Genomic DNA, 56,914 nt, shown 5'->3' with positions numbered 1-56,914 from the left:
CCGCGCCGCGGGCTGGAAGCTCGGCCCCCGCGACGTCTTCCGCCACCAGACACCGGCCGCTCTGGCCGCCGTCGCCCGGCCGGAGAGGGCCGCGACGGGCCAAGCCTCCGACGACGGTGTGGGCCGGGTGCCGGAGACGCCGATCATGGCGTGGCTGAGGGAGCTCGCCGACTCGGCGCCCACGCCCGCCACCGTCGACGGCTACAGCCAGGGCATGACCCTGTCCACCCCGGCGGGGCTGACGTACGAACGGCTCACCGGCGTCCTCCAGTCGGTGCTCGACCGGCATCCGGCGCTGCGGGCCCGATCGGTACGCGCGGACGACGGCACGTGGGAGCTCGACGCCCCGGCGCCCGGTTCCGTACGGGCCGGGGACGTGCTGCGGCGTGCCGAGGCGGACGCGGCGGCCGAGGCAGCGGCCGCCCGGGACCGCCTGCGCCCCGAGTCCGGCGTCATGGTGCAGGCGGTGTGGTGGGAGCCGGAGAACCGGCTCGTCCTCGTCGTCCACCACCTGGTGGTCGACGGCGTGTCCTGGCGCGTCCTGTGCGCGGACCTCGACGCCGCGTGGCGCGGCGAACAGGCGCCGCCCACCGGCACCTCACTGCGTGCCTGGAGCGGGCTGCTGCGCACGTACGCCCGGCGCGAGGAGACCGTCCGGCAGGCCGACCACTGGGCTCGTGCCCTCGGCGGCGGGACGCCCCTGGCCGGCCGTGCCCTGGACCCGGCCCGGGACACTTCCGGGACCCTCCGCCGGCACACCGTGTCCGTGGGCGCCGAGGACACCGAGGCGCTGCTGACCCGGGTGCCCGCGGCGTTCCACGCGAACGTCGAGGACGTCCTGCTGACCGCGCTCGCCCTCGCCGTCGCCGACCACCGTCGCCTTTCGGGAGTCGCGGACGCGGGCCTGAGCGTGCAGTTGGAGGGGCACGGCCGTGAGGAGACGGTCGCCGAGGGCGTCGACCTGGCGCAGACCGTGGGCTGGTTCACCACCGTTCACCCGGTGCGGCTGGACCCGGGGCCCGTCGACCTCGCCGAGGTGCGAGCGGGTGGTCCCGCGGCGGGCCTGGCGCTGAAGGCGGTCAAGGAGCAGCTGCGCGCCGTGGGCGACGGCGGTCTCGGGTTCGGCGCGCTGCGCCATCTCAACCCGGAGACCGCTGAGCGTCTGGCCGCGCTGGCCGTGCCCGAGATCTGCTTCAACTACTTGGGGCGGTTCGGTTCGGGCGATAAGGAGAGCCCGTGGCAGCCGGTCGCCGGTGACGAGGGCATGTTCCACGGCGTCGACCCGGCGCTGCCGCTCGCGCACGCGCTGGAGATCGACGTCCATGTGGCGGCCGCGCCCGGAGGAGCCCGGCTGAGCGCCACCTGGTCGTACGCGGGCGAGGCCCTGGACGCGGACGTCGTCCGGTCGCTCGCCGACGGCTGGCTGGCGTACCTGGCGGCTCTGGTGGCGCACACCGACGAGCCCGACGCGGGGGGCTGGACGCCTTCCGACCTCTCACTGATCTCCCTCAGCCAGGACGAGATCGACGACTTCGAAGCCGACTGGAGGCTTTCGTGACTGGCCGCACTGCCCGCGCCAAGCTGGAGGACATCCTCCCGCTGACCCCGCTCCAAGAGGGTCTGCTGTTCCGGACGGAGCTCGACGGTGACGGCCGAGACGTGTACGCGGGCCATCTGACGCTGACGCTGCGGGGGCCGGTGGACGAGCCGCGGCTGCGGGCCGCCGCCCAGGCCCTGCTGGACCGCCAGCCGGGCCTTAGGGCCGCGTTCCGCCGCAACCGGCAGGGCAAGGCGGCCGCGCTCGTCCCGTCCCGGGTGGACGTGCCGTGGAGCTTCACCGACCTGTCCGGACTGCTCGAGGACGAGCGGGAGCGGGAGACCGAGCGGCTCACCGTCCTGGACTCGGAGCGTGGATTCGACCTGGGGCAGCCGCCCCTGGTCCGTTTCACGCTGCTGCGGCTGGGCGCGGAGCTGCACCGGCTGGTCCTGACCAACCACCACATGATCCTCGACGGATGGTCGCAGCCTCTGCTGGTGCGGGAACTGTTCGCCCACTACGCGGGCGACGCCGCTCGCCCGCTTCCTCCGGCGGCCTCCCCGCGCGTGTACCTGGACTGGCTCGCCGCGCAGGACCGGCGCGCCGCCCAGGCCGCGTGGCGGACGGCACTGGCGGACCTGGACGGCCCGACACTGATCGCGCCCGGCGCGTCCGAGTCGGTGACCGAGCCGCCGCGGAAGGCCGTCGTCGAACTCGACCCCACGCTGACCTCCTCGGTCACCGCCGTCGCACGGGCCCGCGGACTGACCCTGGGCACCGTCGTCCAAGGCACCTGGGCGCTCACGCTGGCCAGGTCCCTCGGTCGCGACGACGTCGTCTTCGGCACCATGGTGTCCGGCCGGCCGGCCGACCTGCCGGGCGTCGAGTCGATGGTGGGCGTCTTCGTCAACACCGTCCCGGTGCGGGCCGCCCTGTCTCCGGCGGAGCCGTTCGCAGAGGCCCTGGCCCGGCTCCAGGAGGAGCAGTCCGCGCTGGTCTCCCACCAGCACCTGGGCCTGGCCGAGGTGCAGCGGCTGGCCGGCGGGCGGGAGCTGTTCGACACTCTCGCCGTGGTGGAGAACTACCCGTTCGATCCCGAGTCGTTGGCCGAACTCGCACCGGGACTGCGTCTGGAGGCAGCCGGCGGCAACGAGGGCGTGCACTACCCGCTCGCGCTGACCGTGCTGCCCGGAACGCGCCTGCGGCTGGAGCTGGGGTACAGGCCAGACGCGCTGGACGAGGAGGAGGTGCGGTCCGTCGCCGACCGGCTGCGCCGCGCTTTCGAGGCGTTCGCCGCCACGCCGGACGAACCGCTGGGCCGCGTCGACCTTCTGGGCGAGGACGAGGCTCGCCTTCTGACCGCGCCCGGCACCACCCACCCGGTACCGGACACCACCCTCACGGCGCTCGTCGCCGAGCAGGTGGCCCGTACTCCCGACGCCACCGCCGTGGTCTTCGAGGACGACCGGCTGAGCTACGCCGAGTTGGACGCGCGGGCCGAGCGGGTCGCCGGCTGGCTGGCCCGGCAGGGCGCTGGCCCGGGCGTGGTCGTCGCGGTCGTGCTGCCCCGCTCCGCCGACCTGGTCGTGGCACTGACGGCGGTGTTGCGGGCCGGTGCCGCCTACCTGCCGGTGGACCCCGGCTATCCGGAGGACCGCATCGCGTTCATGCTGGACGACGCGCGTCCGGTGGCCGTCCTGACGGACACCGCGACGCTGGGCCGGCTGCCGGGCGCGGCCACGGTGCTCACTCTGGACGGCCCGGAGGCCAGGGCCCTTCCCGCCGCCGGAGGTGCCGCGGCGTCCGCCGTCCGCCCGGCCGATCCGGCGTACCTCATCTACACCTCCGGCTCGACGGGCCGCCCCAAGGGCGTCGTCGTACCGCACTCGGCGATCGTCAACCGCCTGCTGTGGACGCAGGGCGAGTACGGCCTCACCTCCGCCGACCGGGTGCTCCAGAAGACGCCGTCCAGCTTCGACGTGTCGGTGTGGGAGTTCTTCTGGCCGTTGATCACCGGTGCGACGCTGGTGGTGGCCCGCCCGCAGGGCCATCTGGACCCGCAGTACCTGGCGCGTCTCATCCAGGAGCAGTCCGTCACCACGGCGCACTTCGTCCCGTCGATGCTGCGCGCCTTCCTCGCCGAGCCCGAGGCGGCGGGCTGCGCGGGCCTGACCCGGGTGCTGTGCAGCGGTGAGGCGCTCACCCCCGAGCTGGTGCGCGGCTTCCACGGCCTCTTCGGCGGCGCGGTCGAGCTGCACAACCTGTACGGGCCCACCGAGGCCGCCGTGGACGTCACCGCCTGGCCGTGCCCGGCCGACGGCGCCGACCGCGCCGGCGTGCCGATCGGCCGCCCGGTGTGGAACACCTCGGCGTACGTCCTGGACGCGGCCCTGCGCCCCGTCCCGGCCGGTGTGCCCGGGGAGCTGTACCTGGCGGGCCCTCAGCTGGCGCACGGCTACCTGGGGCGGCAGGGGTTGACGTCCGAGCGGTTCGTCGCCGACCCGTACGGCCCGCCCGGCACCCGGATGTACCGCACGGGAGACCTGGCCCGGCGCGACGCGGACGGGGTGATCGAGTACCTGGGCCGGACCGACGACCAGGTGAAGATTCGCGGTTTCCGCATCGAGCCCGGTGAGATCGAGGGTGTGCTCGCGCAGCACCCCGGCGTCCGGGAGGCCGCCGTGGTGGCCCGCCGTGACCTCGGCACGGACGGCGACCCGGTGCTGGTGGCCTACACCACCGGCACCGCCGACGCCCCGGAGCTGCGCCACCATCTGGCGGGATCGCTGCCGGAGCACATGGTGCCGTCCGCGTTCGTCGTGCTGGACGCGCTTCCGCTGACGCCGAGCGGCAAGCTGGACCGCCGGGCGCTGCCCGCGCCCGAGCGCGGCCCGGCAGTGGCGGGCCGGCGCCCCCGCAACCCCTCGGAGGGAATCCTCTGCGACCTGTTCGCGGAGGTCCTCGGGGTGCCCGAGGTCGGCATCGACGACGACTTCTTCGCTCTGGGCGGGCACTCGCTGCTCGCGACCCGGCTCGCCAGTAGGGTCCGCTCCACCATGGGGGTGGAACTGCCGCTGCGGACGGTCTTCGACGCGCCGACGGTCGCCGCGCTGGCGCGGCGCCTGGGCACGCGCAGCACCCGGCCGCCGCTGCGGGCCGGGGAGCGCCCGGATCCGCTGCCGCTGTCGTTCGCGCAGCAGCGCATGTGGTTCCTGTACCGGCTGGAAGGGCCGAACCCGGCGTACAACATGGCGTTCGCGGCCCGGCTCACCGGCGCCCTCGACGCCGACGCGCTGCGGGCCGCGCTCGGTGACCTGACGGACCGGCACGAGGCGCTGCGGACGGTGCTGCCCGACGACGCGGGCAACCCCCGGCAGGTCATCCTCGACGTGGAGGCCGCGCGGCCGGAGCTCGGGGTCACGCCGGTCACCGAGGTGGAGCTGCCCGGCCGGCTCGCGGACGCGGCGTCGCGCCCCTTCCGTATCGACGAGGAAGCGCCCTTCGCCGCCGAGCTGTTCGCCGTCGGCCCCGGGGAGCACGTGCTGATCCTGGTCCTGCACCACATCGCAGCGGACGGCTGGTCCGCGCTGCCGCTGCTGCGGGACCTGGCGGACGCGTACACCGCCCGCAGCCGGGGCGAGCGCCCCTCCTTCGTCCCGCTGCCGGTGGGGTACGCGGACCACGCGGTGTGGCAGCGCGCGCTGCTCGGTGACGAGTCGGACCCGGACGGGCTGCTGCACCGCCAGGCCGAGTACTGGCGCAAGACGCTGGAGGGGCTGCCGGAGGAGCTTCCGCTGCCCACGGACCGGCCGCGGCCCGCCGCGCCGAGCCTGCGCGGCGCGACCGTCGACGTCGATGTTCCGGCCTCGCTGCACCGGGCCGTCCGGGCGCTGGCCCGACGCTGCGACGCCAGCGTGTTCATGGTGCTGCACGCGGCGCTCGGCACCCTCCTCACCCGGCTGGGCGCGGGTTCGGACATCCCCATCGGAACGCCGATCGCGGGCCGCAGCGACGACGCCGTCGACGACGTGGTGGGTTTCTTCGCCAATACGCTGGTGCTCCGTACGGACACGTCCGGCGATCCGGGCTTCCGGGAGCTGGTGGCCCGTGTCCGGGAGACCGACCTGGCCGCGTACGCGCACCAGGACATTCCCTTCGAGCGGCTGGTGGAGCTCCTCAACCCGGCGCGGTCCATGGCCCGCCACCCGCTGTTCCAGGTGATGCTGAGTCACCAGGCGAGGGCGCCGATGAACCTGGCGCTGGGCGAGGTCGCAGTCCGGCAGGAGCCGGTGGACATGGGAACGGCCAAGTTCGACCTGGCCTTCGAGATCACCGAGGAGCATGGCCGGGACGGGATGCGGCTGGGTGTGGAGTACAGCACCGACCTGTTCGACCACGACACCGTGGCGAACATGGCGACCCGCTTCCTGCGGGTGCTCCAGGCCGTCACCGAGAACCCCGAGCGTCCTCTCGGCAGCCTGGAGCTACTCTCCGCCGACGAACGCCGGCAGGTGCTCGTCGACTGGAAGGGCGACCTGGTCGAGGCGCCGGTGGCGACGCTGACCGAACTGTTCACCCGTCAGGTGGCGCGCACACCCGACGCCACGGCGCTCGTGTGCGGTGACATCGCGTACACCTTCGCCGAGCTGGAGCGGCGCACGGCACGCCTGGCCCGGCTGCTGCAGGACCGGGGCGTCGGGCCGGAGGGGATGGTGGCCCTTCTGCTGCCCCGCCGGGCCGACACCGTGGTCGCGCTGCTGGCGGTCATGCGGGCCGGTGGCGCGTACGTCCCCATCGACCCGGGCTACCCGGCGGGGCGGATCGAGCACATCCTGCGGGACTCCGCGCCCACGCTGCTGATCACCACCGGGGCGCTCGCGGGTCTCGCGGGAGACGGCGGACCGGAGACCCTGATTCTGGACGCGGCGGAGACGCAGGCGTCGCTCTCCGACGAGAGCACCGCTCCGACGGGCGAGCTGCCTGACCCGCTGCCGCAGCACCCGGCGTACGTCATCTACACCTCCGGTTCCACGGGTCTGCCCAAGGGCGTCGTCGTGGAGCACCGCAGCATCGCCAACCTCTTCCACAGCCACCGCGAGCTGCTCTACCGGCCTACCGTCGCGGCCGCGGGCGGGCGGAGCCTGCGGGTGGCGCACGGCTGGTCGTTCGCCTTCGACGCGGCGTGGCAGCCGCAGCTGTGGATGCTGGACGGCCACGCGCTGCACATCGTCACCGAGGACACGCTGCGCGACCCGGACCAGATGGTGTCGTTCATCGAGACGAACCGGATCGACTTCATCGAGGTCACACCGTCGCACGCGATGCAGCTCGCGGGCGCCGGGCTGATCAAGGAGGGCCGCTGCCCCCTGCTCGCGCTCGGCGTGGGCGGTGAGGCCGTGCCGTCCCCGCTCTGGCGGGACATGCGCGAGCTGGAGGGCACGGCCGGGTTCAACCTGTACGGGCCCACCGAGTGCACCGTCGACGCGCTGGCCGCCAATGTGGCGGGCAGTGAACGCCCGCTGGTGGGCCGGCCCACGGCGAACACCACCGCGTACGTCCTGGACGCCCGGCTCCAGCCGGTGCCGGCCGGTGTCATCGGCGAGCTGTACCTGGCCGGGGCCGGTCTCGCCCGCGGCTATCTGGACCGGCGCTCGCTGACGGCCGAGCGTTTCGTGGCGGACCCGTTCGGCCCGCCCGGCACCCGCATGTACCGCACGGGCGACCTGGTGCGCTGGATGCCGGACGGCACGATCGACTACCTCGGCCGCACCGACGACCAGGTGAAGATACGCGGCTTCCGCATCGAGCTCGGCGAGATCACCGCTGCCCTCGCGGCGGGCCCGTCCGTCCTCCAGGCGGCGGTCGACGTACGCGAGGACGGTCCGCGCGGCAAGCACATCGTCGCCTACGTCGTCCCGGCGGCGGGCGCCGACTTCGACCCGTCCGCGCTGCGCGCCCAGCTGAGCCGGATGCTGCCGGACTACATGGTGCCGTCGGCGTTCGTGGAGCTGGACGCGCTGCCGCTGACCGACCACGGCAAGCTCGACCGGCGTGCGCTGCCCGCCCCGCAGGCGGTGGAGTCACGGACCGGCCGGGGACCTCGCGACCTCACCGAGGCCCTGGTCTGCGAGATCTTCGCCGAGGTGCTGGACCTGCCCGAGGTCGGCATCGACGACGACTTCTTCGAACTCGGCGGCCACTCCATGCTGCTGGTGCGGCTGCGGGACCGGCTCCAGCGCGCCACCGGACGGCAGATGGCGGTGGCGGACCTCTTCCGTCATCCGACGGCGGCCGCGCTCGCCGGCCGGCTGCGGTCCACGGCGGACGAGCAGGCTGACACCGGTGCGGGCCTCGACGTGCTGTTCAGTCTGCGGTCCGCGGGCAACCAGGCACCGCTGTGGTGCCCGGCGCCCGCGACGGGACTCGGCTGGCGGTACGCGGCGCTGCGGGCGCATGTTCCGGATGAGGTGCCGATCCACACTCTTCAGGCGCCGAACCTGGCGGGCGGACCGGCCGTGGAGTCCCTGGAACAGCTGGTCGAAGCCCACCTGACGGAACTGACCCGGGTTCAGCCGCACGGCCCGTACCGGCTGCTGGGCTGGTCGCTGGGCGGTGTCGTCGCCCACGCCTTGGCATGCCGTCTCCAGGCCCGCGGGGAGCGCGTGGAGCTGCTGGCGCTGCTCGATTCCTACTCCGTTGCGGACGGGGACGCGGCCGCGGACGACGCCGGCGCGGCTGCCGTCGATGCGGCGGTGGACGGGCTGGGTCTGGAGGAGACGACCGTGATGGCGATGCACGCCAACTATGCGGTGGCCACCAGCCTGTTGTCGGCCTACTCCCCCGCCCGGTACCAGGGCACACTGCTCCACTTCCGCGCCTCCGACGCCCCACGGCCCGCCGAGGACTGGGCGGCGTACACGGACGGCGAGGTCGTCGTGCACACCGTCGCGGACGACCACGACGGTCTGCTGGACCCGTCGGCGCTGCGGCGGATCGCGGCGGTGTTGACCGAGCGCACCGAGGGATGGGGTTAGCAGGCGGACATACGAAGCCGCCCTCCACACCGGAAACGGTGTGGAGGGCGGCGCCGTAGTTCGTCAGCCGTGTGCTCAGCCGAGCAACGCGTCGATCTCCCGGCCACGGTCGGCGCGCAACGCCTGGGCGGTACGGCGCAGCAGGAGGGAGTCGGCGATCTCACCGGAGCGGATGGCAAGGGTGGACAGCAACGAGGACGTCACGCCGTGGGTGTGCTCAGTGCCGCCCTGGAGGTAGACGCCGACGTCCACATGCTCGCTCATCAGCACGCGGTGGTCGCGGTCCACGTGCACCCTGCCCTGCTCGTCGGTGAGGCAGTCGGCAGCAAGGTCGCCGAGGAGGTCGCGCGGGTCGACCGGACTGTAGCCAGTGGCCATCACGACTGCGTCGCAGTCCAGCGTCTCCTGCTGGCCCGTCGTCAGCGAGCGGACCAGGACGCGGGCTCCGTTGGTCAGGGCCTCGACGCCGCCGAGCTCGGTGGTGTTGAGAAACCGCAGCCGTTCCCGGCCGCTGACCCTCTCCTGGTAGTGCGTGCGGTACAGCTGCTCGATGAGGTCGCCGTCCACCACGGAGTAGTTGGTGTTGCGGTGGTAGCCGTAGAGGTCCTGCTTGACGTTCTCAGGCGCGGTGAAGAAGTCGTCGACCGCCGAGGGGTCGAAGATGCGGTTGGCGAAGGGGCTGTCGTCGGCGGGGCTGTAGCCGTAGCGGGTGAAGACCGCGTTGACCTCCGCGTTGGGAAAGGTCCGGTGCAGGTAGTCGACGGCTTCGGCGGCGGACTGTCCCGCACCCACCACGACGAACCTGCGGTGCCGGAGGTCCTTCAACTGCGGTGCGCGGAAGAGCAGGTCGCGGGTATGCCAGACGTGTTCGCCCTGGGTCACGCCTTCGGGAAGGCGGGGCTTGAGACCGGTACCGACGATGACGTTGAGGGCCCTGAGCACCTCTCGGTCGGACGGGTCGGAGACGCTCTCCGAGACGACGTCGACGGCCTCGACTCGGTCTCCGTTGCGCACGGGGCGGATCTCGGTGACCCGCCGCCCGTAGTCGACGCTGTCGCCGAACTCGGCGGCGCACCACTCGAAGTAGTCATGGAACTCGATCCGAGTGGGGAAGAACGTTTTCTGGTTGATGAAGTCGGCAAGGCGCCCTCGGTCCTGAAGGTACATCAGGAAGGAGAAGCGGCTGCTGGGGTCACGCATGGTGACCAGGTCCTTGAGGAAGGAGACCTGCATCGTCGCCCCCTCCAAAAGCATGCCGCGGTGCCAGCCGAAACGCTCCTGCTGCTCAACGAAACGTGCCTGCAGCGCCCGTTCGGGGTCGCGGCGGTTGTGGTCGGCGACGGCGATGGCCAGAGCCAGATTCGACGGACCGAAACCTATGCCGACCAGATCCCGGGCGGCGCCGCCCTCAGCCTGGCCGCTGTCCTCGCGACGTCCCGACATACTGGTCCTTCCGTTCGATCGTACGACTGAGTTGGCCGCGCACCACACGACCACAATAGAGACTGCTACTAAGGTAAGGCGTGCCTAAATTCCCCTAGACCGCACGGGGTGTCAAGTCCGCGCGTACCTCCGTGCGCCCCGCCGTTCCGACCACGCTCACAATGTCCACCCATGCCGCATACGCCACAGCTTGATACGCCCGACCCGGACCGCTGACACTCCGGCAGAAAACAGCAGCGTGTGGCCCTCACCACGCCCTCGGCGCCCAGCGCGCACTCCTCCTCGACGAGCCATCGCCCGGCTCGAACCAGGCCGAGTTCTGGACCCTCCTCAACAAAGGCGGGTTCCCGGCCGACTCCGCGGACCGCTACCCCCGTGAGCTCTACGGCTACCAGCGTCAACCCGGGTCCATAGCACCCGCACTGACGGCAGACCCCGTTGCGCCGGCCCGCGACGAAGACCTCCGGCCTCGACGACGCGACCGCCACCGCGTCATGGACCTGACGGAGAAACCACGGGAGCGCCGCAGACTCACCTCGTTCTCACCAGCCTGAGCCGACAGGGGGTGGCCAACCAACCGACCATCCATTAAGTTAGGCAAGCCTAACCTGATGGAGGTCAGGAAAATGACGAACGCTGCCGCCCTCTGCGCAGCCCAGCCGACCCCCGCGGAACGGGTCCGTTCCGTGCTCGCCGCCGCGGAGTCCCTGACGGTGACGACGAACGGACACCGCTGTGACCTGGTGGGCCTGCACTCCCTTGACACCCGGGGCCGGTTGACGCTGGAGCTGTCGGCCGCCAGCCACCTCGCCGTCGCTGTCGCCTGCGCCCCTCGCGGCAACTTGGCCGCCATGCTCGAGTTCACCGATGTCGCACCCACCGCCGTCCGGGACCGGGTGCGCGCCCGGGTCGTCCTGTCAGGTTGGCTGACCCCGGTCGGCCCGGACCTCGAGGGGACCACCGTCGAACTACGCCTGGACCTCGTGCGCGCCACCCTCGAAGCAGAGGAAGGCATCCTGGTCGTCGGCCTCGATGAACTCGTCCTGGCGGAGGCGGATCCGCTGGCCGGCCACGAGGCGGGACTGCTCCTCCACCTGACTGACGCGCACCCCGACTCGGTGGCACAGCTCGCGCGGCTGGTGGACCTGCGGCATCTCCACGGCGTCCTGCGTGTGTGGCCGCTCCGCCTCGACCGGTACGGGATCACGCTGAGGCTCGAATATGCCCGCGGTCACCGCGACATCCGCGTGCCCTTCTCGGCCCCCGTACACGCAGCCGCTGAAGTCGGCGACCGCATCCAGACACTTCTCGCCGCCGCTCACGCCTGCCCGCGCCGACGCCGGCAGTCCACCCGGCCATGACGCCCGAACCCGCACCACCCCTCCAGTTCCGCCCGCCCGACCAGGTGGCGGCGATGTGCCGGCGCGGGTGCTCACCCGGGTGAAGAGCCGGGTTGGCGCCGCGGTGCGGGCGAGCTCGGCCGGGCCGAGTGTCTCGAGAGGTGGGAGAGCGGCAGGCGCGAGTGACCGGCCGCCGCCTGGCGCGCTATCGACACCGGAATGGCCTGGTCAGAGGGCCATTCGTCGTCGACCTCACACCCAGGCCGGTGAGAACCCCGTCGTTCTCCAGCGAGCACACCGCCACCATCGGCCCGCCGCGGCCGACCCTCCACCACGCCTCCGCCGGTCTGCACGAGCAGCTCGAGCGCCGGCGACATGATCAAGATCCGACCGTGCCGTGCACCGCGATCTGCGCCTGCGCTCCGGCCGTCGGCCCCCTCCGCCAGGACCGACCGCGCCGCGCCGGCAGATACTCATCCGTCTCGCTGCGCCCGGCGCCGGCAAGGCGGCGCCGGGCGCAAGGACGGCCTTCATCATCCACCGCAGGACGTGCGGTCCAGCGCCACGAGGGCAGAGACGTCGACTGCCGCGGCGGGTAGGGCGGCGATCATTGGCAGGTGCGCCACTCGGGTCGCGTGACCGGGCGGCGTGGACTGAGGCATCCCTTGCCGCCGGCCCCCCGCCGCTTGAGGAGGCACAACCTCTCAAAAAGCCGTCAGCGGCTGTGTTTTGCTTCGCCCGGGACCAGGCGAGGTTCCTCAACCTTGGATCGAACGCGCCAACTACTCCGGCACCAGCACCTTGATCCTTTACCGAAAGTACGACACCCCCACGGACGAAACCCTCCAGGACCTGGAGGACATGGGTGCGGGCTTGGAGCGGCCTACCTACAGCGGCGCCGGCCCCTGGGTGACCACCCCGGTCACATGCCCCGCCCTTCGGAAACTCACGCCGACTCGGCGCACGGCCGATCGGGGCCGGTTCGACCGGCGCGAGCACCGGTCGAACGGAGTGTCGCGCGACTGAAGTCGTGGCGGATCTTCGCCGGGCCCGATGCGGCCCCGAGCCGCCTGTCGTGAAACTCCGCTGCCGTCCTCCCCTGGAGTGTCAGCGCTGAAAGGGGCTCACTGTCTACTAAGGCTGAACTCGTGGAGTCGTAGGGGCTGACGGCTCGTCGTCCGCTGCGGGATCACCTGGGCATGCGGTATCCACGAGGAGGCGGGCTGACCGCCGACGGCAGCAGTTCCGCGAGGAGTTACGGCTAAGAGCGGTCGAGAGGTTCGCCCAGGGCGAGGCGAGCTCCTCGACGCCCTGATCCGGATCCGGCTTGGGCCGTCCGAACCTCTTGGCGGAGGCCACCCGCGGTGCCGTCCTCGCCAACAGGAACAACTCCCGTCCGGCCGCACGCATCACCCCACCGAATCCGCATGCATCAACTACGGCTGCCGTCACTGCCACATCGCGATCCTGCACCTTGAGAATCGCACTAAATGCATGTGATGCAGACGGAAACGACATCTTAGAGGTCGCTTCTTTTGGTGCTGTGGGTCATTGAACGGTTCATGGTGGACGTGGTGGAGCGGCTTGTGCCGGATGAGGTACGGGTGTTGTTCCGGCGCGTGGTGCCGGCGACCGCGGTGAGGCGCCCGCAGGGTGGTGGCCGGCGTCGGGCGGGTGATCGTGAGACGTTGGCGGCGATCATCTTCGTGGTTGCTTCGGGCTGTACCTGGCGGCAGTTGCCACCGGTGTTCGGACCGGCCTGGCCCGCGGTCTACCGGCGCTTTGCCCAGTGGAGCCGGGACCGGGTGTGGTCCCGGCTCAACCGCGTGATCCTCGACAACGGAAACCAGACGGAAGGGGGCGATTCCCGGTTCCCTTCAGGGCGCGCTGCGTAGACTCCCCGTAGTCATCCGCTCGGGAGGGGCATGCGATGAAGGGCATACGAGCGGGCGCCACCGCCCTTGCCGTTCTGGGCGCCGCCGGTGTGGCGGCGGCACGGGCGGCCGCCGATCGGATCGCGCGGAACCCCGATCCGTACCCGCTGGACCGGCTCGCGCGGGAGCCCGAAGGCGAAGAGGTGTTCATTCCGCGGCCGGACGGGACGGTGCTGCGGGCTCTCGTGGCGGGGGAGGGCCCAGCAGTGGTGCTCGCCCACGGCTACGGCGCCTCACTGCTGGAGTGGAATCTGATCTGGGAGGAACTGCGATCGGCCGGCCACCGTGTCATAGCCTTCGACCAGCGGGGCCACGAGCGGTCCACACTCGGCCGTGACGGCGCCGGATCCGGGCCCATGGCGGCGGACTACGCCGCCGTGCTGGAGCACTTCGACGTCACGGACGGTGTGCTGGTGGGCCACTCCATGGGCGGATTCCTCGCGATCCGTGCGGTGCTGGACCACGGCGAGGTCGTCCGCCGTCTGCGCGGCCTGGTGCTCGTCGCTACTTGGGCGGGCCGGATCTACGACGGAGCGCCGCAGAACCGGTTGCAGATCCCGCTGATCAGAGCCGGCATCATCCAGCGCTGGATGTGTACGCGAACCGGCGCGCTCCTCTTCGGCGCCGTCCAGTGCGGCCGTCGGCCGTCCCCGGCGATGATCTCGGTCTACCGCGATGTCTTCCTACGGCAGGACCACCCCCCGTTGCTGCCGGTGGTGCGGGCCTTCGCCGCGGAGGATCGCTATCCGCGCCTCGGCGAGATCACCGTGCCCACCGTCGTCGTGGTCGGCGCCGACGACCGCTCGACACCGCCCGTCCACGCGCAACGGATGACCGCGGGCATACGCGGTGCGCGGCTGGTTACCGTGCCCGGCGCGGGCCACATGATCAACTGGGAAGGCGCCGACGCTCTCGTCGAAGCCGTCGAGTCGGTGGCCGCCCCGGCCCGGGACGGTTCGGGGAGCTAAGACGTTGTTTTCGCTCGGCGAGTTGACGGAAGCCGATGAGGACCGCGGCTGTGCCGACAAAGGCGAGGAAGTGCTCTGCCTTGCGTTCGTATCGGCGGTGCAGGCGTCGGCAGCCGGCGAGCCACGACACGGTCCACTGAGCTGATCGCTGCCCGCGACGACGGACACGACGCGTCGGCCGTCCTGCGATCGCCGCGCGGCACGGAAGAGATCAGCTGTCCTTTCGTCGTCGGCTGTGATGGGCCCGCCAGTACCGTGCGGGCCTTTGCCTGCATCGGCTGGCACGGCAGGCCGTACGCCGTGGAGGTGATCCTCGCCGACCTCGACGTGGCGGGTGCCGCGGGTCGCGCCGGTCCTTCCGGTGCTCAGGTGTTCGCGCGGCGTGATGGGCTGGTGTTCCTCTTCCCGCTCGGAGAGCAGGCCGCTTGGCGGCTGCTGGCCACGCGGGCGGCCGCCGGCGAACCCGGGCCGGACTTCGGTCAGCCCGGCGCCGCCGTACCGCAGGCCGAGCTCCAGCGGCTTCTGAGCGACGCGGGAACGCCGGCGCGGATCGAGCACCTGGCCTGGTCCGCGCGGGTGCCGCTGCGGTGTGGTCTCGCGCGGCGGTTCCGTCAGGGGCGGCTCTTCCTCGCGGGGGACGCGGCCCACAACTACTCGCCTGCCACCGGCCAGGGCATGAACGCCGGCATTCAGGACGCTGTGACCTCGGCTGGAAACTGGGCTTGGCGGCAGGCCATGCCGAGGGCGGGCCCGCTGACGACGTGCTGCTGGACTCCTACGACCAGGAGCGCAGACCGGCTGCCCACCACCGGATCGTCCTTACGCATATGGCGTTCTGCGCGGAGGCGTCGACCGGGCGGATCCCCTCTTGGCTGCGCGGAGTGGCCGCCCCGCGCGCAGCCCCGGCCGTACCCGCCCTTCTGGACCGGCGCAGGCTGGTCGCCGATGCCATGCGCCTCATCTCCCAGCTGCGGGTGAACTACCGGCACAGCCCCTTGTCGGTGCAGGGATACCGCGACCTGCGGGGTGCACCCCGCCCAGGAGACCGCCTGACGGACGCGGCCGTCAGCCTCGGCGGGGCTCCACGGCGGCTCCACCAACTTTTGGCCGGCCCGGGTGTGCACCTGCTGTTGCAGTGCGACGCCGCTCCCCCGCCGCCGCAGGCGGTGACCGACTCCCACGTCACCGTCCTGCGGCTGGCGAACAGCCCGGGGCTCGGTCTGGTGGCGGTCCGTCCGGACGGGCATGTCGGCTTCCAGTGCGGGAGGGCCGACCCGGCCGGGCTGATCGACTGGCTGGCGCTGGTCGGTGCGGCGACTCATCCCCTCCGGGTGTGAACGCGGGCCACGGACGCAAGCACGGCCGCCGCGGGCTCGCACGCGGTTCGCAGCGCGCCTTCCATGTCACCCAGCCGAAATGACCTGAGCTTCAACCGCGCTGTACCCAGCGATCCGCCACCCTCACACCAGCCGCTGTCCCTTCGCTGAAGGCGAGATACCCCCGACAGCCAGGCCGAGTTCGGTGACGCCGTTTGCCAGGAAGGAGTGCAGCCGGCTATCCCTTCCCCCTGACACAGCGAGACCGTGCTCGACCTTGCCCACGACGCCAAGGGCCGCGGCACCCTGGGCCCGGCCGTCTTCGAGGACGTGGCTCGCTGAACCGGGATCGATGACGTCACCGCCTGCACCGCGGCCGACGGCATCCCCGTGTACGCGCCTTCGGCCCCTTGTAGGCGAGACAGCAGGGCTCCAGTGAGCGACTTCGCCGGCCGTCGCACGGTGACCGACCGCGGCACGGCCACCTTCGACACACCGAAGTGATGCGCCGTCACCTCTGAGGAATGATGGTGATCTTGATGCCGACCATCCCTCTTCAGTGCCCACTATCAATCCTCGTCGCAGCCGGTCAGCGTCGCACCCGCGGCATCCCCAGTCCGATCCACGAGATGATCTCGCGCTGGATCTCGTTGTTGCCGCCGCCGAAGGTGAAGATCACGGCCGAACGGTAGCCGCGTTCCAGTTCGCCGCCGAGGACCGCGCCCGCCGAGCCCTCCTTGAGGGGGCCCGCCGCGCCGACGATCTCCATCAGCCAGGCGTAGGCGTCGCGCCGGGCCTCCGAGCCGTAGACCTTGACCGCGGAGGCGTCCTGCGGGGTGAGGGTGCCGTCCTGCACGGCGTTCACCATCTGCCAGTTGAGCAGTTTCATGGCGTCGAGCCGTGTGTGGGTGCGGGCGAGACGGCCACGCACCCAGCCGAGGTCGATCACCCGGCGGCCGTCGGTGAGCTTGGTGTCGGCGGCCCAGCGCTGGACGTCGCGCAGTGCGCGGATCGCCATGGTGCCGTGGGCGGCGAGGGTGACCCGCTCGTGGTTGAGCTGGTTGGTGATCAGCCGCCAGCCCTTGTTCTCCTCGCCCACCCTGTTGGCGACGGGAACGCGCACGTTGTCGTAATAGCTCGCGGTGGTGTCGTGCGAGGCGAGGGTGTTGATCAGCGTGCAGGAGTAGCCGGGGTCGGTCGTCGGTACGAGCAGCATGGTGATGCCCTTGTGGGGCGGGGCCTCGGGGTCGGTACGGACGGCGAGCCAGATCCAGTCGGCGGTGTCGCCGTTGGTGGTCCAGATCTTCTGTCCGTCGACCACGTACGTGTCCCCGTCCCGCACGGCCCGGGTCCTGAGCGCGGCGAGGTCGGTGCCGGCGTCCGGTTCGCTGTAGCCGATGGCGAAGTCGAGCTCACCGGAGAGGATCTTCGGCAGGAAGTACGCCTTCTGCTCGTCGGTGCCGAACTGCATGATCGTCGGCCCGACGGTGTTGAGTGCCATCAGCGGCAGCGGCACTCCTGCCTGGGCCGCCTCGTCGAAGAAGATGAACTGCTCCATGGGGGTCAGACCGCGGCCGCCGTACTGTTCGGGCCAGCCGACGCCGAGCCAGCCGTCCGAGCCGAGCCGGCGGATCGTGCGACGGTAGAAGCGCTTCCTGGCGGCCGGCTCGGCGTACCGGGCGTAGGCGTTGTCGGGGACGATCCCCGCGAAGTACCTGCGCAGTTCTGCGCGTAACTGTTCCTGCTGCGGCGTGTATTGAAGGTGCACGGCCCCTCCAGGCGTCTCGCGGTGCGCCCCTTGCGCGGCGGCGCGCACACAGTAGAACGTGTTGCAAGAATCCGGAAGGGCCGTGCCCAGGCGCGCTAGCGGGAGGCGTAGACGGCTTCGACGAGGGCCATCTTGCGCGGGTCGTCCGCGATGTGCGGGCCCATACGGTTCATCACGTACCCCATGGCTATGCCGGCTTCAGGGTCGGCGAGTCCGCAGGAGCCGCCGAAGCCGTCGTGGCCGAAGGCCCGGGGGTTGGGCCCGTACGAGCCGTTCGTGCCGCTCAGCCAGAGGCCGAGGCCGGCCTCGGTGTCGTGCGCGAAGCCGGCCGCGAGGACCAGATCGGGGCAGCCGCCCTGGCCTTCGCGCACCCGCTCCGCAGCCTCCCGCGACAGCACCCGGTGCCCGTGGAGCTGCCCCTGCCCGGCGAGGATGCCGTACAGCGCGGCGACGGCGCGGGCGGTGCCGTGGCCGTTGGCGGCGGGGATCTCCGCGGCCCGCCACCCGGCGGAGTTGGCCGCGTCCGCGCCGGTGGGCGGGTTGGTCAGGGCGGCGATGGCGACGGGTGCCAACTGGGCGAAGACCGCCGCCTGTTCACTGCTCCTGGAGGCCATCGGGTGCACCAACTCGGCGGCCCGGCCGAAGTCCCGCTCCGGCAGGCCGATGGTGAAGTCGATGCCCAGCGGTCCGGTGATCTCCTGCCGCAGGAACTCGCCCGGCAGCCGGCCGCTGACCCGGCGCACCACTTCCCCGACGAGGTGGCCGTAGGTGATCGCGTGGTAGCCGGAGCGGGTGCCCGGCTCCCACCAGGGTTCGGTCGCGGCCAGCCGGGCGCAGGTCAGTTCCCAGTCGTAGAGCTGGTCGAGCGAGTGCGGCTCACGCAGTCCGGCGAGGCCCGCCCGGTGCGAGAGCAGGTGGCGCACGAGGACGCTCTTCTTGCCCGCCGCCGCGAACTCGGGCCAGTAGTCGGCGACCGGCGCGTCCAGGTCGAGCAGCCCGCGGTCGGCGAGGACGTGGGCGCACAGGGCGGTCGGCCCCTTGGTCGTGGACCACACGTTCACCACGGTGTCGCTCTGCCACGGCACGGTCCGGGCGTCGTCCGCCCAGCCGCCCCACAGGTCGACGACCTTGTCGCCGTCGGCGAGGACGGTCACGGCGGCACCGAGCTCTCCCCGTTCGGTGAAGTTCTTCTCGAAGGCGGCACGGACCGCCGAGAAACGCTCGTCGCAGTGGCCTTCGATGCTGATGGGTCGCTCCGCCATGTCCGGCAGTCCTCCGTCACCTTGTCCCTGCACGTCGCAGCGAACATACCGACTGGTCGGACTGAGGGGGAAGGGGGCGTACGGCGGTTGGTCGCGGGTGAGCGAGGATGGACCCGTACGATCCCGGACCGGAAGGACGACGCGATGGCCCTTGACGATTCCGCACCGCTGCGCGACGGTTCGGTGCTGCTGCGCACCGAAGGGCACGCCGGATACATCACCCTCAATCGCCCCCGGGCCATCAACGCGCTCACCCACACCATGGTGCGAACCGTCGACGCTGCGCTCGAGGCCTGGGAGCACGACGACGACATCGCCCTCGTGGTCGTCTCCGGCGCCGGTGAGCGGGGGCTCTGCGCCGGAGGGGACATCCGCGCCATCCACGACGACGCGCGCGCCGGCGGCCGGGCGTCGGTGGCCTTCTGGCGGGACGAGTACCGGCTCAACGCGCGGATCGCTCGCTACGCCAAGCCGTACGTGGCGCTCATGGACGGCATCGTGATGGGCGGCGGCGTCGGTGTGTCCGCGCACGGCAGCGTCCGGGTCGTCACGGAACGCTCGGCCGTCGCCATGCCGGAGACCGGGATCGGCTTCGTGCCGGACGTCGGCGGCACCCACCTGCTGGCGCGGGCGCCCGGCGAGCTCGGCACCCACCTGGCGCTCACCGGTGACGCGGTCGGCGCCGGCGACGCGCTGCTGCTCGGCCTGGCCGACCACTTCGTGCCCGGCGACCGGCTCGCCGGCTTCGCCCGGTCCCTCCGGTCGGCGGATCCCGCCCAGGCGCTGCGTCGGTACGCGGCCGAGCCCCCGGCGGCGGAGCTCGCCGCCCATCGCGACTGGATCGACCACTGCTACGCCGCCGGCTCCGCGGAGGAGATCGTCGAACGGCTCTCGGACTGCGGGGAACCCGCCGCCAAGGAGGCCGCGGAGACCATCCTGAGCAGGTCTCCCACCGCTGTGAAGGTGACCCTCGCCGCGATCCGCCGGGCCCGCGCGCTGGGCGCCCTCGAGCCCGTTCTGGAGCAGGAGTTCCGGGTCTCCTGCACGGCCCTCGCCTCGCCGGACCTGGTCGAAGGCATCCGCGCCCAGGTCATCGACAAGGACCGCGACCCGCGGTGGTCGCCCGCGCGGCTCGACGCGGTCCACGAGAAGGACGTCGAACAGCACTTCGCCCCGCTCGCCGCGGGCGAGCCGGGCCTCGGACTCACCGACTGACCCCGGAACCAAGGCCCTTGCCTCCTCCGGGGCCGAGGCCGCTCCGAAGCGCCGCTCCGAAGCGCCGGCCCGCGTCTGTCCGAGGCCGTGGCCGTGACCGGAAGGGGCGGGGCGGGAGAAGGCCCCGCCCCTTCCGCGTCACGCCGCCCGGTCCCGCAGCGACACCACGCTCCGGCGTACCTCGGTGGTCGTGCCGTTCACCGTCACCGCCAGCGTGAACTCCCCGGGACGCAGCGCCGTGAGGCGGCCCGTCGCCGGGTCGAAGGACGCCACGTGGCGGCCCCGTGCGCCGTCCGCCCGTCCGATGTGGACGTTGGGCGAGCCGGACCAGTCCGCGCTGACGGGGTACGCCACGGGAACGCGGCGCGTGCCCTGGACGACCGTCGCCTTCACGTCCCCGCTCTCGCCGGGCCGCAGGGCGGCGGGCGCCTCCAGGTCGAGCCCGTCCACATGCGTCCGGGTCTGGACGGAGAGCCAGTCGGGCCGGGCCTCCCACGGTGCCCGGCGCGCTGCTGCCTGCTCGGCCCGTGAGACGTCGTCGACGCCGACGAGCGACCAGCCCGTGAAGCCTCCCTCGTCCGCCGGGCCGGCCGGGGCCTTGCCGGAGTTGCCGTTGACGAGGTAGGGCACGCCGTCGACGTGCGCGGCGTGGAAGACGCCGACATGGCTGCCGATCAGCGCCGCGCCCTTGCCGGTCGTACGGCGGAACTCCGCCAGCCAGTTCTCGATCAGCGCGGCCTCCTTGCGGTCGCCGAGCCGGCTGGCCTGCTGGACGGTCGGGTCACGTGGCGGGACGTGCTCGACGACCATCACGGACCCGATGCCCGCGTCGACCGCCGCCGCGTCGAGCTGGGCCCGGAGCTCCTTGATCTGGGCGAGTCCGCCTCCGCGCAGAGTCAGGCTGGAGGTGTCCAGGGTGACGAAGCGGGTGCCGCGATGGTCGAACGTGCGCTGCGCGGGCCCGAACTCGGCGACGAAGTTGTCGATCCTCCCGCCCATCACCTCGTGGTTCCCGGGCACGTAGTACCAGGGCAGGTCGCCCCCCAGTTCCTCGTCGAGCACGCGGCGGGCGAACGCCAGGTCGGCCGGTGAGCCCTCGTCCACGAGGTCGCCGTTGACGACGAGGAAGTCGGGCCGTGCCGCCTTGATCTCCCGTAGGGTCCGGCGGGCCTGGGCGACGATCGGGCTGTCCGGGGCGCGGGCGACGAACTGGGCGTCGGACATGACGGCGAACCGCCAGTCCCGTCCTTCCGTGACGGCCGCGGGATCGATCAGCGGGTCGACGACGGGAGGCACGCGGGGCAGATCGACCGCGGGGGGCACCTGCGCGTCGAGTCCGTCGATGACGATCCCTCCGGTGTACTGCCGGTTCGCGGCGGTCTCCGCCAGGTAGAACCGGTGCACCGCCAGCGGCATCGCCGCGCCCTGCGGCACGTCGAACTTCACCTGCCGCCACCCGGTCCAGGTGATGTAGGGCCCGCGCAGCAGCTGATCGGACCCGGCGGCGTCCTTCAGGTGGAGGGTGGGCCAGGCGCCGTTGCCGTCGCCCTTGATCCAGAGGGTGAAGGACTGCGGCTGTCCGGCGACCGGGATCCGCTGCGGCGGGTTGGCGTAGGCGGCCCTCGTCGCCGTCGACCGGGTGAAGTCGTAGGTGAGGTTCAGGCCGGTGCCGTCGTGCCCGTCCGGTGTCGGTGCGACGGAGCCGCTCGCCCGGGCCTGGCTGAAGGTCCATGAGCCTGCGTCGTCGAAGCCGGTGACGGCCTGCTCGGCGAGGCCGACGCTCACGGCGAGCGTGGTGCTCACGCCCCCGGCGGTCGCGGTGATCCGCCCGGCGGTGCTGCCTCCGGTGCGCGCGGTGACGGTGAAGGAGCCGCGTCCGTCGTCGCGGACGTCGAACAGGTCGTGGTCGTAGTCGAGTCGTACGTCGGCGGGCTCGATCGGCGCGCTGTTGCCCTGGGCGTCGAGGCCGAGGACACCGAAGGCGCCGGCCGTGCCGGGGTCGGCGAGGGAGACCCGACGGGTGGTCGGCTCGATGCGGGCCAGGTCGTCGAGCACCGTGAGCCGGATGCCGCCTTCGGCACCGGCGCGTTCGGCGCGGACCTCGGTCGTGCCACTGCGCCGTGCCCGGAAGACGCCGTCCTGGTCGACCCGGCCGACGGAGGGCCGCGAGGTGCGCCAGTGCGGGGCGCCGGCGGCCGGTCCGTACGTCTCGTCGTAACCCGCGGCGGTGAGCCTGCGGGTGAGCCCGGGGAAGACGCGCTCCGGGTGACCGCCGAGCACCGGGTCGGCCGTGGGGGCCAAGGACGCCGGCACGGCGGTCTCGACCCAGTAGCCGCGCAGCCTGCCGCTGCCCTCGGGGGCGGTGAGGGCGAGGCCGTTGGGGACCTCGCGCTCGCTGCCGTCGGAGGGGCTGTTCTCCACCTGGAGCGCGTCACTGCCCGGTTCGCGGGCGACCAGGGTCGACGAGCCGCCGCCGTCGAGGTTGAGCGCGTTGTGCGCGCCGGCCTTCTTCATCATCAGGCCGAGCTCGGTGAGGGTGACGCCGCCGCTGTCGGCCTGCCGGCCGTCGACGGTGATGATCCGCATCGCCCGACCGTCCTTCGAGAAGCCGACGGCGGTGCGGGGCGCGGCGGTGTTGTTGCCCGCGCCGTCGTGGTTCTGTGCGACGCCGTCGACGACGAGGAGTTCACGGCCGCCGACCGCGGTGCGCGGCACGGGGCCGCTGTCGGTGCGGGGCCGGTACTCCACCTTCACCGCGTCGCCCGGCCGCAGGGCCGCGAGTACGTGGGCCCCGGCCTCGCGGCCGACGAGGACCGTGGTGCCCGCGGGCACGGCCCCGGTCCCGGGCCGGTCGAGCACTTCGACGACCTTGCCGTCGCGTACGACGGCTTCCGCGACGGGCGTCGCCGTGTCGGTGGTGAGGGCGCGGTCGGCCTCACCCCATGCCGAGGTGTACGCCCCGATCCCGCCCGCCGGTACGTTGGCGGCGTTGTACGCGCCGAGCGGGTGGGTCTTGCCGGGGACGGTGAGGGTGCCCTCGAAGTACATCTGCAGCACCCGGCCCGCGCCTTCCGGGCCGATGCCGACGGCCCGGTGGGCTCCTGGGGCGGGCGAGTGGGTGATCTCGCCGTCCTTGACGCCGGGGCCCTGCGGTGCGCCGGTCTGGTTGATGTCGAAGAAGTCCCCGTTGATCGCGGCGACGGTGCGGCGGCCCTCGCCGGCTTCGTGCCGGGCGGCGAGTTCGGAGACGCTGCCGCGGTCGGCGACCTTCCCCGAGGACAGGTAGTCGGCCTGTACGCCGCTGCCCAGGTCGACGGAGAGCGCGTCGACGCGCAGCCACTTGCCGGCCTCGAGCCGGTCGTACGAGGTGAGCCGGACGCCGGGTGCGATCGGCCGGGACGCGCGGGCGGTCTCGATGCCGTCGGGGTCGGCGACGGCTGTCTGGCTGCCGCCGGCGGCGCTGGCGGGCGGCGGTGCGACGGGCCGCAGTATTTCGGCGGTCTGCCGTGGCGGGGGCGGCGGATCAGCGACGGCGGGGGCGGCGGCCCCCACCACGAGTGCGGACAGCGTCGCGGCCAGCACGACGGTGTGTCTTGCTCTGCCAAGGCCCACAAGTACTCCTGGAGGATGGCTGGTTGAGCGTGCAGTAAGCGCTGTCGGCGGACAGCATCGCCGGGCCAAGAGGATCGCGCCAGAGGTCGGGATGAAGGACGGGAGAACACAAGGAACGCACTGGCATCTTCGCGTGACGGGGCATCAGCACCCCGTGTCACCACGCCGATGCCGGCCGACTGCCGGCGGGGCGTGGGAATCCGGTGCCGCTGGAGTGTCCGCGGCGCGACGGACGCGCGCCGTCGTCCACCGCTTGCGCTGCCCCGGGGCGTCTCGGGCCGCGGGTGGCCGATGGCCCTGCCGTGGCCGGTGAGTCGGCGGGCGCAGAGGCGGAGCGCGGCGCCCTCGGCGGGACCGTAGAACGCGGCGTGGTGGTCAGTGTCCGGACGACCGCGCCGAGGTCTCCGGCTCGGACACGGAGGCGGCCTTGCCGCGGCGGGACGGGCGGGGGCCGCGCGGGCGGCCGCTTCGGCTCGGACCGGGACAGCGAAAGGCGGGCGGACCGTCACGGTCCGCCCGCCTACGTCATGTCAGTGCTGGGCGCTACGACGCTTGCGCGCGGCCCACATGATGCCGCCGCCGGCGAGGATCACCGCGGCAGCCGCTCCGGCGATGACCGGGGTGGCGCTGGAGCCACCGGTCTCGGCCAGGCCGCCGCCGGGCGTCCCGGTGCTCGGCGGCGCCGAAGGCGTCGCGGGCGCACTGGTCGCGGGGGCGCTGGTGGCCGGGGCGCTGGTGCTCGGCGTCTCGCTGGGGGTGGGCGAGGTCTCGCTCGGCGTCGGCGAGGGGGGCGTCGTCGACGGCGTGGGGCTCGGGGTCGCGTCGTCGCAGACCGGCGCGGTCTTGGACTCGTCGCGCGAGAACTGGTCGCCGTCGCCGGCCACGACGACCAGACGGACGGTGAGTTCCTTGTCGTGCTCGGGAAGGTCGAGCTTGTCGTGGAATTCCTTCTTGAAGGTCTTCGTCGGCAGCAGTTCCTTGCCGTCCACCGTGATGGTCACGGTGTTCTCCTCGGTGGGGCTGTACGCGGTCAGGTCGACGCTGACCTTGTCACAGGTCACCGACCACACCGGCGTGTGCGCGATCGCCGGTGCGGCGGAAAGGCCGACGCCGAGTGCGCCGGCCGAAGCGACGGCTATGAGCGCTCCCGTACGCCGCCACGTTCTTCTGGTCTCAGTCACTGGTTCCTCCACGATTACCGCGCCAATGCGTCTGGCGGTGCGCGCACAGTACCGCTGACGCCTCATGGCACGACAACCGCCCCTTCCCCTTGGGGGATACGGCGGCTGAAATCACGTCAGTCGAGTCCGCGGCGCGTCGCGCGGGTCCACGCGGGCAGAACGAACCAGCACACCACGAACCACACCACCATGGCGACGACGAGCCACAGCGCGATCGTGTCGTCGAGCACCACCCGGAGGATGAGAAGGAGGGCGGCCGCCATCGTGCACAGCAGCAGCACGAGACCGAGCACGGTCAGGCGGGAGGCCCAGGAGACCGTCTGCGGCTTGAGCCGGCGGCCGGTGAGCATCCGGTGGAACGCCACGGGACCGATGAGCACCCCGGTGGTCGCGGCGCCCAGTACGACGGTCACCGAGTAGATCGTCTGGTCGGTCTGTGACAACTCGACGAAGCGTGGCTGAAACGCGACCGTCAGCAGGAAACCGAAGAGGATCTGCACGCCTGTCTGCGCGACCCGCAATTCCTGGAGCAGGTCCGCCCACCTGCGGTCGGCCCTTTCCTCCTCTGTCTCGTCGCGGCCGCGTACGCCATTTCCCTTTCCACTGTCATTGCCCCTTTTCCGGTCCATTACGCTCAGGCTCCATTCGCATCGGACAGTGTGTGCGGCGGGAAAATGCGGGCACCCGCCGTCATGGAGGTGCAGACAATGGTTCCTATCCTGCTCGTTCTCCTTCTCGCCGTCGTTCTGTTCGGCGCCGGATTCGCGGTGGAGGTCCTGTGGTGGATCGCCCTCGCCGTCCTGGTGATCTGGCTGTTGGGATTCCTGATGCGCAGCACGACGGCGGGTGGCGGGCGTTCTCGCTGGTACAGGTGGTAGTGGTGGAGTGACGAAGGGCCGCCCCTATCGCAGGGCGGCAAGCCGGCGGCCGGCGGGGCCCAATGCCCGCCGGCCGCCGAGCGCGTCGCCCCACGGGTCGGTGCGTGCCTGTTCGAGGGCGTCCGTGACCGTCCACCGCCGCGGGCCCGTCCGCGGGTCGTCCAACTGGTCCCAGCTGATCGGTGCGGCGACCGGCGCGCCCGCCCTGGCACGCACGGAATAGGGCGCCACCGCGGTCTGCGCGTAGCCGTTGCGCTGCACGTCGAGATAGAGCCGGTCGCCTCGGGCCTGCTTGCGCACCGCGGTGGTCAGGTGGTCGGGGTCGCGTCCCGCGAGGGTCTCCGCCACCTCCTGGGCGAAGGAACGCACCCCGTCGAAGTCGGTGTCTCCCGACAGGGGCACGATCACATGGAGCCCGCGGGAACCGGTGGTCATGAGGACCGAGTTGAGGCGCAGATCGTCGAGGAGCTCACCGAGCTGCCGCGCCGCGCGTCGCACCGTCTCGAAGTCGTCGGCCGTGTCGCCCGAAGGGTCCAGGTCGAACACCAGCCGGTCGGGCCGCTCCAGCCGGCCGGTCCGTGACTGCCACCGGTGGAAGGTGATGCACGCCTGGTCGACCAGGTGCATCAAGGTGGCGGTGTTGTCGCACACGGTGTTGACCACGGTGCCGCCCTCCTTGCCGACCTCCACCCTGCGCACCCACTCCGGATAGCTCTCCGGGGTGTTCTTCTGCATGAAGCGGGGCCCGCCGACGCCGTCGGGGTGACGTTCCAGCATCAGCGGCCGGCCGCGTAGATGCGGCAGCATGTACGGCGCGACGGCCCGGTAGTACTCGGCCAGATCTGCCTTGGTGATGCCGTCGTCGGGGAAGAGCACCTTGTCCGGCCGCTGGATCTCGACGGTCCGCCCGCCGGCCCGCACGGGGTGGGTCCGCTCTTCCTTCACGGGTGCACCATCGCTTCCGCGACGAGCAGGCGCACGGCCGCACTGATGGACTCGGCGTCGATGCCGGAGGCGTGCAGCTGTTCCTCGGGCGAGGCGGATCCCGGGATGTTGCGCACCCCGAGGCGTATCACCCGCGGCATGGGGCGTCCGTCGGAGAACGCTTCGGCCACCGCGTCGCCGAGGCCGCCCTCCGTGCGGTGGTCCTCCACGGTCAGCAGACAGCCGGTGTCGTCGGCCGCGCTCTGCAGGGTGCCCGCGTCGACGGGCTTGACCGAATAGAGGTCGACGACGCGTACCGGGATGCCTTCCCGTTCGAGGACGGCGGCGGCGGTCAGCGCCTCGTGCACGGTCACTCCTGCGGCGATGACGCACACGCGGTCGCGGTGCGAGGCGCGCAGCACCTTGGAGCCGCCGACCGGGAAGTCCTCCTCGGGGCCGTAGATCACCGGCATGTCGGAGCGGCTGGTGCGCAGGTAGCTCACGTTCGGCAGATCGGCCATGGCCGCGACGAGCCGCGCGGTCTGGTTGGCGTCGCACGGGTAGAGGACGGTGCTGCCTGGCACCGAGCGGAACATCGCGAGGTCCTCGAGTCCCATCTGCGAGGGCCCGTCCTGGCCGATGGCCACGCCGGCGTGGGAGCCGACGAGGTTGACGGAAGCGCGGCTGACGGCAGCCATCCGTACGAAGTCGTGGGCGCGGGTCAAGAAGGCCGCGAACGTGGCGGCATAGGGGACATAGCCCCGTGTGGACAGGCCGACGGCGGCGGCCACGAGCTGCTGTTCCGCGATGTAGCACTGGAAGTGGCGGCCGGGATGTTCCTTGGCGAAGTACTCGGTGCGCGTCGAGTCGCCGACCTCGCCGTCGAGCGCGACGACGTCCGTGCGTGCGGAGCCGAGAGCGGCCAGCGCCTGCCCGTACGCGGTGCGGGTGGCGACCTTGTCGCCGGTGTCGTACGCGGGGAGGGTGAGCCCTTCGGTGTGCCGCTCGTGCAGGACCCGGGCCGCAGGCGGCTGCTGGACCTCGATCCTGGCGGTGCGCACACCGCCCAGTTCCGCGATCGCGTCCGACGCCTCGGCCAGGGGCTTGCCGTGCTTGCCCTCCTGGTCCGCCACGGCGGACACGCCGTGCCCCTTCTCGGTGCGGGCGATGACGGCGGTGGGGCGGCCGACCGTGCCGGCTGCCTCCGACAGGGCGTCGTCGACGGCCCTGACGTCGTGCCCGTCCACCTCGACGGTGTGCCAGCCGAAGGCCTGAAGTCGGCGGGCGTACGCGTCGAGGTCCCAGCCGAAGCGGGTGGGGCCGCGCTGGCCGAGCCGGTTCACGTCGAGGATCAGCGTCAGGTTGTCCAGCCGTTCGAACGAGGCGTGCTCCACGGCCTCCCAGACGGAGCCCTCCGCCATCTCGCTGTCGCCGGACAGCACCCATACGCGGTACGGGATCTGGTCCAGCCGCTTGCCGGCGAGGGCCATGCCGACCCCGACGGGCAGCCCCTGGCCGAGTGAGCCGGTGGCCACGTCGACCCAGGGCAGCCGCGGGGTGGGGTGTCCTTCGAGGCGGCTGCCGTGCTTGCGGAAGGTGAGGAGTTCCTCTTCGTCGATCGCCCCGGCCGCCACGTACATGGCGTACAGCAGCGGTGACGCGTGCCCCTTGGAGAGCACGAGCCGGTCGTTGCCCGGGTGTTCGGGCCGGTCGAAGTCGTAGCGCAGATGGTGGGCCAGCAGCACGGCGCCGAGGTCGGCCGCGGACATGGAAGAAGTGGGGTGCCCGGAGCCCGCGGCATCGGCGGCGCGTACCGCGTCGACGCGCAACTGCTGAGCCAGTTCCATGAGTTGTTCGTCCTGCATCTCACTGCTCCTTGGAAGGGGCGCCGCCGACGCGCGCCAGTTCGGGCGAAGCGGTGTCCAGCGGGACCGACCAGGAACGCACGAGCCCGAGCTGGACCGCCTGCCGTGGAAGTACGGCGTCGAGCGCCCAGTCGGCGGCGACGCGCACCCGGTTGCCGGGCATCGCGGCGAGGTGGTAGCCGCGGGTGACCGCGCCCGCGAGCGGCCCGGACAGCGCGACACCGAGCGGGTTGGCGGCGGCCTTGACGCCTCCGAGGTCGACGGCGAAGCCGAGGTCGTGGTGGGAGTAGGCGCGGGGGGTGCCGCGGCCGAGGGACGCGGCGACGTTGCGGCCGGCCGTCCTGCCCTGACGGGAGGCGTGCTGGGCCGTCATCGGCGTGTACTCGCCCGGCCTGGTGACGTCGGGGACCGCGGCGGCGTCGCCGCACGCGAAGACTTCGGGGTGACCGGGCACGGTGAGCCTGGAGTCGACGACCAGCCGTCCGCGCTCGACGGGCAGTCCGACCTCGGAGACGAGCGCGTCGGGCCGCACGCCCACGCACCAGACCAGGGTGCGGGTGGCGATGTCGTCCCCGTCGTCGAGCAGCGCCCCGTTCGCCGTGGCTTCCTTGACGGAGGTCTTGGTGCGGACCTCGACGCCCCGCTCGCGCAGCACCCGGCCGGCGGTGTCGGAGAGCCTGCGGTCCAGCTCGGGCAGGACCCGTTCCGCGATGTCGACCAGGATCCAGCGCGGCGGGGGCTCCCGGTGGCCGGTGCGCTGCCGGTCCGCCAGCGCCCGGGTGAACAGGGCGCCCTGGGCGGCGACTTCGGTGCCGGTGTAGCCGGCCCCGACGACGACGAAGGTGCGCCGGGCGGCGCGTTCCTCCCTGGTCCCCGCGGAGGCGGAGAGCTCCATCTGCCGGGTGACGTGGTCCCGCAGGTAGAGGGCCTCCGGCAGCCCGCGGAAGCCGTGTGCGTGTTCGGCGACACCGGGGACGGGGAGCAGCTTGTTGACGCTGCCGACGGCGAGGACGAGCCGGTCGTAGTCGAGCCGGCCCGTCCCTCCCTCGGTGTCTTCGTAGTGGACGTGCCGCCCGTCGAGGTCGACCCCTGTGGCCCGGCCGAGGACCAGTCGGACCCGCGGCAGCGAGCCGGGCAGGGACACGGTGACCCTGCGGGGTTCGAGGATGCCGGCGGCCACCTGCGGCAGGAGCGGCAGGTAGAGGAAGTAGTCGGTCGGGTTGAGCAGGACCACTTCCGCATCGTCGCGGAGGGTCCGGCTGAGAGTGCGGGCCGCCTGGAAACCGGCGAACCCGGCTCCCACGACGACGACTCGGGAACGGCTCACAATCGGCTCCGTTCTCAGACGTGAACGGTTACGGGACGTGCGCGTCGAGCGCGCTCCGGGTGCCCTCGGCGCCGCCGGTCAAACCCGGGGGGCGCCCCCTGGCGCCCCGGCCGGCCCGGGCGATTTCCCGGGCGACGCGCCTTCCGTACGCGCGCCGATCGGCCTTCGTACGTGCGGGATTCACGCCTGTTCTCGTTCGTACCTGCGGGGTTCGCCCTGTCGTCATTCGTCCGTGCGAGGAGGGTTACGCCCCTCCTCATTCGTACGTGCGGGGTGTCGGCCTGTCCTCGACCACCGGCGTCGAGGGCGGCACGACCACGCGCCGTCGCCGGGCGATGCTGGTGAAGGTGGCGACTCCGATGATGCCGACGGCCATGAGGATCAGCCCGACCACGTCGAGGTTCGCGCCTTCCACCTCCCAGTCGGTGGCGAACGTGAGAATCGCTCCGGCGGCGATCAGGATGATGCATCCGCCAAGACCCATGTGACTCACCTGTTTCTGTCAGTTCAGCCGGTCCGTTCTTGTCTTTGTCAGCTGGTCCGTTGCGGGTACCCGCCTGAGGTAGGGCCATGCATGTACGCCGGGCGACACCGCCGTGGCGGCCGCCGGATAGGGCACCGGGCGCAATGGATCAAGAGCGCCCCGGAGAGGGCAAGGTCACAGCCGCCGGACCTGCTGTGACTGTGGGTACTGACCTAACATCCGGGGCATGACGGTCCTCCCCGATGACGGGTTCTCACTGGCCGCCGAGTTTCCGGATGCGACCCATGAGCAGTGGCAGCGCCTGGTCGAAGGCGTACTGCGCAAGGCAGGCAAGGACGCGGCGGGCGCGGCGGCAGAGGACGCACTGTCCACGGCGCTGGAGGACGGGATCACCACCCGTCCTCTGTACACGTCCGCCGGCGGTGCCGACTCGGCCGGTTTCCCCGGTTTCGCTCCTTTCACCCGCGGCGCCACGCCGGAGGGTGGTTCGGTCGCGGGCTGGGACGTACGCCAGCGTCACGAGCGGCCGGATCCGGCCCGTACCAACGAGGCGATCCTCGCCGACCTGGAGAACGGCGCGGCCTCCGTGTGGCTGGCCGTCGGGGACGCGGGTGTGCCCGTCGACGGCCTGGCAACGGCCCTGGAGGGCGTCCACCTGGACCTGGCTCCCGTCGTGCTCGACGCGGGCGGTGACTTCGAGGTCGCGGCACGCGAACTCCTCGGCCTGTACGAGAAGCGGGCGACCACCCCGGAGTCGGCGCTCGGCAATCTCGGCGCGGACCCTCTGGGCCACGCCGCACGCACCGGCCGCCACGCGGACATGGAGGAGCGGACCGCCGTCGCCGCCGAGCTCGCCGCGCTCTGCCACACCACGTATCCCAATCTGCGCGCGGTGAGCGTCGACGCCCTTCCCTACCACGAGGCCGGCGCCAGTGCCGCCCAGGAGCTGGGCTGTTCGCTCGCCACCGGTGTCTCCTGGCTGCGGGACCTGACCGCCGCCGGGCTGGACGCCGAAGCGGCCTGTGGGCAGCTGGAGTTCCGGTACGCGGCCACCGCGGACCAGTTCCTGACGATCGCCAAGCTGCGGGCGGCCCGCCGGCTGTGGGCCCGGGTGGCCGAGGTGTGCGGAGTGACCGGGGGCGGCGCCGCCCAGCGCCAGCACGCCGTGACCTCCACGGTGATGATGACGCGGCGGGACCCGTGGGTGAACATGCTGCGCACGACGGTCGCCTCGCTGGCCGCCGGTGCGGGCGGCGCCGACGCGGTGACCGTGCTCCCCTTCGACCACGCGCTGGGCCTGCCGGACGCGTTCGCGCGCCGGATCGCCCGCAACACGTCCTCGATCCTTCTGGAGGAGTCGCACCTCGGCAGGGTCGTCGACCCGGCCGGCGGTTCCTGGTACGTGGAGCAGCTCACGGACGAGCTCGCCCGGGCGGCCTGGGCGTGGTTCCAGGAGATCGAGCGCGCCGGCGGCCAGGCCGCCGCGCTGCGCGGCGGGCTCGTCGCCGAGCGCCTGGGCGCGACGTGGGAGAGCCGCCGCAGGAGGCTCGACACCCGCCGCGAACCGGTGACCGGCGTCAGCGAGTTCCCGCTGCTGGGTGAGCCGGCGGTCGAACGCGACCCGGCGCCGCGGCGGCCGGCGGGAGGCCTGCCGGTGGTCCGCCGCGACGAGGCGTTCGAGGAGCTGCGGGCCCGTTCCGACGCGCATCTGGCGGCGACCGGCGCGCGGCCCAGGGTGTTCGTCGCGGCGCTCGGCCCGGCGTCCGCGCACACCGCGCGGGCGGGTTTCGCGGCCAACCTCTTCCAGGCCGGGGGCATCGAAACGGTGCACGACCCGGTGAGCGTCGACGCGGCCTCGGCCGCGGCGGCCTTCACGGCGAGCGGCGCGCAGGTGGCGTGCATCTGCTCCAGCGACGCGCTCTACGCGGAGCAGGCGGCGCAGGTCGCCGCGGCCCTGAAGGCGGCCGGCGCTCTGCGGGTGTTCCTCGCCGGGCGGCCCGGCGAACAGCGTGAGACGTACGAGAGGGCCGGTGTCGACGAGTTCGTCGTCGCGGGCGGCGACGCGGTCGCCGTCCTGACCGGGGCCCTCGACCGGATCGGAGTGGCGTGATGGGCATCCCGGACTTCACGGGGATCGAGCTGGGTCCCGCCACCGCGGGCACGGCCGACGAGAAGCAGTGGCGCGCGGCGCTCGAGGCCGCCACCGGCAAGGAGGCCGGTGAGCTGGTGTGGGAGACGCCGGAAGGCATTCCGGTGAAACCGCTGTACACGGACGCGGACCTGGCCGGCGTCGACTTCCTCGGTACGTATCCGGGTGTGGCGCCGTACCTGCGCGGCCCCTACCCGACGATGTACGTCAACCAGCCCTGGACGATCCGGCAGTACGCCGGGTTCTCCACGGCCGAGGAGTCGAACGCCTTCTACCGGCGCAACCTGGCGGCGGGCCAGAAAGGCCTGTCCGTCGCGTTCGACCTGCCGACGCACCGCGGGTACGACAGCGACCATCCGCGGGTCACCGGCGATGTCGGCATGGCCGGTGTGGCGATCGACTCGATCTACGACATGCGGCAGCTGTTCGACGGCATCCCGCTGGACCGCATGAGCGTGTCGATGACCATGAACGGGGCGGTGCTGCCCGTCCTCGCGCTGTACATCGTGGCCGCGGAGGAGCAGGGCGTACCGGCTTCGATGCTCGCGGGGACCATCCAGAACGACATCCTCAAAGAGTTCATGGTCCGCAACACCTACATCTATCCGCCCGGCCCGTCGATGCGGATCATCTCGGACATCTTCGCGTACACGGCGCAGAAGATGCCGCGCTACAACTCGATCTCCATCTCCGGGTACCACATCCAGGAGGCCGGGGCCACGGCCGACCTGGAGCTCGCGTACACGCTCGCCGACGGCATGGAGTACCTGCGGGCCGGTATCGGGGCGGGCATGGACGTGGACGCGTTCGCGCCCCGGCTGTCGTTCTTCTGGGCGATCGGCATGAACTTCTTCATGGAGGTCGCGAAGCTGCGGGCGGCACGGCTGCTGTGGGCGAAGCTGGTGAAGGGCTTCGACCCGAAGAACCCGAAGTCGCTGTCGCTGCGCACCCATTCGCAGACCTCCGGCTGGTCGCTGACGGCCCAGGACGTCTTCAACAACGTCACGCGTACCTGTGTCGAGGCGATGGCCGCGACGCAGGGGCACACCCAGTCGCTGCACACCAACGCCCTCGACGAGGCGCTGGCGCTGCCGACCGACTTCTCCGCGCGCATCGCCCGTAACACCCAGCTGCTGCTCCAGCAGGAGTCGGGCACGTGCCGGGTCATCGACCCGTGGGGCGGCAGCGCCTACGTCGAGAAGCTGACGCACGATCTGGCCCGGCGCGCCTGGCGGCACATCGAGGAGGTCGAGGCCGCGGGCGGCATGGCGAAGGCCATCGACGCCGGCATCCCCAAGCTCCGCATCGAGGAGGCCGCGGCGCGCACCCAGGCACGGATCGACTCCGGGCGTCAGCCGGTGATCGGGGTGAACAAGTACCGGGTGGAGTCCGACGAGCAGATCGACGTGCTCAAGGTCGACAACTCCCAGGTGCGGGCCCAGCAGATCGAGAAGCTGCGACGGCTGCGCGCGGAGCGCGACGAGCCCGCCTGCCAGGACGCGCTGCGCGCCCTGACCGCGGCCGCGGCCGCCGGCCACGTGGGGGGCGGCGGCCTCGAGGGCAATCTGCTGGCGCTGGCGGTGGACGCCGCCCGTGCGATGGCGACCGTCGGGGAGATCTCCGACGCCTTGGAGAAGGTGTACGGCAGGCACTCCGGCCAGATCCGTACGATCTCGGGTGTGTACAGGAACGAGGCAGGCATGTCGCCCGCGGTGGACGCGACCCGTGCCCTGGTCGGGGAGTTCGAGCAGGCGGAGGGCCGGCGGCCGCGCATCCTGGTCGCCAAGATGGGCCAGGACGGGCACGACCGGGGCCAGAAGGTGATCGCGACGGCGTTCGCCGACCTCGGCTTCGACGTGGACGTCGGCCCGCTGTTCCAGACGCCGGCCGAGGTCGCCCGGCAGGCGGTCGAGGCGGACGTCCACATCGTCGGCGTCTCGTCCTTGGCGGCCGGGCACCTGACGCTGGTGCCGGCGCTGCGGGAGCAGTTGGCGGCGGAGGGCCGCGAGGACATCATGATCGTCGTCGGCGGTGTGATCCCGCCGCAGGACGTCCCGGCGCTGCACGAGGCCGGTGCCGCGGCGGTGTTCCCGCCGGGGACGGTGATCCCCGACGCCGCGAGGGACCTGGTGCGGACCCTGGCCGGTTCGCTCGGCCACGAGTTGTCGTAGGGCCTGCCCATGCCACCGAAGATCGACATCGACGCCTATGTGAAGGGCGTGCGGGACGGCTCGCGGGCGTACATCGCCCGCGCCGTCACGCTGGTGGAGTCGACCCGCCCGGACCACCGGGCGCTCGCGCAGCGGCTGCTGACCGAGCTGCTGCCGTTCGCGGGGGCGGCCAGGCGGGTGGGCATCAGCGGGGTGCCCGGCGTCGGCAAGTCCACCTTCATCGACGCGCTGGGCTCGATGCTCACGGGGCTCGGGCACCGCGTGGCGGTGCTCGCCGTCGACCCGTCGTCCACCCGCACCGGCGGCTCGATCCTGGGCGACAAGACCCGGATGGAGCGCCTGGCGGTGGACCCGGCGGCGTTCGTACGCCCCTCCCCCAGCTCGGGGACGCTGGGCGGGGTCGCCAAGGCGACCCGGGAGACGATGGTCGTGATGGAGGCCGCGGGCTACGACGTCGTGCTGGTGGAGACGGTGGGCGTCGGCCAGTCGGAGACCGCCGTGGCGGGCATGGTCGACTCGTTCCTGCTGCTCAGCCTCGCCCGCACCGGTGACCAGTTGCAGGGCATCAAGAAGGGCGTGCTGGAACTGGCCGACGTGATCGCCGTCAACAAGGCCGACGGTCCGCACGAGCGCGACGCCCGCTCCGCGGCCCGCGAACTCGCCGGAGCCCTCCGTCTGATGAACCCGGCCGACGCCGCGTGGACCCCGCCCGTTCTGTCGTGCAGCGCCCGGGAGGGCACCGGACTGGAAGCGGTGTGGGAGCGCCTGGAGCAGCACCGTAAGGTCCTGGGCTCGACCGGCGCTCTCGACGCCAAGCGCCGTGAGCAGCAGATCGGCTGGACGTGGGCGATGGTCCACGACACCCTGTTGGACCGGCTGCACAGGCACCCGGGGGTCCGGGAGCTGACGGCCGGCCTGGAGCAGCAGGTCCGCAGCGGGCAGATGACCGCGACGCTGGCCGCGGAACGCATCCTCGAAGCCTTCGCACAGCCGGACCCGCGGCAGCCCTAGCCGCATGGCGGAGCCGGGTGCGCGGTTCCGCCGATCCGCGCACCCGGCCCGTTCTCCCATCCCATGGCCGCTCGGCCGATCTTCGGGTCCCCGCCCTCCGCCGGTCCAAACCTCGCTGCCCGGAAACTGCCCGCGCCCGCCCCGTCTCTTCCTGTGTCGGTGCCGGTGGAGTGGGGTACCCGGCCCCGGCAGCCGCCCCGAATGGGCTGGTGAGGGACGAGTGGAAGGCGAACAGCGATGGCAGAGCTCGTAAGAGAAGTCATGACGGCCGGGGTGGCGGCAGTGCGGCCGGACGCCTCCCTCGTCGAGGCGGCGCGGCTGATGCGGGACCTGGACATCGGCGATGTGCTGGTCGCCGACGGCGACACGGTGGTCGGGATGCTCACCGACCGGGACATCACTCTCCGTTCGGTCGCCGAGGGCGCGGATCCCGCCGGCGTCAGCGCCTCTTCCGCGTGCACCCCCGACCCGGTGTGCGTCGCCCCCGACGATTCCGTGGCGTCCGCGGTGCGGCTGATGCGCACGCACGCGGTGCGCCGCCTGCCGGTCGTCGAGGACGGCCGCCCGCTCGGCGTGGTGAGCCTCGGAGATCTCGCCGCCGCCGAGGATCCGCACTCCGCGCTGGCGGAGATCAGCGTCGCCGAGAGCAACAACGAAAGGAGCTGATCATGCTGATCGCGTTTCTGACGGCCCCTGAAGGAGTGGAACAGGTCGAACTCACCGAGCCCTGGCAGGCCGTGTCGGACTCCGGCGACAAGCCGCAGCTGGTGTCGACGCGTTCCGGCCGGGTGCAGGCGTTCAACCATCTCGACAAGGCGGACACCTTCCCTGTCGACCAGGTGGTGGCGGACGCGTCGGTCGACGAGTTCGGCGCGCTGGTGCTGCCCGGCGGCGTGGCCAATCCCGACGCGCTGCGGATGGACGCCGACGCCGTGGCGTTCGTCAAGGCGTTCTTCGACGCGGGCAAGCCGGTCGCGGCGATCTGCCACGCGCCGTGGACGCTGATCGAGGCGGACGTGGTGCGCGGCCGCAGTCTCACCTCGTGGCCCAGCCTGCGTACCGACATCCGCAACGCGGGCGGGGAATGGGTGGACGAGCGGGTGCGCGTCTGCGAGGCGGCGCCGAGCACCCTGATCACCAGCCGCAAGCCGGGTGACCTCGAGGCGTTCTGCGACGCGTTCACCGCCGAGTTCGCGAAGGCTTCCGGCGTCGGCGCGAGCCGCTGAGCCGCCGGACACCAGGTGTGGACGCGCCCGGCGCGTTCACACACTCCATGCTGCCCGCGCCCGGGGACCGGGACGCGGGCCGGCGGCAGGCCCCCGGGCGCCGGGGGCCTGCTCCGTTTCCCGCACGCTCACTGCGTCCTGCCCCGGGCCCCGGAGCGGGTCCTGCCCGGAGCCACCGGCCGGTCGGGGTAGCGCCGCAGATACTCCGCCTCCAGGTCCGCCATCCGCACGTTGTGCGCTTCCAGGGCGGCGGGTGAACCGTAGAGGAGTGTGTCGTGGCGGCTGCGGTGGATGGTCTCGAGTTCCCGCAGCAGATCCTGTTCGCTGAGGTCCGCCGGGTCGACGCCCTTGTGCCCGTGCTCGGTCTCGTTCACGGCATCCGTCCCTTCCGAGTCGTCCTGGTCGTGGCGTGTGTGGGTTGACCTTGCGGGTACCCGCTCGTGACGCGATACCCGGCCTCCGAGGGAGGAAGTCATGCAGCTGTCGTTTCTCACCCCTCTCTACGAGCGTCCAGGTCCATGGGCCAGCGTTCATCTCGACACCGGATGGGAGAACGAGTCGACCACGAGGCGGCGTGAGCTGCAGGCCCGCGATGTGTGCGACGCCCTCACACGGCAAGGGGCCGACGACGCTACCGGGCGTGCTGTCTACGACGCCCTGATGTCACGGCCGGGGCCGACGCACGGGGCCGGGCGCGCCGTGTTCGCGACCGCCGGTCAGGTGGTCCTCGACCCGCCGCTCGCCGTGCCCCCGGCCGTCTCCCCGGACGTACGGTGGTCCGCCCTGCCGCACGTTTCGCCACTGCTCGACCTCGGCGCCCGGGAGCCGGTGTGCCTGGTCGCGTACATCGACCGGCTCGGCGCGGACCTGGAAGTGCGCACCCCGGTCGCCTCCCGTCCCGCCGGCCACGCCGAGGGCTGGGACTGGCCGGTGCACCGTACGGGACGTGACGACTGGTCGGAGTGGCACTTCCAGCGGAGCATCGAGAACACCTGGGAGCACAACGCCGGTGAGATCGCGGCCGCGATCGCCACCTGCGAACAACAGGTGAAGGCCGACCTGATCGTGCTGGCCGGCGGGGCCCGTGAGCGCAGGGCGGTCCACGACAAGCTGCCCCCGCAGCTGCGGCCGATCGCCGTGGAGACCGAGCACGGCGGCCGGGCGGAGGGCGCGGCCACCCGGTTGCTGGACAAGGACATCGAGAGCGCACTGCACGAGCTCGCCCTGCGTACCACCGACAAGGAGCTCGACCGGTTCCGCGCCGCCCACGACTCGGTCGCGCAGACCGTCCCCGATCTGGTGGAGGCCGCGCGCGAGCACCGGATCGCCGAGCTGTTCGTGAGGCCGGACGGTGCCGACACGCAGCGCGAGGTCTGGGTCGGCAGCGAGCCCGACCAGCTGGCCGTACGCCGTACGGAGTCGCAGTACCTGGGCGAGACCCGGCCCTCCGCGGCCCGTGCCGACGACGCGCTGCTGCGCTCGGCGGTGGTGACCGGCGCCGAGGTGCAGAGCGTCCCCGCCGACGGCTCCCACGACGTGCCGGTGGGCGGCCTCGGCGCACTGCTGCGCTGGCCGTACGAGTCCGGGGAACGACGGTGAGCACCCGAGGGAGCGGCGGCAAGGACAAGCAGCAGCGCGCCGTGCTGCACACGCTCCTCGAGGACCACGGGCGTACGTACGCGGAGGAGGCGGGGATCAAGCTGCGGGACACCCCGCAGCCGCTGTACCGGCTGCTGGTCCTCGCCCATCTGCTGAGTGCGCGTATCCGGGCCTCGGTCGCCGTCGCGGCTGCCCGTGAGCTGAGCGACGCGGGTATGCGCAGCCCCGAGGCGATGCGGAAGGCGTCGTGGCAGGAGCGCGTCGACGCCCTCGGTCGCGGTGGCTACCGCCGTTACGACGAGCGCACGGCGACGCAGCTGGGCGACGGCGCGGAACTGCTGACCGAGCGGTACGGCGGCGATCTGCGGCGGATGCGGAAGCAGGCCGGCGGCGATGTCGACTTGCTGCGCCGCCTTCTGCGGGAGGTCCCTGGCATCGGTCCGGCGGGCGCGGACATCTTCCTGCGGGAGGTGCAGGCCGTGTGGCCGGAGGCCGGGCCGCTGCTGGACGAGAAGGCCCTGCAGGGCGCCCGGCGCCTCGGGGTCGCCGACGACCCGGGGACGCTGCTGAAGCTCGCGGACGACGCCGACGCGGCGCACCTCGCGGCAGGGCTGGTGCGGGCCGCGCTCGACAAGGAACTCGCCGGTTCGGTGAAGGAACACGCGGCAGCATGAGAGTCGGCCGGGTACCCGGCCTACGGCGGGCGGAGCCGGGTCGGGGTGAACCGGCGGCGGACGGCGCCGTGCGTGGGGAACCGGCGACGGAGGACGGGGCCGGACGTGCGGATGCCGGACGCCGCGGCCTCCCGTGGCGTCCGGCATCCGTGCCGGCGGGTCACTTGCCCAGTGACCGCTTGAGCTCATCCTTGTTCATGGAAGAGCGACCGTGCACGTTGCGGCGCTGCGCCTCCGCGTACAGCTGGTCGTACGTGGGGCCTTCCGAGCCGCTGTGCGAGCGCTTGCCGCCGCGGCGCGAGGACGACATGTCCTGCGTGGACGTCTTGCTCGCGCTCTTGGACTCGCCCGAGCGGGCACGCTCCTTGTTGACCGTGCGCGCGGCCATCTCCTTGGCGCGCTTCTCGCTCGCTCCGCGTTCCTCGGCCCCCTCCTTGATGTGCTCGTACTGCCGTTCCCTCTTGGAACTCGAACCGCGTGGCATGACCACTCCTTAGCGACCGGACCTTGTGACCGGGGACGGGAAACCAACCCCTCCACCGTGCGCCGCGCCCGGATGGGCCGCAATCGCCGCGACTCGGGGCGCGGCCGATCGGGTACTGCGTGTACCCCGCGCTCCGAGGGACATTCCGGCGGCCGGCCAGGCGCGGAGCTCACTCCGGGAGCGTGACGACGAACCAGACCGCCTTACCCGTCCCATGAGGTGCCCATCCCCACTCGTCGGAGAGGCGGTCCAGCAGATACAGGCCGTGTCCGGAGGCCCGGGCGGGGTGGTGCGGGCCGCGGGGCCGCGGCCGGGCCGTGCCCGTGTCGCTGACCTGGACCCGGATCCGGCCGGGGCCGCGGTCGATCCTCAGCTCGTACGGGGTGCCACCGTGCGTGCACGCGTTGGTGACCACCTCGGACACGAGCAGCAGTGCGTCCTGGGCACGAACACGTCCGTCCGCCCCGGGCAGGGTGAACCAGTCCTCCAGCGCCTCGCGTGTCAGGTCACGGCATCGGGCCACGACGCCCCGCCCACCGTCGAGGGGGAAGCGGCGGCTGACGGAGATCTCCTGCTCAGACACCCGTTCCATATCAACCGCGTGCCCCCGAGCGATTGCTTCAAAGCACCTCGAAGGGGAATCATCAATACATAAGGAGCTCGCCCGACGGTCCCGCTGCACCCGGCAGCGCCGGCCTCCGCCCCGTCGAAGGAGCCTCGATGTCCAGCTCGACCCCCACCCGGCAGTCCGTCCCCGGTGAAACCCCGGAATCCGTCGGCGGCCCCGAGCCGCTCCTCGCGACGGAGCGGCACGCCGTTCCCGACGGCCTCCCCGAGATCCCCGACCCGCGGGCCGTCAGCCCCATGGACGCCCGCGCGCTGTCGACCACGCTGTTCGCACGGCTCGCCGATCTGGAAGAGGGCACCTCCGAGTACTCCTATGTCCGCAACACGCTGGTGGAGCTCAATCTGAGCCTCGTCAAGTTCGCGTCGCTCCGGTTCGCCAACCGGGCCGAACCGATGGAGGACATCATCCAGGTCGGGACGATCGGACTGATCAAGGCGATCAACCGCTTCGACCTGGAACGCGAGGTCGAGTTCGCCTCGTTCGCCCTCCCGACCGTGATCGGTGAGATCAAACGGTTCTTCCGGGACTCCAGCTGGTCGGTGCGGGTGCCGCGCCGGCTCCAGGAGCTGCGGATCGACCTCGCCAAGGCGCTCGACGTCCTGGAGCAGCGGCTGGGCCGCAGGCCCACCACCACCGAGCTGGCCGCGTACCTCCACGTCAGCGAGGAGGAGGTCGTGGAGGGTGAGCGCGCGTCCAACGGCTACACCGCGCAGTCCCTCGACGCCACGGTGAACGACGAGGACGCGTCCAACTCCGTCACCAGGCGCCTCGGCATCGACGACCCCGCCTTCGACATCATCGACTCCCTCGAGGCGCTCAAGCCCCTCATCGCCACGCTGGACGAGCGCGACAGACTGATCCTTTCGCTCCGCTTCCGCGAGGAGCTGACGCAGTCGGAGATCGGCGAACGCCTGGGCATCTCCCAGATGCACGTGTCGCGTCTGCTGGCACGCATCCTCGAGAAGCTGCGGGCCGGGATCATGGACGACTCGTCCGCTGTCCCCGTGCCGGACTGAGCCGCACCTCCAGCCAGACGACCTTCCCCGTGCCGCGGGGCTCCGAGCCCCAGCGGTGCGCCAGCCGCTCCATGATGAGCAGCCCGTGGCCGCCCGGCCGGGAGAGGTCGCTCTGCACCTTGCGCCGGGGCCGGCGCGGGTCGGCGTCGGCCACCTCGACCCGCAGCCACCCGGCGGACCTGCTGAGCACCAGCTCCTGGGGTCCGCCCGCGTGCAGGCAGGCGTTCGTCACCAGTTCGGACACGAGCAGCAGCACGTCCTCCACGACGTCGCTGGGTCCTTCGGGGCCGGCCGCCGTCCAACCCCAGTCGGCCAAGGCCTGCTCGGTGAAGTCACGACACCGGCTGACGACCCCTTTCGTGCCGAACAGCGCCAGCCGGCGGGTCTGCTCGTGCCCCCCGGGGCCCGTGGTCATCAGGCCTCCTCCGTCAGGTCGACGGCTCGTCCGCCAGCGCTTCGTCCACGCCGGCGTGCACCCGGAACACCGCATGTGCCCCTGTGATCTCGAACATCCGCGCCACAGGGGGCCGCATGCCCGCGAGTTCCACCCGTGCGTCCGTCTCCTGGGCGGCAAGCCGCCCGTGCAGCAGGACGTTCAGCCCGGTGGAGTCGCAGAAGTCCAGGCCGGCGCAGTCGACGAGGATCCGCTTGGCGCCCTCGCTCAGATGCTCTTCGATGGCCTCCCGCAGGGGAGCGGCCGTGTCGTGGTCGAGTTCACCGCTCAGGGAGAGCACGACGGTGTCGCCCCGCCGTGCGGCGGTGACGCCGAACCGCTCGCCTCCGGCGGCGGATTCCTCCCCCGGCGGCCTGGTGGCTCGCGAGACCATGGGCTCCAGCCTCCTCGACACTCGTACCGGCATTCCGACTGTTGCCGCATTGCGTGGCAGCGGCCACCTTGCGACCGTGTACCCGCCGTGGACGGCGCCACACCGCCGTCCTTCCGTCTCGGGAAGGCCGCCTCTCGAACGCCGGGGCGGGACCGGCGCGATATCGGCGAGGCGGGGGACGGCACCGACCCCGGCGCCTGTCCGCCGGGCCGCCCGGCGGTCCGCGACCGTCGGGGACGGATCAATTACCGTCGATGGGGTACCTGTCGTGTCCTCACGACGTCTGCGGACAGCGGGAGACAGCCAACGACCTCCGAGACGGACCCAGGACGGAGAACCGGTGATGAACCACCCTCAGGACACGGCCCGGCCGGGAACTCTGCCGCGAGCCTCCGGGCCCGGCGGGGCCCTCGACGCGATCGCCGCCGTCCAACCGGCCGCGACCGCCCCGGACGAACTGCCGCAGGACCACACCCAGGCGATCCTTGAGGCCACCAAGCAGGTGGGCGCACTGCTCAAGACGTCGGGGTATCCCTTCGCCCTGGTGGGCAGCGTGGCGGCCTACGCGCACGGAGTGCCCATCCGGTTGCAGCACGACTCCGACTTCTGCCTCCGCAGGGAGGACGCCGAAGGCGTCGTCCGGACCCTCGTCGAAGGGGGGATCCAGGTCGTCTCCCCGCCGGAGGACTGGCTGGTGAAGGCCAGGGCGGGCGGCGAGCAGATCGACCTGATCTTCGAACTGGCCCATCGCCCCGTCACCAAGGAGATGCTCGACCGGGCCGAGATCCTGCCGGTCGACTCCGTGCACATGCCGGTGCTCGCCCCCTCCGACCTGCTGGAGAGCCGGCTCACGGCGCTGTCGGAGCATCACTGCGACTTCGGCGCGCTGCTGCCCATCGCCCGGGCGCTGCGTGAGCGGGTCGACTGGGACCGGCTGCGCCGCGAGCACTCCTCCTCGCCGATGCCGGACGCGTTCCTGTATCTGCTGGAACGGCTGGACGTCATCCCTCCGCGGGAGGTGTCCCATGAAGGAACCTGAGGCTTCCGAGTACCGGATCGCGCGTCTGCGTGAGCGTCTCGCGGACGAGGAGATCTCGGAACTGGGCGTACAGATCGACATGCGCGGCGGATACGTGCACCTGTGGGGCACCGTGTCCACGGCCGCGTGCAGGAGCGAGATCCTGCGCATCGCAGAGACCGAACTCGGTGAGCTGCCGGTGCGGGCCGACCTCTCGGTCGCCTGTGCCACAGCCCCCGAACGGCCCGAGGAGCTCGAGTGATCCGTGTTGCTGCCGTGGGAGACATCCATCTGGCGCCCGACAGCCGGGGACTGCTGCGCCCCGCCTGGGAGACGCTCGGCGACTGTGCCGACATGCTGCTGCTGGCGGGTGACCTGACCCGCCACGGCACCGTCGAGGAGGCGGAGGTGGTGGCCGACGAGATCAAGGGGCTGCCCGTACCCGTCGTCGCCGTGCTGGGGAACCACGACTACCACAGTGACCTTCAGGACGAGGTGACGGGCGTGCTGGAGCGCGCCGGCGCGACCGTCCTCGAAGGCGAGGGCACGGTGCTCGATGTCGGCGGTACGAAGGTCGGCATCGCCGGTACGAAGGGCTTCGGGGGCGGCTTCGCGGGCCGCAGTGCGGGCGAGTTCGGCGAGCCGGAGATGAGGTCCTTCGTCCGCTACAGCCGCCGGTGCGCGGCCGATCTGGCCCGTTCCCTGGTCGATCTGCGGGAACAGGGCTGTGAGGTCCTCATCGCCCTCACGCACTTCTCGCCGGTCCCCGACACGCTCGCCGGGGAGCCGCCGGAGATCTATCCGTTCCTGGGCACGTATCTCCTCGCGGAGGCGGTCGACGAGGCGGAGGCGGACCTGGCCGTGCACGGCCACGCCCACATGGGCACCGAGCACGGGATGACCGCCGGCGGTGTCAAGGTGCGCAATGTCGCGCAGCCGGTCATCGGCCACGCCTTCGCCGTGTACCACCTCCCCGTCGGCACGCGGATCGACGTACCGGCCGTCGGCTGAGAGGTTTTGGCCGCACGCGCCCGGGCAGGTGCGTGTTGTGCTTCGGACAGGAGGCACGCCCCGTGGGAGCGGATGCTCCGGTCGCGTCAGGCCCCTGTCCGTGTTCCCCGGGTGACTCGATTTTCCGGCATAGCAGCCCCCACATCCCAGGGAGTCGCGACATCATGCCCACGTTCGCTCACACCAAGCACTCTCACTCCGACGCCCCCGACACAGCCGAAGCCTTCCGCAGGCTGGCGGAACTCGACGACGGACCTGAGCGGCAGGAAGTACGCCAGGAGATCGTGTCCGCCTGGCTGCCGATGGCCGAACGGATCGCCGGCCGGTTCCGCAACCGCGGCGAGTCCATCGAGGACCTTCAGCAGGTCGCCGCACTCGGCCTGGTCAAGGCGGTCGACCGGTACGACCCCTCACGTGGCGCGTTCGAGAGCTTCGCGGTGCCCACCGTCGTGGGCGAGGTGAAGCGGCACTTCCGCGACCACATGTGGGCCCTTCACGTGCCGCGCCGCGTCCAGGACCTGCGCAACCGCGTCCGGTTCGCCCGCCAGGACCTCGTGCAGACCGTCTCCGGACGCGCCCCGACGGTCGCGGAGATCGCCGAACGCGCCGGTGTGTCCGAGGAGGACGCTCTGGTCGGTCTGGAGGCTCTGGAGAGCTTCACGGCGCTGTCCCTCGACGCGGAGCTCCCGGGCGCCGACGACGGCTACTCGCTCAGCGACACGCTGGGAGCGGCCGATCCCGCCATCGACGTGCTCGTGGACCGCGAGGCGGTGAAGCCGGGACTGCGCAAGCTGCCCGAGCGTGAGCAGAACATCCTGTACATGCGCTTCTTCCGCGACATGACCCAGAGCAGCATCGCGCAGACGCTGGGCATCTCGCAGATGCACGTGTCCCGGCTGATCAGCCGGAGCTGCGACCAGCTGCGCAACGAGGTCATGCGGGACGAGGCCGTGCACGAGGACGTCATGCGGCGCGCCGCATAGCCAGCGCGACATGCCGCGAGACGACGTCGACGACCCGCGCGTGCGCCATCGAGAAGGCGGGCGTGCCCCCGCTGCGGAACAGCGACAGCACCCCGAGGACCCTGCCCCCTCCCTCACCGCGTTCCTGGACGGGCACGCACAGCAGGGACGTCACGTCGGCTTGGACGAGGACGGAGTCCCCGTCGGCGTCGCGGCCGAAGCAGTCGAGATCCTCCGGGCGCACCTGGAGCAGCGAGGATCCTTCGCCGGCGCAGTCGACGACGATCGGGCAGCCCGCCGGATCCTGGGCCGCTATCCGTGCCGCCAGCGCGGCAGCCTCCTCGCCGCCCGGGCCCCGTACGGCGATACGGCGCAGACCGGCGCCGGTGACGAGGTCGGCGACGGCCCAGTCCGCGCCGTGGTCGGCGAGGACCGCCGCGGCCGCGCCGAGCGCCGCCTCCGGTTCGCCGGCCGGAGCGCGCAGCAGGGCGGTGGTCATACCGTCCAGGAGGTCCATCTGCGCCGCGTGTGCGGCGGCTTCGGCGAGGTCGGGGGCGGTGGCGCGGCGCAGCCTGGTCCCGGGGCGGCCGACCGGGGTGCCGGACGGGCCGCCGTCCTGCCGGTCGTGGGCCATGTCGGACTGCAGGACCATCAGCACGGCGGGGTGCGGCTCGTTCGGCGGGCGCAGGGCGGTGAGCGTGGCCCGCAGCGTCTCCTCCGGACGCTGCTGGAGATGTACGCGCAGACTGCGCGGCCCCTCTCCCCTGGCGACGGCGGCCGCCTGCGAGCGCAGGGCGCTGCGGTCGCCGGGGCGCAGCAGGCCGGACAGCGGCCGGCCGGCGGCGAAGCCGGCCCGTACGCCGGTGAGGTCCGTGGCGGCGAGGTTCATCCGGCGGACGACCGTGTCACCGCCGATGAGGGCCACGGGCAGCGGCAGCCGCTGGAAGAGGGCCCGGAGCAACTGGAGTTCGGTACGGTCCGCCGACGCCCGGGCCGGGCCCTGTGCCGCCAGACGTTCGTACTTGGGCCACAGGGTCTCCGAGACGTGCTGGAGTTCGAACAGGGCCGCGTCCAGAAGGGTCTGCTGCTCGTCCGGCGGCAGCCCCCGCGCGGCTCTCAGCTCAGCCACCCGGCGGACGAAATCCTCGAGATCGTCGCCGACCTCATCGCTCTGCGCCATGGGAGAAAGTTAGCCGACCGCGCGGCGGCGCAACGCGACGACCAGGAGTTCGGCATGAGTAACCCGGGGTTTGTGGTGCGAGGGGACGGGCAGCCGCACCCGCGGAAGGAGGACACCCGATGCTGCCCCCGACGGACCTGACCGTGGGACCCGCCGCCGGCGCCCGCGACCTTTCGGCCTTCACGGAAGCGGCGATGCGCTGCGTGGAGCCCTGCTGCGGCGCCGCGACAACGGTCACCGACGGCTCGGCCGAGCGCCGTGCCGCCGCCACCCACCCCGATCTGACGACCCTGATCTCCGTCGAGCTCGATTCGGGCGAGGGCCCCACCTCGAGCGCCCTGGACACGGGCGAGCCCGTCTCGGCCGTCGACCTGCTGGACGAGGAGCGCTGGCCCGACTACCGCGCCGCGGCCCTGGAGTCGGGTATCCGCTCCAGCGTCACGATGCCGTTCCGGCGCAGCGAGGTGGAGGTGACCCTGAGTCTCTACAGCTTCCGCCCCGGGGCGTTCGCCCATCTGGCGCACCATCCGGTGGTCGTGCTGGGCGAGCAGTTCGCCCAGGGACTGGTGCGCGACCACTTCTACCGGGCGGCTCTCGCCCAGGTGAGCCAGCTCGAGACGGCGCTGGACTCACGTGCCGTCATCGACCAGGCCAGCGGCATCCTGATGCATGCCTTGGGCTGTGGCCCGGCGGAGGCATTCGACGTCCTGCGGCGGTTCTCGCAGCGGACCAACCGCAAGCTGAGCGCGGTGGCGGAGGAGATCGTGCGCAGCAGGGGCCGCAGTCTGCGGGCGCAGCAGCACCTCCAGTGACCACATCAGGGCGAATCAGGGCATTTCACTGAGCCGACGGGGGAACCCTCCCCCGCATGGAACTACGCGAGATCCTTCGCCCCGACGCCACCCTGCCCGCGCTCCTCGAGGGGTACGCCTGGCTGCCCGACCTGCTGCGGCGCAGTGGGGGCGCCCCCGTGCGGACCCGGCTCATGGGCCGCCCGGCGATCGCCCTGCACGGCCTCGACGCGGTGCCCTTCTTCTACGACGAGCAGCACATCGCACGCCGTTCCGCGCTGCCGGGTCCCGTCCTGGACACGCTGTTCGGCCGGGGAGCGGTGCACACGCTCGACGGCCCTGCGCACCGGGCCCGCAAGGCGCTGTTCGTCTCCCTTCTCAAGGACGCGACGGGGGTGGACGCCCTGGCCGGACAGGCCGTGAAGGAGTGGGACGCCGCCGCCGCGGAGTGGGCACACCGGCCGAGGATCGAACTGTTCACGGAGGCGAGCGTGCTGATCACCCGCTCCGTGTGCGACTGGGCGGGGGTGCCCCGTGGGGAGGACGACGGCCGGGCCACGGCACGCGACCTGGTGGCGATGGTCGACGGCTTCGCCACCGCGGGTCCACGGCACTGGCGCGCACGGAAAGCCCGTACCCGCCAGGAGGAACGGCTGAGCGCCCTGATCGAGGAGATCCGCCGGAGCGGGACGGAGGACTCCGGCTCAGCGCTGCACGCCGTGGCACTGCACCGCGACGACGACGACGAGTTGCTGGACCCGCACACCGCCGCGGTCGAGGTGCTCAACATCATCCGGCCGACAGCGGCGGTGGCCTGGTTCATGGCGTTCGCCGCGCATGCCATGCACCGGTGGCCGCGGCAGCGGGAGCTGCTGCGGGAGGGCGGTCCTGAGTACGCGGAAGCCTTCGCCCACGAGGTGCGCCGCTTCTACCCGTTCGCGCCGTTCCTGGGCGGTGTCGCGGTGCGGGATCTCGAGTGGCGGGGCGAGCCGATCGCCGAGGGCACGCTCGTGCTGCTCGACGTCTACGGCCACCATCACGATCCGGCGCTCTGGCCCGACCCGTACGTCTTCGAGCCGGCGCGGTTCGCCGACGGCGGGCCGGTCGGTGCGGATCTGCTCGTCCCGCAGGGCGGCGGCGACACCGAGACGGGCCACCGGTGCCCCGGCGAGGACATCACCGTGGCGCTGCTGAAGGCCCTGGTGCCACAGCTGGCGCGGCTGGAGCACGGGGTTCCGCCGCAGGACCTGTCGATCCCGCTGCGCCGGATCCCCACCCGACCGGTCGACGGCTTTCTGCTGGCGCCCCGGCCTCCGGTCGCCGGCTGACGCACCGCCGCGCGGCGGCGGTCCCGGCCCGGGACCGCCGCGCGCCGCGAGGGGTCAAGGGACCCGGCGGCGCGGCGTTCTGCCCCAGAGCCAGTCGCGGAGGGCCGACAACCGCGGGCGCTTCTCCCGCCGTTCCCGGGTGTGACGGTCGAGCTCCTCCATGAGACGCCGCGAGCGGTGGTCCATGTCCAGCTCGTCGAGGATGCGGTCGATCTCGGTGAGCAGCGCGCCGTGCAGCTGCCAGTGGCGTGGCTGTCGCTGGACGCCCTTGAGCAGCAGATCGGCGGCGTTGTCGCGGCTGGCGCGGGCGGCGGCGAGCTCCCCGGTGAGCCGCTCCTCCGCGGCGTCGGCGCTCTCGCTGGTCTGGGTGGTGACGAGGACGGCGAAGCTCACCAGCGTGTCGGCGACGTGCGCGAGGAGTTCCTCGAGTGCGACACCGACCTCGTGGGAGAACAGTTCCTCCTCCCTTCGTTCCTTGGCGAGGTCGGTGATGGTGCGGGCCAGCACCCGCAGCACGACGGCGCAGATCTCCAGGGTGTCGAGGCCGGTGCGGAGCACGATGCGGTGCAACAGGCCTTCCTTGACCCGGGGATTGAAGCGGAGGCTGTCCTCGGCCTGGCGCAGCGCCGCGTCCACGTCGGCGATGTCGTTGTCGAGCCTGCGGGCCTCGTGGAGCCGGGCCGCCGCCCGCTCGACCGGGGTGGGGCTCGTCAGCTCCTCGCCGATCCGCAGGAGCAGCCGTCGCATGCGTCGCCCGAGGTCCTCGATCGACTCCCCGGCGGCCTCCACCCAGACCGGTGGCACGAAAAGCATGTTGAAGAGGAGCCCCACCACGGCGCCGATGAGCGTCTCGAGCACCCGGTCCCATGCGGTGTCGGTCACCTGGGTCACGCCGAGCACGAGCATGGCGCTGATCGCGACCTCGGGGACGAACTCGTCGACCCGCACGAATCTGCCGACGACGAGCGAGGCCAGGATGATCAGCCCGAGGCTCCACCAGGTCAGACCGACGAGCGCGCTGAACCCGATGGCGATGAGGACGCCGACGACGACGGAGTTCACCCGGCGCACGCCCGTGGTGAGTGTCGAGTAGAGGGTGACCTGGACGACGAGCAGCGCGGTCAGGGGCGCGGTGAGCGGGGCGACAGGGCTGTCGAGCACATGCAGGGCGACGACGTACGAGATGGTCGCCGCCGCGGTCGATCGCACCGTCTGTACGACGGCCGGTTCCTTGCTCCGGCTGACGATGCCGGCCACCGGTGCTCGCAGCCTCGTGCGGGCCTCAACCTCAGACACTTCGTCCTTCCCCGCTCCCTCTCGCCCGGACCCGTGCGTGCCGGTACGTCCGGGATCCCCCTCAGCGCCCGCCGGATGCCACGCCTTCGCCGACGACCGGTGCGGCCGAACGGATCCGGCGGCCCACGTAGGTCTCGGCCGCCAGCAGCGCGTCGCGGGCCGTGCGCTCGCACATGAGCACACACAGTGTGTAGGCGGTGTCCTCGAACCGTCTCCGCGCGGAGTCGTCGTGGGGGGCGGCGAGGACGTAATGTTCCTGCGCCCGGTAGCGGGCAATCAGCCTGGTGATCACACTCGTGTCGGGCATCAGCATCATGGTCTCCCGGTTTATGAAGCCCCCTGACACGGCGGAGCGAGGTCCGTCCGGTGCCTCATTGTGAACCGGAGCGGTTCCGTCCGCCACACAGCTGGCTACTGTAGGTAGTGGCTGGTATGGACAGGCCACGGCACGCCGGAATCGACCGTCACAGCCGCCGCGCCGTTTTCACGGTTTCCTGACTTCACAGGGGTGCGCGCAGGCTCGTGGAGCCGTCGCGCCAGGCGGCCATGAGCCGGTCGCCGAGGCGGTCCTCCAGGCAGGTCGTGGCCGCTATCCCGAAGGCCACGTCGGACGCGAGAGCGGGTTCGTCGGCGAGGAGTCCACCGATGACGTCGCGGCGCACGATCTGTTCGTGCACGGCGTCGGCGGTGACGTGCTCCGCGTAGAAGTGCTCGGCAGCGGGCCCCGCACCGGTACGGCGCATCGCCTCGGCGAGCCGGCGCGAACCGGGTGAGGACGTCACCTCGACGGTGGCGAAGTGCCCCACCAGTGCGCCCCGGTGGGCGCGATGCAGGCCGAAGAACGACATCAGGTTGACGTTCGCCAGCATCTCCGCGGGGGCGGCGTCGAGGTACCGGCCGTAGGCGGGGTCGAGGCCGAGGTCGGCCATCAGGTCGGCGAAGAGCCGGGCATGCACCCGCTCGGCGCGTCCGCCGCCGAACTCGTCGAACTCGACCGCCACGAAGGCGGCTTTGGCCCTGCCGTGCAGCCGTGGGATCACCCAGGCGTGGGGGTCGGCCTCCTTGAGGTGGTACAGGGAGCGCATGGCGGCGTACTCGCGCAGGTGCCAGAGCTGTCCCTCGTCCTTGAGGAAGTACGACACCCCCGTGCCGTCCACCGGTTCGACGAGCAGTTCCTCCAGCGCGTCGTACACGTCCGGGTGGCCTGCGGTCCGGTCGCGGAGCTCGTGAAGGAAGCGCCGCTCCATCGCCGCGCGCAGGGCGAGCAGCCCCGGGTCCCACTCCCAGGCCGGGTCGACACCCGCGAAGCCCCGGTAGTGCAGCTCATAGCTGACGTACAGGGCGAGTTGCAGGTCGTCACCGAAGGGGTCGGCGCTCTGCGCGGAGCCCGGGTCCGGCAGTGGTGCGCCTGCCGGGTGGCGCAGGGCGTCGAGCACGCCGTGCGACAGTTCGCCCCGTGCGTCCGGCAGTTCGCCCTCCAGGGCCGCTTCCGTGGCCGTGACGAGATTCGTCATCTTCACCTCCTGGCCCGTCGGCGGTGACTGGTGTCGCACCACGGGTACGTCCGGCTGCGCCGACAGGTGCACAGCGCGACGGTGAACCGGTCGGACCGCACCGTGGTCCCGTCGTCGAGGACGACCTCGACGGGACCCGCCACCAGCATCGGGCCCTCCCGGGTCACCGTCACACGGCAGGGCTCCGGGACCGTTCGGTCCTCATGCTCGCTCGGCACGGATGATCACCAGCTCTTCCTTGTCCTCGCCGGGAGCGATCAGCCCCCGCCGCTCGAGCCACTTCCTGCGCGAACGCAGGACGGGCCCGAAGGGAACGAGACGACGCTCCACGACGGCGGCGTCCAGGCCGGCGCCCTGCAACCGCTCGAGAGTCGCCCCGACCCCGCTGAGCGCCGAGTGCACCAGCAGCAGGACACCCGACGGTTTCAGCAGCTCCGCGGCACCGTCGCAGATCCGGTCCAGGACGGCCCTGCCGTCGTGGCCCGCGTCCCAGGCGACGGCCGCGCCGCGCCGCGGCGGGCGTGCGTGCGGCGCGGGCACGTACGGCGGGTTGCACACGATCAGGTCGAAGCGCCGGCCCATGGCCGGGTCCAGCAGGTCACCGTGCAGGACGCGCACCCGACGGCGGGCGAGCACGGCGTTGAGGCGGGTGGCGGCGACGGCACGCCATGAGCTGTCGACAGCCGTCACACGGGCGCCCCGCCGTGCGGCCTTGAGGGCCAGCGCTCCGGTGCCGGTGCCCACGTCGAGTACCTCGGCACCCGGCCTCAGCGGTTCACGCTCGAGCGCGTCCGCGAGCAGAAACGTGTCGCTCTGCGGGGCGTACACACCCGGGGCGAGCACCAGCGCGGACCCACCCCGGTCCACTCCCGGCAGACTGGTCATTCCTGACTCCCTCGGCAGACTGTGCCGGCGTCCGGTGCCGGCCCGGCGGTTTCTTGATCCGTTGCTTCTTGATCCGTTGCTTCTTGATCCCGTTGCTTCTTGATCCCGTGTGCCCAGCACCGCGCGTTTCATCCGTTTCGGTCCGCGCCCGCCGGGGACCCGGGCAGCAGCCGGCCGGTGTTCCGGGAACCCCACGGAGTGGCTGATGAGCGTGAAGACAGGACTGCGGGTGGTGGTCACCGGGGCCACCGGAAACGTGGGCACGAGCGTGGTGCGGGCGCTTGCGGAGGACTCACGGATCGCGTCGGTCCTCGGGCTCGCCCGGCGCGTCCCCGATCTGGACATCTCGCGGACGTCCTGGGCTGCCGTCGACCTGGCCCGGGAGGACTGCGGCGACCTGCTCGTGCGTCATCTGGAGGACGCCGACGCCGTGATCCATCTGGCGTGGCGCTTCCAGCCGACGCACTCCCCCGCCACGACCTGGCACACCAACGTCCTCGGGTCGCTGCGACTCTTCGACGCGGTCGCCGCGGCGCAGGTACCGGCGCTCGTCCACGCCTCGTCGGTCGGCGCCTACGCGCCGGGGCCGAAGACCGGTCCCGGCGTCGGGGAATCGTGGCCCACGCACGGCTGGCCGGAGGCGGCCTACTGTCGCGAGAAGTCCTATCTGGAGCGGGCGCTCGACGCCTTCGAACTACGGCACACCGGGATCCGCGTGGCGCGCATACGGCCCGCGTTCATGTTCAAGGAGACCTCCGCCAGCGAACAGCGCCGGATCTTCGCCGGCAAGTTCCTGCCGGGACCGCTGATCAGGCCGGGGCTGCTTCCCTTCGTGCCGGACATCGAGGGACTGCGCTTCCAGGTGCTGCACACCGACGACGCCGCGCATGCCTTTCTCCTGGCGGTCCTCCTCGACGCGCGCGGGGCGTTCAACCTCGCCGCCGAGCCGGTCGTCGACGCGCAGACCCTCGGTGAGCTGCTGAAGGCCCGGGTGGTGCGGGTCCCGCGGCAGGCGGCACACGCCGTGGTGTCGGCCGCATGGGGACTGCGCGCCGTTCCGGCGTCGCCGCAGCTGTTCGACGCGCTGCTGCGGATGCCGGTGATGAGCACGGCCCGGGCCAGGGAAGAGCTGGACTGGCAGCCGCGGCACACGGCCACGGCAGCGCTGGAGGAATTCCTGCGCGGCGTCCGCAAGGGCTCCGGCGAGCGGACGGCGCCGTTGGTGGGCCATCGGGCGCACTGAGCGCGCGCGGCGCCCGTTCGCCGTCCCGACCCGGCCACCGAAGCTCGCGCGGCCCGCGCACGAGGCGGCCCGCCCGGAGGCCGCGCCACGAAGCGACCCGCGAGGAAGCGGCCCCGTCTAACGGCCGGACGGCACCAGCAGGTCGGCGAACGGGCCGGTGCCGATCCGGGCCAGCAGATCCGCCGGATCGTCGAAGACCGCCGCCGCCCCGGCGGCCTCCAGGGCGGTACGCGGGATCCCGCCGCACAGCAGCGCCACGCACCGCACCCCCGCGCGGGACGCGGCCTGCATGTCCCACACCGTGTCGCCGACGAACACGGCACGGTCGGCAGGCACCCCGGCCAGGTCCAGCGCGTGTTCGACCGGGTCGGGAGCGGGCTTGCCCTCCGCCACGTCGTCGGCGCCCGCGATCGCGGAGATGGCGTCGTCCGCGTCGACGGCCCGCCGGAGCGCGGCGAGCTCCGACCCGCCGGCCGAGCTCGCGAGCACCACGGTCCAGCCGTCGCCCGCCAGGGCACGCAGCAGATCTCCCGCCTGGTCGAAGGCCGGGAGCCGGTCGGAGTACGTCCCGTAGAGGGCCTTGTGGGCAGCCTTGATCGCCTCGTCCTGCGCGGTGTCGCGGTCGTCGCCGAGCACATGCTCCACCAGGTCCTGGCCGGGCAGCCCGACGGAGCGGTGGATGTGGTCCATGGTCACGTGGTGCCCTGCCTGCCGGAAGGCCTCCCACCAGCAGACGACATGGAGATGGTTGGTGTCGGCCAGCGTCCCGTCGACGTCGAACACAGCGGCGCGGTCCATGTCTGCAGGTCCTTCCCCAGGTGCTACTGCGGTACGGCGTTGTCCGTGGCGGTCACGTTGAAGATGGCGCCGTCGGGGTCTCGCAGGGTGACCTCGGCGCCGTGCGGGGTGGTGCGCTCGGCGAGGACGGTGCCGCCGTGCCGGTCGGCCGTACGCACCGTCTCGTCGAGGTTCTTCACCGCGAAGTGCACATGCCAGCGGGGGTGCAGCAGGGGGTTGCTCGCGGTGCCGTCCGCTCCGGAGGTGAGTCTGGCGAGCACCCGTCCCTCGCGGTGCAGCACGACCGCCCCTTCCAGGTAGCTGACCTCGCAGCAGCCGGCCCGGTCGGACGCCCAGTCGAACACCTCGCCGTAGAAGATCGCCGACTCGAAGGCGTCCTTGGCCAGCAGCCGGATCCACGCGGGCGCCTTGTCACGCCAGGCGGGCCAGTCCCGCATGAGTTCGCCCTCCCAGAGGCCGAAGACGGCGCCGTCGCGGTCCGCCGCGAGCACGCCGCGCCCCATGGACAGGGCCAGCGGCCCCACCGCCACGGTGCCGCTGCGTTCCCGGATGCGACTCGCGGTCCGGTCGGCGTCCTCCACGGCGAAGTACGGGGTCCAGGCGACGGCGACGGTCAGGGCGGGGGCCAGCGCGCCGATCCCGGCGACCGGCGAACCGTCGACCACCGCGACTCTGAACTGGTCGCCCAGTCTTCCCTTGCGGAACTTCCAGCCGAGCACGGCCCCGTAGAAGTCCTGGGCTGCCTGCAGGTCGCGGGCCATGAGGCTGACCCAGCAGGGCGCGCCGAACACCGCGGCGGACGCGGCAGCGGCGGCGGTCACGGTCGGGGTCGAGTTCTCGTTCATCACCATGTCCGGGCGGTCGGGGACGGTTCACGCGGGCCGGTTCCATGGTGCTCCCCCGGGCGTCGACCGGCGAACGCGGTCGTCACCCTCCGTGCGCGAAGAGGCGCCCTCAGTCACCCGGTCCGGCTGTGCTTCCGAGACTCGAGTGCCCTGGTGACGGCCATCCCTAACGCCGGAGCGGCGGCCGTGTTCGAAGCCGTCGGGAGCGCTGCTCTGCCCGGGCGTGGCGCGTGCGCCTTCACGTCCGCCGGGACCGGCGTCCCTCGCCGCAAAAACACGGCAGGGCCTGGCCGGGGAAACCCGGCCGGGCCCTGTCGCAGGTACGGGGAGCAGGTCAGCGGCGCGCCAGCACGTCGACCACCTGCCGCGCCGTGTCGACGCTCGACTGCGGGTTCTGGCCGGTGACGAGGTTGCCGTCGACGACGACCCGGCTCGCCCACGCCTCGCCCGGCCGGACCACGGCGCCGAGCTCACGCAGGCGCGACTCGACCAGGTACGGCGACTTGTCGCCGAGGCCGCCCTGCTGCTCCTCCTCGTCGCTGAACGTCGTCAGCTCACGCCCGGAGAAGACGAAGGAGCCGTCCTCGCCGACGGCGCTCAGCAGCGCCGCCGGTCCGTGGCAGAGCGCCGCGACGATCTTGCCCTGGGCATCGGCGTCGGTCAGCAGCCGGCCGAGGTCGGCGCTGACTGCGAGGTCGGCCATCGGACCGTGACCGCCCGGGATGTACACCGCGTCGTAGTCGCCGGCCGACACCGTGGAGAGATCGGTGGGCCGGGCCAGTTCGGCGTCGATGGCGTCCAGGTAGGCGCGGAACCTCTTGGCGTCCGCCTCCTCCACGCCGCCGCGCTCATCGAGGCTGATGGGGTCCACGGTCGGCCGGACGCCGCCCGGCGTCGCGATGACCACGTCGTGGCCCGCCTTCCGGAGCACCTCGTGAGAGGCGGCCACTTCCTCGGCCCAGTAGCCGGTGGGGTGGCTGGTGCCGTCGGACAGCTTGAGGTTGTCGGCGCCGGAAACGACCATGAGGATCTTCGACATGGAGCAGTCCTTACGTGGCTCGAGTGTGTTGCGGTTCGATCGGGACAACCCCAGCTTTGACCCCGGATCATCCGCGGGCATCATGAGCGTCATAACTTCTCTTATGGAACGAGGGTTGCGTGCCCGGACTCGATCTGCTGTCGACCTTCGTGGAGATCTACCGCTGCGGGTCGATCTCCGCCGCGGCCGAGCGTCTCGGACTCACCCAGCCGGCCGTGAGCGGGCAGCTGGCCAGGCTGGAGGACCAACTGGGTGAGCAGTTGTTCGTCCGCTCCCGCAAGGGCGTCACCCCCACCGCACACGCGGCCGATCTCGCCGCCCGCGTCGGCACGCACCTCGACGAGCTGCGGGCGGCGCTGGAACCGTCGAGCGCCGGGGCGGCGCATGTCGGGACCGTGCGCATCGCCGGGCCGGGCGAGCTGATGGCCATGCGTGTCCTGCCCACGCTCGCGCCGCTGACGACCCGGGGGCTGCGGATCCATGTGACGCTGGGTCTCGCCAGGGACCTGCTGGCCGCCCTCGCGGAGGGACACGTGGAGCTGGTGGTGTCCGCCATAAGGCCGACACAGCAGGACATCGTGGCCACGCCGCTCATCGACGAGGAGTTCGTCCTCGTCGGCGCGCCCTCCCTGGCCCGCAGTGTCGACAGCGCGCGACTGGCCGGTGATCCGGTGGACGCCCTCGCCCACCTCCCGCTGGTCGGTTACGCGGACGACCTGCCCATCGTCCGCCGCTACTGGCTGAGCGAGTTCGACCGCCGGCCGCCGAACCACATCTCCGTGATCGTCCCGGACCTTCGCGCCGTTCTGGCCGCGGTGATCGCGGGCGCGGGAGTGAGCGCCCTCCCCCGCTATCTCGCCGAGCCGGCCCTCTCGGCGGGCTCCGTCGAACTGCTCCACGAGCCCGCCGCCCCGCCGCTCAACACGCTCTACCTGGCGACCAGGGCCGGGGCCCTCGTCCATCCGCCCCTGGCGCTCGTCCACGACCACCTTCGCACCCGCGCCCACTCGTGGGGCGCGCTCTGACCTGCCGCAACGCCTGGTGAGAGTGGGGCAGTTGGGACGGAGTGCCATGGCCGAAAGCCGACGCACCGGAGCCGCTGCCCTGCCATCCACCTGTACCGCCGTGCGG

At 72.1% G+C, this 56,914-nt stretch carries 47 protein-coding genes and 2 pseudogenes (1 of these 49 cut by a window edge); 25 read left to right on the top strand and 24 right to left on the bottom strand.

Translation table 11 applies throughout. The features are described from left to right. A protein-coding gene (locus tag ACIPJI_RS13100; RefSeq protein WP_402246154.1) for an amino acid adenylation domain-containing protein crosses the window boundary here: on the top strand, positions 1-1,558 show its end. The gene continues 6,320 nt to the left of window position 1, outside the view; only the last 1,558 of its 7,878 coding nucleotides appear in the window; its start codon lies off the left edge, out of view; its stop codon occupies positions 1,556-1,558. After that, positions 1,555-8,571 carry an amino acid adenylation domain-containing protein gene (locus ACIPJI_RS13095; protein ID WP_402246152.1) on the top strand — a complete coding sequence of 2,339 codons (7,017 nt, stop codon included), beginning with the start codon at positions 1,555-1,557 and terminating at the stop codon, positions 8,569-8,571. Before ACIPJI_RS13100 ends, ACIPJI_RS13095 begins: the two co-directional genes overlap by 4 nt. Positions 8,572-8,646: 75 nt before the next feature. Here the strand turns inward: ACIPJI_RS13095 and ACIPJI_RS13090 are convergent, their stop codons facing one another. Beyond that, positions 8,647-10,014, bottom strand: coding sequence for a lysine N(6)-hydroxylase/L-ornithine N(5)-oxygenase family protein (locus tag ACIPJI_RS13090; RefSeq protein WP_402246150.1), 1,368 nt, complete (start codon positions 10,012-10,014; stop codon positions 8,647-8,649). 626 nt (positions 10,015-10,640) lie between these two features. On the opposite strand from ACIPJI_RS13090, the gene ACIPJI_RS13085 reads away from it, so the two are divergent. The 5 genes and pseudogenes from ACIPJI_RS13085 (at position 10,641) to ACIPJI_RS13065 (ending at position 15,593) form a co-directional block, all read left to right on the top strand. Further along, positions 10,641-11,375, top strand: a complete 735-nt coding sequence (locus tag ACIPJI_RS13085) for a DUF2470 domain-containing protein (RefSeq protein WP_402246148.1) — start codon at positions 10,641-10,643, stop codon at positions 11,373-11,375. A gap of 1,541 nt (positions 11,376-12,916) precedes the next feature. Beyond that, positions 12,917-13,192 (top strand): annotated as a pseudogene (locus tag ACIPJI_RS13080) (transposase); the annotation flags it as partial. A 92-nt stretch (positions 13,193-13,284) separates the two neighbouring features. Continuing rightward, complete coding sequence (locus ACIPJI_RS13075) at positions 13,285-14,256, top strand: alpha/beta fold hydrolase (RefSeq protein ID WP_402246146.1); 972 nt, start codon at positions 13,285-13,287, stop codon at positions 14,254-14,256. Positions 14,257-14,304: 48 nt separating this feature from the next. After that, positions 14,305-14,901: pseudogene (locus ACIPJI_RS13070) on the top strand (FAD-dependent monooxygenase); the annotation flags it as partial. Between the two features lie 77 nt (positions 14,902-14,978). Further along, positions 14,979-15,593 (top strand): hypothetical protein, encoded by a 615-nt coding sequence (locus ACIPJI_RS13065; protein WP_402246144.1) that lies wholly within the window; start codon positions 14,979-14,981, stop codon positions 15,591-15,593. A 568-nt stretch (positions 15,594-16,161) separates the two neighbouring features. Here ACIPJI_RS13065 and ACIPJI_RS13060 read toward each other — a convergent pair. Then, entirely contained in the window at positions 16,162-17,340 is a 1,179-nt protein-coding gene (locus tag ACIPJI_RS13060; protein WP_356621734.1) for an acyl-CoA dehydrogenase family protein, read from the bottom strand. A gap of 95 nt (positions 17,341-17,435) precedes the next feature. Continuing rightward, on the bottom strand, positions 17,436-18,602 hold the full coding sequence (locus ACIPJI_RS13055) for a serine hydrolase domain-containing protein (protein ID WP_402246142.1): 1,167 nt from the start codon (positions 18,600-18,602) through the stop codon (positions 17,436-17,438). Positions 18,603-18,746: 144 nt separating this feature from the next. Here ACIPJI_RS13055 and ACIPJI_RS13050 point away from each other — a divergent pair, with 144 nt between their 5' ends. Continuing rightward, positions 18,747-19,817: an enoyl-CoA hydratase/isomerase family protein gene (locus ACIPJI_RS13050; protein ID WP_402246140.1), complete on the top strand. Its 1,071-nt coding sequence runs from the start codon at positions 18,747-18,749 to the stop codon at positions 19,815-19,817. Between the two features lie 138 nt (positions 19,818-19,955). On the opposite strand, the gene ACIPJI_RS13045 is transcribed toward ACIPJI_RS13050, so the two are convergent. From ACIPJI_RS13045 to ACIPJI_RS13035, 3 genes are all read right to left on the bottom strand, one after another. Continuing rightward, complete coding sequence (locus ACIPJI_RS13045; protein ID WP_402246139.1) at positions 19,956-23,429, bottom strand: phosphodiester glycosidase family protein; 3,474 nt, start codon at positions 23,427-23,429, stop codon at positions 19,956-19,958. Positions 23,430-23,959: 530 nt separating this feature from the next. Next, complete coding sequence (locus ACIPJI_RS13040) at positions 23,960-24,610, bottom strand: LAETG motif-containing sortase-dependent surface protein (protein ID WP_402246137.1); 651 nt, start codon at positions 24,608-24,610, stop codon at positions 23,960-23,962. 116 nt (positions 24,611-24,726) lie between these two features. Beyond that, positions 24,727-25,239, bottom strand: a complete 513-nt coding sequence (locus ACIPJI_RS13035) for a DUF6328 family protein (RefSeq protein ID WP_356621743.1) — start codon at positions 25,237-25,239, stop codon at positions 24,727-24,729. Between the two features lie 78 nt (positions 25,240-25,317). On the opposite strand from ACIPJI_RS13035, the gene ACIPJI_RS13030 reads away from it, so the two are divergent. After that, positions 25,318-25,488 carry a hydrophobic protein gene (locus tag ACIPJI_RS13030; protein ID WP_307704647.1) on the top strand — a complete coding sequence of 57 codons (171 nt, stop codon included), beginning with the start codon at positions 25,318-25,320 and terminating at the stop codon, positions 25,486-25,488. A 24-nt stretch (positions 25,489-25,512) separates the two neighbouring features. On the opposite strand, the gene ligD is transcribed toward ACIPJI_RS13030, so the two are convergent. The 4 genes from ligD to ACIPJI_RS13010 all read right to left on the bottom strand — a co-directional run bounded on the left by ligD (position 25,513) and on the right by ACIPJI_RS13010 (position 30,088). Then, on the bottom strand, positions 25,513-26,433 hold the full coding sequence (ligD, locus tag ACIPJI_RS13025) for a non-homologous end-joining DNA ligase (protein ID WP_402246133.1): 921 nt from the start codon (positions 26,431-26,433) through the stop codon (positions 25,513-25,515). Further along, the gene (locus ACIPJI_RS13020; RefSeq protein WP_356621746.1) at positions 26,430-28,277 is read right to left on the bottom strand and encodes a transketolase; all 1,848 of its coding nucleotides are present in this window, start codon (positions 28,275-28,277) and stop codon (positions 26,430-26,432) included. The genes ligD and ACIPJI_RS13020 overlap by 4 nt, the downstream gene beginning before the upstream one ends. Before the next feature lies 1 nt (position 28,278). After that, positions 28,279-29,604 (bottom strand): NAD(P)/FAD-dependent oxidoreductase, encoded by a 1,326-nt coding sequence (locus tag ACIPJI_RS13015; RefSeq protein ID WP_402246131.1) that lies wholly within the window; start codon positions 29,602-29,604, stop codon positions 28,279-28,281. Between the two features lie 256 nt (positions 29,605-29,860). Continuing rightward, a complete protein-coding gene (locus ACIPJI_RS13010; protein ID WP_307704651.1) occupies positions 29,861-30,088 on the bottom strand; it encodes a DUF6458 family protein in 228 nt (75 codons plus the stop codon). Positions 30,089-30,314: 226 nt separating this feature from the next. Between ACIPJI_RS13010 and ACIPJI_RS13005 the strand changes: the two genes are divergently transcribed. The 5 genes from ACIPJI_RS13005 to ACIPJI_RS12985 all read left to right on the top strand — a co-directional run bounded on the left by ACIPJI_RS13005 (position 30,315) and on the right by ACIPJI_RS12985 (position 36,645). After that, positions 30,315-32,198, top strand: a complete 1,884-nt coding sequence (locus ACIPJI_RS13005) for a methylmalonyl-CoA mutase family protein (protein WP_356621747.1) — start codon at positions 30,315-30,317, stop codon at positions 32,196-32,198. Beyond that, positions 32,198-34,408 (top strand): methylmalonyl-CoA mutase, encoded by a 2,211-nt coding sequence (gene scpA, locus ACIPJI_RS13000; RefSeq protein WP_402246129.1) that lies wholly within the window; start codon positions 32,198-32,200, stop codon positions 34,406-34,408. The genes ACIPJI_RS13005 and scpA overlap by 1 nt, the downstream gene beginning before the upstream one ends. A gap of 9 nt (positions 34,409-34,417) precedes the next feature. Next, positions 34,418-35,419 (top strand): methylmalonyl Co-A mutase-associated GTPase MeaB, encoded by a 1,002-nt coding sequence (gene meaB, locus ACIPJI_RS12995; protein ID WP_402246127.1) that lies wholly within the window; start codon positions 34,418-34,420, stop codon positions 35,417-35,419. A 237-nt stretch (positions 35,420-35,656) separates the two neighbouring features. After that, a complete protein-coding gene (locus ACIPJI_RS12990) occupies positions 35,657-36,085 on the top strand; it encodes a CBS domain-containing protein (protein ID WP_356621751.1) in 429 nt (142 codons plus the stop codon). 2 nt (positions 36,086-36,087) lie between these two features. Further along, the gene (locus tag ACIPJI_RS12985) at positions 36,088-36,645 is read left to right on the top strand and encodes a type 1 glutamine amidotransferase domain-containing protein (protein ID WP_402246124.1); all 558 of its coding nucleotides are present in this window, start codon (positions 36,088-36,090) and stop codon (positions 36,643-36,645) included. A 128-nt stretch (positions 36,646-36,773) separates the two neighbouring features. Here the strand turns inward: ACIPJI_RS12985 and ACIPJI_RS12980 are convergent, their stop codons facing one another. After that, on the bottom strand, positions 36,774-37,019 hold the full coding sequence (locus ACIPJI_RS12980) for a DUF6158 family protein (protein ID WP_307704657.1): 246 nt from the start codon (positions 37,017-37,019) through the stop codon (positions 36,774-36,776). 100 nt (positions 37,020-37,119) lie between these two features. Between ACIPJI_RS12980 and ACIPJI_RS12975 the strand changes: the two genes are divergently transcribed. Together ACIPJI_RS12975 and ACIPJI_RS12970 are read left to right on the top strand one after the other, a co-directional pair. Continuing rightward, positions 37,120-38,244 carry a Vms1/Ankzf1 family peptidyl-tRNA hydrolase gene (locus tag ACIPJI_RS12975; RefSeq protein ID WP_402246122.1) on the top strand — a complete coding sequence of 375 codons (1,125 nt, stop codon included), beginning with the start codon at positions 37,120-37,122 and terminating at the stop codon, positions 38,242-38,244. Next, positions 38,241-38,918 carry an endonuclease gene (locus ACIPJI_RS12970; RefSeq protein WP_402246120.1) on the top strand — a complete coding sequence of 226 codons (678 nt, stop codon included), beginning with the start codon at positions 38,241-38,243 and terminating at the stop codon, positions 38,916-38,918. The genes ACIPJI_RS12975 and ACIPJI_RS12970 overlap by 4 nt, the downstream gene beginning before the upstream one ends. 160 nt (positions 38,919-39,078) lie before the next feature. On the opposite strand, the gene ACIPJI_RS12965 is transcribed toward ACIPJI_RS12970, so the two are convergent. After that, positions 39,079-39,402 (bottom strand): plasmid stabilization protein, encoded by a 324-nt coding sequence (locus ACIPJI_RS12965; RefSeq protein ID WP_159694668.1) that lies wholly within the window; start codon positions 39,400-39,402, stop codon positions 39,079-39,081. 169 nt (positions 39,403-39,571) lie between these two features. Further along, entirely contained in the window at positions 39,572-39,994 is a 423-nt protein-coding gene (locus ACIPJI_RS12960) for an ATP-binding protein (RefSeq protein WP_356621758.1), read from the bottom strand. 128 nt (positions 39,995-40,122) lie between these two features. Between ACIPJI_RS12960 and ACIPJI_RS12955 the strand changes: the two genes are divergently transcribed. Beyond that, the gene (locus ACIPJI_RS12955; protein WP_402246118.1) at positions 40,123-41,046 is read left to right on the top strand and encodes a SigB/SigF/SigG family RNA polymerase sigma factor; all 924 of its coding nucleotides are present in this window, start codon (positions 40,123-40,125) and stop codon (positions 41,044-41,046) included. Here the strand turns inward: ACIPJI_RS12955 and ACIPJI_RS12950 are convergent. Further along, positions 41,009-41,461, bottom strand: coding sequence for an ATP-binding protein (locus tag ACIPJI_RS12950; protein ID WP_356621761.1), 453 nt, complete (start codon positions 41,459-41,461; stop codon positions 41,009-41,011). The two genes, ACIPJI_RS12955 and ACIPJI_RS12950, sit on opposite strands and share 38 nt — an antisense overlap. Before the next feature lie 13 nt (positions 41,462-41,474). Continuing rightward, positions 41,475-41,873: an STAS domain-containing protein gene (locus ACIPJI_RS12945; protein ID WP_307704663.1), complete on the bottom strand. Its 399-nt coding sequence runs from the start codon at positions 41,871-41,873 to the stop codon at positions 41,475-41,477. Between the two features lie 343 nt (positions 41,874-42,216). Between ACIPJI_RS12945 and ACIPJI_RS12940 the strand changes: the two genes are divergently transcribed. From ACIPJI_RS12940 to ACIPJI_RS12925, 4 genes are all read left to right on the top strand, one after another. Next, positions 42,217-42,912, top strand: a complete 696-nt coding sequence (locus ACIPJI_RS12940; RefSeq protein WP_307704664.1) for a nucleotidyltransferase family protein — start codon at positions 42,217-42,219, stop codon at positions 42,910-42,912. Further along, entirely contained in the window at positions 42,899-43,153 is a 255-nt protein-coding gene (locus ACIPJI_RS12935; RefSeq protein WP_356621762.1) for a BON domain-containing protein, read from the top strand. The genes ACIPJI_RS12940 and ACIPJI_RS12935 overlap by 14 nt, the downstream gene beginning before the upstream one ends. Continuing rightward, a complete protein-coding gene (locus ACIPJI_RS12930) occupies positions 43,150-43,902 on the top strand; it encodes a metallophosphoesterase (protein ID WP_356621763.1) in 753 nt (250 codons plus the stop codon). Before ACIPJI_RS12935 ends, ACIPJI_RS12930 begins: the two co-directional genes overlap by 4 nt. Before the next feature lie 164 nt (positions 43,903-44,066). Further along, positions 44,067-44,885 (top strand): SigB/SigF/SigG family RNA polymerase sigma factor, encoded by an 819-nt coding sequence (locus tag ACIPJI_RS12925; protein ID WP_356621764.1) that lies wholly within the window; start codon positions 44,067-44,069, stop codon positions 44,883-44,885. On the opposite strand, the gene ACIPJI_RS12920 is transcribed toward ACIPJI_RS12925, so the two are convergent. Then, a complete protein-coding gene (locus ACIPJI_RS12920) occupies positions 44,866-46,044 on the bottom strand; it encodes a PAS domain-containing protein (protein ID WP_402246113.1) in 1,179 nt (392 codons plus the stop codon). The genes ACIPJI_RS12925 and ACIPJI_RS12920 overlap by 20 nt on opposite strands. A gap of 119 nt (positions 46,045-46,163) precedes the next feature. Here ACIPJI_RS12920 and ACIPJI_RS12915 point away from each other — a divergent pair, with 119 nt between their 5' ends. Then, the gene (locus tag ACIPJI_RS12915) at positions 46,164-46,856 is read left to right on the top strand and encodes an ANTAR domain-containing response regulator (RefSeq protein ID WP_307704669.1); all 693 of its coding nucleotides are present in this window, start codon (positions 46,164-46,166) and stop codon (positions 46,854-46,856) included. 56 nt (positions 46,857-46,912) lie between these two features. Continuing rightward, positions 46,913-48,163 (top strand): cytochrome P450, encoded by a 1,251-nt coding sequence (locus ACIPJI_RS12910; RefSeq protein ID WP_402246111.1) that lies wholly within the window; start codon positions 46,913-46,915, stop codon positions 48,161-48,163. 54 nt (positions 48,164-48,217) lie between these two features. Here the strand turns inward: ACIPJI_RS12910 and ACIPJI_RS12905 are convergent, their stop codons facing one another. From ACIPJI_RS12905 to ACIPJI_RS12885, 5 genes are all read right to left on the bottom strand, one after another. Then, positions 48,218-49,420, bottom strand: a complete 1,203-nt coding sequence (locus ACIPJI_RS12905) for an aromatic acid exporter family protein (RefSeq protein WP_356621819.1) — start codon at positions 49,418-49,420, stop codon at positions 48,218-48,220. Between the two features lie 100 nt (positions 49,421-49,520). Continuing rightward, positions 49,521-49,766, bottom strand: coding sequence for a DUF5133 domain-containing protein (locus ACIPJI_RS12900; protein ID WP_356621768.1), 246 nt, complete (start codon positions 49,764-49,766; stop codon positions 49,521-49,523). A 193-nt stretch (positions 49,767-49,959) separates the two neighbouring features. Continuing rightward, positions 49,960-50,973, bottom strand: a complete 1,014-nt coding sequence (locus ACIPJI_RS12895; RefSeq protein ID WP_307704671.1) for an iron-containing redox enzyme family protein — start codon at positions 50,971-50,973, stop codon at positions 49,960-49,962. A 2-nt stretch (positions 50,974-50,975) separates the two neighbouring features. Then, the gene (locus tag ACIPJI_RS12890) at positions 50,976-51,122 is read right to left on the bottom strand and encodes a CDGSH iron-sulfur domain-containing protein (protein WP_307710235.1); all 147 of its coding nucleotides are present in this window, start codon (positions 51,120-51,122) and stop codon (positions 50,976-50,978) included. Between the two features lie 52 nt (positions 51,123-51,174). Next, positions 51,175-51,858 (bottom strand): HemK2/MTQ2 family protein methyltransferase, encoded by a 684-nt coding sequence (locus tag ACIPJI_RS12885; RefSeq protein WP_402246108.1) that lies wholly within the window; start codon positions 51,856-51,858, stop codon positions 51,175-51,177. A gap of 205 nt (positions 51,859-52,063) precedes the next feature. Here ACIPJI_RS12885 and ACIPJI_RS12880 point away from each other — a divergent pair, with 205 nt between their 5' ends. Further along, the gene (locus ACIPJI_RS12880; protein ID WP_356621769.1) at positions 52,064-53,101 is read left to right on the top strand and encodes an NAD-dependent epimerase/dehydratase family protein; all 1,038 of its coding nucleotides are present in this window, start codon (positions 52,064-52,066) and stop codon (positions 53,099-53,101) included. 117 nt (positions 53,102-53,218) lie between these two features. Here ACIPJI_RS12880 and ACIPJI_RS12875 read toward each other — a convergent pair whose 3' ends face one another. The 3 genes from ACIPJI_RS12875 to ACIPJI_RS12865 form a co-directional block, all read right to left on the bottom strand. Then, on the bottom strand, positions 53,219-53,899 hold the full coding sequence (locus tag ACIPJI_RS12875) for an HAD family hydrolase (protein WP_402246106.1): 681 nt from the start codon (positions 53,897-53,899) through the stop codon (positions 53,219-53,221). A 23-nt stretch (positions 53,900-53,922) separates the two neighbouring features. Beyond that, positions 53,923-54,744, bottom strand: coding sequence for a VOC family protein (locus ACIPJI_RS12870; RefSeq protein ID WP_307704675.1), 822 nt, complete (start codon positions 54,742-54,744; stop codon positions 53,923-53,925). Positions 54,745-55,078: 334 nt separating this feature from the next. After that, entirely contained in the window at positions 55,079-55,783 is a 705-nt protein-coding gene (locus tag ACIPJI_RS12865; RefSeq protein ID WP_402246104.1) for a type 1 glutamine amidotransferase domain-containing protein, read from the bottom strand. A gap of 119 nt (positions 55,784-55,902) precedes the next feature. On the opposite strand from ACIPJI_RS12865, the gene ACIPJI_RS12860 reads away from it, so the two are divergent. Continuing rightward, positions 55,903-56,808 carry a LysR family transcriptional regulator gene (locus tag ACIPJI_RS12860; protein WP_356621772.1) on the top strand — a complete coding sequence of 302 codons (906 nt, stop codon included), beginning with the start codon at positions 55,903-55,905 and terminating at the stop codon, positions 56,806-56,808. Positions 56,809-56,914: the final 106 nt, after the last annotated feature.

Origin of the sequence: Streptomyces sp. NPDC086835, from assembly GCF_044745705.1 — a bacterium.
Lineage (GTDB): Bacteria > Actinomycetota > Actinomycetes > Streptomycetales > Streptomycetaceae > Streptomyces.
Note: the sequence above shows the minus strand (reverse complement) of the source record. Positions and strands in the feature narration are given on the sequence as shown.

Excerpts from the sequence above, each read along its gene's own strand:
- ACIPJI_RS13035 (WP_356621743.1), bottom strand. The coding sequence starts at position 25,239 with ATGGACCGGAAAAGGGGCAATGACAGTGGAAAGGGAAATGGCGTACGC.
- ACIPJI_RS13050 (WP_402246140.1), top strand. The coding sequence starts at position 18,747 with ATGGCCCTTGACGATTCCGCACCGCTGCGCGACGGTTCGGTGCTGCTG.
- ACIPJI_RS13085 (WP_402246148.1), top strand. The coding sequence starts at position 10,641 with ATGACGAACGCTGCCGCCCTCTGCGCAGCCCAGCCGACCCCCGCGGAA.
- scpA (WP_402246129.1), top strand. The coding sequence starts at position 32,198 with ATGGGCATCCCGGACTTCACGGGGATCGAGCTGGGTCCCGCCACCGCG.
- ACIPJI_RS12955 (WP_402246118.1), top strand. The coding sequence starts at position 40,123 with ATGTCCAGCTCGACCCCCACCCGGCAGTCCGTCCCCGGTGAAACCCCG.
- ACIPJI_RS12880 (WP_356621769.1), top strand. The coding sequence starts at position 52,064 with ATGAGCGTGAAGACAGGACTGCGGGTGGTGGTCACCGGGGCCACCGGA.
- ACIPJI_RS12890 (WP_307710235.1), bottom strand. The coding sequence starts at position 51,122 with ATGCTGGTGGCGGGTCCCGTCGAGGTCGTCCTCGACGACGGGACCACG.
- ACIPJI_RS12965 (WP_159694668.1), bottom strand. The coding sequence starts at position 39,402 with ATGCCACGCGGTTCGAGTTCCAAGAGGGAACGGCAGTACGAGCACATC.
- ACIPJI_RS13010 (WP_307704651.1), bottom strand. The coding sequence starts at position 30,088 with ATGGGTCTTGGCGGATGCATCATCCTGATCGCCGCCGGAGCGATTCTC.
- ACIPJI_RS12975 (WP_402246122.1), top strand. The coding sequence starts at position 37,120 with ATGCAGCTGTCGTTTCTCACCCCTCTCTACGAGCGTCCAGGTCCATGG.
- ACIPJI_RS12960 (WP_356621758.1), bottom strand. The coding sequence starts at position 39,994 with ATGGAACGGGTGTCTGAGCAGGAGATCTCCGTCAGCCGCCGCTTCCCC.
- ACIPJI_RS12940 (WP_307704664.1), top strand. The coding sequence starts at position 42,217 with ATGAACCACCCTCAGGACACGGCCCGGCCGGGAACTCTGCCGCGAGCC.
- ACIPJI_RS12910 (WP_402246111.1), top strand. The coding sequence starts at position 46,913 with ATGGAACTACGCGAGATCCTTCGCCCCGACGCCACCCTGCCCGCGCTC.
- ACIPJI_RS12865 (WP_402246104.1), bottom strand. The coding sequence starts at position 55,783 with ATGTCGAAGATCCTCATGGTCGTTTCCGGCGCCGACAACCTCAAGCTG.
- ACIPJI_RS13055 (WP_402246142.1), bottom strand. The coding sequence starts at position 18,602 with ATGGCGGAGCGACCCATCAGCATCGAAGGCCACTGCGACGAGCGTTTC.
- ACIPJI_RS13020 (WP_356621746.1), bottom strand. The coding sequence starts at position 28,277 with ATGCAGGACGAACAACTCATGGAACTGGCTCAGCAGTTGCGCGTCGAC.
- ACIPJI_RS12950 (WP_356621761.1), bottom strand. The coding sequence starts at position 41,461 with ATGACCACGGGCCCCGGGGGGCACGAGCAGACCCGCCGGCTGGCGCTG.
- ACIPJI_RS12870 (WP_307704675.1), bottom strand. The coding sequence starts at position 54,744 with ATGAACGAGAACTCGACCCCGACCGTGACCGCCGCCGCTGCCGCGTCC.
- ACIPJI_RS13090 (WP_402246150.1), bottom strand. The coding sequence starts at position 10,014 with ATGTCGGGACGTCGCGAGGACAGCGGCCAGGCTGAGGGCGGCGCCGCC.
- ACIPJI_RS12915 (WP_307704669.1), top strand. The coding sequence starts at position 46,164 with ATGCTGCCCCCGACGGACCTGACCGTGGGACCCGCCGCCGGCGCCCGC.
- ACIPJI_RS12945 (WP_307704663.1), bottom strand. The coding sequence starts at position 41,873 with ATGGTCTCGCGAGCCACCAGGCCGCCGGGGGAGGAATCCGCCGCCGGA.
- ACIPJI_RS12935 (WP_356621762.1), top strand. The coding sequence starts at position 42,899 with ATGAAGGAACCTGAGGCTTCCGAGTACCGGATCGCGCGTCTGCGTGAG.
- ACIPJI_RS12885 (WP_402246108.1), bottom strand. The coding sequence starts at position 51,858 with ATGACCAGTCTGCCGGGAGTGGACCGGGGTGGGTCCGCGCTGGTGCTC.
- ACIPJI_RS12925 (WP_356621764.1), top strand. The coding sequence starts at position 44,067 with ATGCCCACGTTCGCTCACACCAAGCACTCTCACTCCGACGCCCCCGAC.
- ACIPJI_RS13005 (WP_356621747.1), top strand. The coding sequence starts at position 30,315 with ATGACGGTCCTCCCCGATGACGGGTTCTCACTGGCCGCCGAGTTTCCG.
- ACIPJI_RS12990 (WP_356621751.1), top strand. The coding sequence starts at position 35,657 with ATGGCAGAGCTCGTAAGAGAAGTCATGACGGCCGGGGTGGCGGCAGTG.
- meaB (WP_402246127.1), top strand. The coding sequence starts at position 34,418 with ATGCCACCGAAGATCGACATCGACGCCTATGTGAAGGGCGTGCGGGAC.
- ACIPJI_RS12895 (WP_307704671.1), bottom strand. The coding sequence starts at position 50,973 with ATGACGAATCTCGTCACGGCCACGGAAGCGGCCCTGGAGGGCGAACTG.
- ACIPJI_RS12985 (WP_402246124.1), top strand. The coding sequence starts at position 36,088 with ATGCTGATCGCGTTTCTGACGGCCCCTGAAGGAGTGGAACAGGTCGAA.
- ACIPJI_RS12900 (WP_356621768.1), bottom strand. The coding sequence starts at position 49,766 with ATGCCCGACACGAGTGTGATCACCAGGCTGATTGCCCGCTACCGGGCG.
- ACIPJI_RS12875 (WP_402246106.1), bottom strand. The coding sequence starts at position 53,899 with ATGGACCGCGCCGCTGTGTTCGACGTCGACGGGACGCTGGCCGACACC.
- ACIPJI_RS13075 (WP_402246146.1), top strand. The coding sequence starts at position 13,285 with ATGAAGGGCATACGAGCGGGCGCCACCGCCCTTGCCGTTCTGGGCGCC.
- ACIPJI_RS13030 (WP_307704647.1), top strand. The coding sequence starts at position 25,318 with ATGGTTCCTATCCTGCTCGTTCTCCTTCTCGCCGTCGTTCTGTTCGGC.
- ACIPJI_RS12920 (WP_402246113.1), bottom strand. The coding sequence starts at position 46,044 with ATGGCGCAGAGCGATGAGGTCGGCGACGATCTCGAGGATTTCGTCCGC.